Genomic DNA, 55,892 nt, shown 5'->3' with positions numbered 1-55,892 from the left:
CGCTGGCCATTGCCGGTCCGGAGGCGGCAGCAGACCTGCGCCGGATGCCGGAGGAGGTCAGCCACGGCCCGAGCCACCTCGGCGTCATCGCGCACGCCGAGGCGTTCCGCGGCGGCGGCGAGTGGCTCGACGGCCTGCTGGGCGGCCTCGACGCGAACCGAACCTTGCTGGGCGATCTGGTCGCCGAACACCTTCCCGGCGTGAAATATCAATGGCCGCAAGGGACTTACCTCGCGTGGCTCGATTGCCGGGAGCTCGGTTTCGACGAGGACGCCGCCGGCGGGCTGGCGGTGGTGGCCGACATGGCCGGACCGGCCCGCTGGTTCCGCGACCACGCCCGCGTCGCGCTCAGCTCCGGTCACGTCTTCGGGACCGGCGGCGCCGGGCATGTCCGGTTGAACTTCGCGACCTCGAAAGCCATTCTCACCGAGGCGATATCGCGAATGAGCCGCGCCCTGGCGCGTATCCGATAGCGAAACTCCGCTCTTATGCAACGCTTTTCGGCTACGCGGGAACGTCCTCGGCGCGGTCCAGGTTGCGGAAACCCGCCGCGGGTTTCTTGATGCCCAACAGGAACGGGAGCGCGCTCAGCTCCAACTTGGCCGTGGCGCCGAACCGGCCGAAACGGCTGCGCCGCGGCCGCACCGGCGGCACCTCCGACGTGGCGAGGTCGATGTAATGGGTCGAGGTGTCCCCGATGCCCTCGAAGTGGTGGACCAGCGGCTGGCACAGCCCCCGCATCGGGTCATCGAGACACGCCGCGACCGGATCGGTCATCAGCACGTATTCGAGCACTGGGACCGAGTTTTTGAGCATCCTGTGCACCAGGATGACGTCGACGCCTGCGAGTTCGACGTGGCGTTTCACCTTCTGCTCCGCGACCTCGCCCATGTGGACGACGAACTTCAGTGACAGGTTGTCGAGCTGCCCGCAGCTCGCGCACTCACAGGCGATGTCCGCCTTGAACCGCTCGCGTTTCGCGAGGAAAGCCTCGCGCATCCGCGACAGCCGCTCGCATACCAGCGCTTTGGCGTTGCCGTCCGGTTGCCAGAAGAACGCCGCGTCACCCTCGAGTTTGGCCAGTTTCAGTCCTTTGCCAGCGTCGATGACCGACTCCAGCAGCCCGGCCACGGTCAGCTGCGCGTGCGCCAGATGGGTCCGGTTCCAGTGCATGTAGTGCGTGTAGCCGCCGATGTCGGCGATGAGCAGTACCGCTTGCCGGATGGCCATGATGCGGGCATTTTAATTGTTGCCAGTTACTGTCTCAACGAATCTGCTACTAGACGAAATCGCGCTGCCGCGAGAGGCTTGCAGAGGTGCCACCCCCGGAGGAGCCGAGTATGGATGTGCTGCGAACCCCAGACTCCCGATTCGAAAACCTGGAGGGCTATCCGTTCGTAGCGAACTACCTCGACGTGACTGCAAGCGACACCCCGCCGCTGCGCATGCACTTCCTGGACGAGGGTCCGGTCGATGGGCCGCCGATCGTGCTGCTGCACGGCGAGCCGACGTGGAGCTACCTGTACCGCACGATGATTCCTCCGCTGGCCGACGCCGGGAACCGCGTCCTGGCGCCCGACCTGATCGGCTTCGGCCGCTCCGACAAGCCCAGCCGGATGGAGGATTACACCTACCTGCGCCACGTCGAATGGGTGACCTCGTGGTTCGAGCGCCTCAACCTCAAGGACGTCACCCTGTTCGTCCAGGACTGGGGGTCATTGATCGGCCTGCGCATCGCCGCCGAGCAGGGTGATCGGATCGCGCGGCTGGTGGTGGCGAACGGCTTCCTGCCCACCGCCGAGCGCCCCACGCCGCCGGCCTTCCAGCTGTGGCGGGCGTTCGCCCGCTACTCCCCGGTGCTGCCCGCCGGTCGCATCGTCTCCGTCGGCACCGTCCGCCGGGTGCCCCCCAAGGTGCGGGCGGGCTACGACGCCCCCTTTCCGGACAAGACCTATCAGGCCGGGGCCCGCGCGTTCCCGCAGCTGGTGCCGACGTCGCCGTATGACCCGGCGATCCCGGCCAACCGGGCGGCGTGGAAGACCCTGGGCCAGTGGGAGAAGCCCTGCCTGGCCATCTTCGGCAACAGGGATCCCATCCTCGGGCAGGCGGACCGCCCGTTGATCAAGCACATCCCGGGCGCGGCCGGCCAGCCACACGCTCGGATCAAGGCCAGCCACTTCATCCAGGAAGACGCAGGGCCCGAATTGGCCGCACGCATGCTGTCCTGGCAGAAGGCCCTGCGCTAGACGGCGCTAGCCGCTGTTGATCAGTCGCGTGACGCCGCGCATCAGCACCCTGCTGGCCGCATGGCGTGCCCGATCGACAGCGGAGCCGCCTTCCGGCGGCGCCGCTGTCCTAAGGCGCGGGAACAGCGCGAGCGCGTTGGTGCGTTCGATCGCCGTGCGGGCGCCCGTGTCGAGCCCGGGGTAGGTTTCCAGGCCCGCGGCGAACATCTTCGAGATCGCAAGCGGAGCGAAGGGCGTGTCCGAGCCGAAGGTCAGGTGCCTCGGTTTGGCGAGAGCGAGCAGGCTCGGCAGGGCCGCCGCACTTGAGGACAACGCCGTGTCGAAATAGAAGCCGGCGAAGTCGTCCAGGACGTCGAGCATGCTGCGGCCGGTGTCGCCCACGATGGCCATCGCCAACCGGTGCGCCGCGTACGGCACGAATCCGCCGGCGTGGCTCAGGATGAACCGGATGTTGGGATACTTGCGGCAAATCCCATTGCGGACAAGCAGATACGCCGCCCGCGTGGTGTCGAGCAGGAAGTCGGCCGCGAACGGTACGACGCCGTCCACCACGGGGCCGGGCAGCTCAGCAGGATGGATGAACACCACGGCCGACCGCGCGTCCAGCGCGGCGAACAGGTCGTCCTGCCCCTCCTGGCCGAGGTACACATCCGCCGCGTTCGCCAGCAGGATGACGCCGTCGGCGCGCAGTTCGTCAAGTGATCGCACCGCCTCGGCGGCGGACTCGCCGACATGCGGCATCGGAAGGGTGGCGAAGAAGCCGAACCGATCTGGCTGGGCGGCGACGACGGCGGCGAGGTACTCGTTGAGGTCCCTAGCCAAGGCGGCCGCGTCGGCCGGGTTCGGCAGGAAGGTGGTGCCCGGCGCGGACACCGACAAGATCGCCGTACCAATGCCGAGTTCCGACATGACCTGTAGCGACGCCTCCGGGCTCCACTCCGGGAGGGCCCGTCCCCCGGCCGCGTCGATTCCCGCTTTGCGCAACAAGTCTCGATAGAACGACGGGATGGCGTGGTGGTGCGTGTCGATACGTAACATCGTGGCTCCTCGTGATGGATTCAGTGGCCGGGAATGCCTGCGCCGGCCACCGCCCGCACGTTCTCGCGGTGCAACAGCGACGCAGCGTTAAGACCAAGGCGGCCAAGCGGATTCGCCGGCGTGGCGCCCGTGGGGCCATAGCCGATCACCGCCAAGTTATAGGTCGGATGCTCGTTCACCGGCGTCTCACCTCGTGGCAGGCTTGCTTCTGTAGCGATCACTACGGTAATGTAGCGATCACTACAGAGTCAAGCGTCCACCGGCAGGGAGTTTCAGTGGTCACGAAAGACAAGCCTCAGCGCCGCCGCCGCCTCGACGGCGAGGCGTCACGGGCCCGCATCCTGGATGCGGCGACCCAGATCGCCGGCGAGCGCGGCTACGAGGGCACCACCATCGGACGGGTCAGCGCCAAGTGCGGCCTTCCGGCCAGCTCCATCTACTGGCACTTCGAGGACAAGGACGACCTGATCGCCGCGGTCATCGAACGCAGCTTCGCCCAGTGGGTCTCCGCGTGGCAGGTGCCCACTGAGGGCAGACCGCGAGAGCGTCTCGTCGGGTTGGCCCGGCAAGTCGCCAAGGCGCTGCTCGACTCCCCCGACTTCCTCCGCCTCGGCATGATGCTTGCTTTGGAGCGACGTCCCGTCGAGCCGCGGGCGCGCGCAAGGTTCATGGCCGTGCGCGCCAAAGCTTTCGAGTTGCTCGGTTCCGCCATCCGCGAGGTCGTCCCTGGCTTGAGCGAGGCACAAGTCCGTCAATTGGCGACCTACACACTCGCCGGCGCCGACGGGGCGTTTCTCGCCCGGGAGATCGATGGCGACGCGGTCGATCTGCCCGCACTGTTCGAGATGCACGTCACCGCGGTTTACGACACCGCCGAGCGCATGGCCCCCGACCGCACGAAATGACCTCACCCGGCGATGGCCGTGATTCGCGGCGAGCGCGGTAGTCCTTGGCCGTCGGTGCCCGGGGGTGCGACGATCACCGCATGGACATGATGACGATGGGCCTCGTCGGGACTGTCGTGGGTGCGTCGGCCATGGGCATCGCGGGCGTCGCGCGGTCCGCCGCCGATAACCTGCTTCCGGGCATGGTGGAAGGCACTAGGCACAAGCATCAGATGAAGATGCACATCCACACGCAGCGCTGCGACGCGATCCAACGCTGGCGTAGCGGCCTCGCGGACGCCCGGGATGCCTACCAGCAGTGGGCTTGCGGCCCGCAGGCCGACGATCCGCCCAACGTCGTCGGCGACGAGTGGTTCGAGGGCTTGCGGCCCTACCTGTCGACCACCGGGGATGCGGCGGTATTCCGCACCGCTCACGAAGTGCATTGCGACAACCCGACTCTCATGCTGCTCTCGCTCGAGATCGGGCGTGTCGAAAAGGAGTGGACGCACGAGGCCAAAGGCGGCCGGCGCCGCCTACGACGCTGACTGAGCGTTCGCCCCTGCCGTCGCCGGGGACCGCCGCGGCTGCGGCCACGGTCGGGGAACCGGCCGCGCGCGGACGTGTCGCGGCCACCAGAACCAGCGTCCCAGCAGCGTCGCGACCGACGGTGTCATCAACGAGCGCACCACCAGGGTGTCGAACAGCAGGCCCAGTCCGATCGTCGTTCCGACCTGGCCGATCACGATCAGCTTGCTCACCGCCATCGACATCATCGTGAAGGCGAAGACCAAGCCGGCCGAGGTGACCACGGAACCGGTGCCGGCCATCGCGCGGATGATCCCGGTGTTGAGCCCGGCATGGATCTCCTCTTTCATGCGTGATACCAGCAACAGGTTGTAATCCGAGCCCACTGCCAGCAAGACGATGACCGACATCGGCAACACCATCCAGTGCAGCGGGATCCCGACGACGTGTTGCCAGAGCAGCACCGAGAGCCCGAAGGAAGTTGCGAGGCTGAGCACCACCGTCCCAACGATGGTCGCCGCGGCGACGACGGCGCGGGTGAGCACCACCATGATGATGAAAATCAGGATGAGTGCGGCGGACGCGGCAATGAGCAAGTCGTAGTCGGCGCCCTGCTGCATGTCCTTGTACAGGGCCGCGCTGCCACCGAGATAGACCGTCGATCCCTCGAGCGGCGTTCCCTTAATCGCGTCTGCCGCTGCGGTTTTCAGCGGCTCGACGCGCGAGGTGCCCTCAGCCGTCAACGGATCGCCCTGGTGGAAAATGGTGAACCGCACCGCGTGACCGTCCGGGGACAGGAAGAGCTTGATGCCGCGCTTGAAATCCGCGTTGTCGAAAGCCTCCGGCGGCAGATAGAACGAGTCGTCGTTCTTGGCGGCGTCGAACGCCTCGCCCATTGCCGTGGCGTTGTCCTGCATGGCCATCGTCTGGTCCTGCTGCGCCTTCTGGGCCTGATACTGGTTCAGCATCATTTGCTTCTGATTTTTCATCGATTGGATCATCGGCGGCATCAGGGCGACCATCTGCGGCATCACCGCGTCGAGGCGCTCCATGTCCGGAACCAGCTCGGTGATGTCGTCGGTCATCACGTCGATGCCGTCAAGGGCGTCGAACAGCGACCGCAACGACCAGCAGATGGGAATGTCGTAGCAGTGCTTCTCCCAGTAGAAGTAGCTGCGGATGGGCCGCCAGAAATCGTCGAAATCGGCCATGTGATCGCGCAACTCCTGCACGTCCACGCTCGTCTTCTTCATCTTGCCGACCATGCTGTGGGTGATCTCGGACATCTGCTGCGTGAGGCCCTGCATCTTCTCCATCGAGTCGATAGTGACCTGCATGTCGTCAGCCTGTTGCAGCGTGTTTTTCAGGATGGTCTGTTGGTAGTCGTTGTTCATGATCTGGCCGGTGCTGTTCATGCTGATGGTGTACGGGATCGAGGTGTGCTGGATCGGCCGTCCCTCGGGCCTCGTGATCGTCTGCACCTGGGCGATGCCGTGCACGCGCACAAGGGCTTTGGCGATTTTGTCGATCACCAGAAAGTCGGCGGGATTGCGCAGATCGTGATCGCTTTCGATCATCAGCAGGTCCGGATTCATCTTGGCCTTGGAAAAATGCCGATCGGCCGCCGCGTATCCGGTGTTCGCCGGCACGTCCCCGGGCAGGTAGATGCGATCGTTGTAGGTGGTGTGGTAGCCGGGCAGGGTGAGCAAGCCGACCAGCGCCAGCAGGATTGCGCACACCAGGATTGCGCCGGGCCAGCGGACCGTCGCGGCGCCGATCCGGCGCCACCCGCGGGGTTGCGTCATACGCTTGGGCTCGAGCACGCGGCCGAACCTGCCCGCCACCGAAATCAGCGCAGGGCCCAGCGTCAGGGCCATGGCAACCACGATCGTCATGCCGACCGCCAGCGGAATGCCCATCGTCTGGAAGTACGGAAGCCTGGTGAAGTGCAGGCAGAAGGCCGCTCCGGCGATTGTCAGGCCCGAGCCGAGCACGACGTGCGCGGTCCCGTGAAACATGGTGTAGTAGGCCGATTCTCGGTCCTGCCCCGACCTGCGCGCCTCCTGATAGCGCCCGATCAGGAAGATGGCATAGTCGGTCGCCGCGGCGATGGCGAGTGTGACGACGAGGTTGGTCGCGAACGTCGTCAACCCGAAAACCTTGTAGTAGCCGAGGAATGCCACCAGCCCGCGGGCGCCGGACAATTCCAGCACCACCATCGCGAGCACGATGAACACCGTGATGAACGATCGGTAGACCAGCAACAGCATGACGGCGATGACGGCGAAGGTGAGCATCTCGATTGTCTGCATGCTCTTGTCGCCCACCGCGTTTTGATCCGTGCTCGTCGCGGCGGGCCCGGTCACGTACGCCTTGACCCCTGCGGGGGCCGGCAGGCTGGTGGCGATGTGCCGAACGGCGTCCACCGATTCGTTGGCCAGTGCCTCGCCCTGGTCGCCGGCGATGTAGACCTGGACGTAGGCGGCCTTGCCGTCGTTGCTTTGCGCGGCCGCCGCCGTCAGCGAATCACCCCAGAAGTCCTGCACGTGCTGGACGTGCTTGGTGTCCGCGCGAAGCTTTCGCACCACTTCGTCGTAGAAGCGGTGTGCGTCCGGGCCCAACGGCTTGTCGCCCTCGAGCACGATCATCACCGAGCTGCTCGTGTCGAACTCGTGAAACACCTTGCCCACGCGCTTGGTCGCGATCATCGACGGCGCATCGTTGGGGCTCATCGATACCGCGCGCATCTTTCCGACCGCTTCCAGTTGCGGCACAACCGTATTGAGCAGCGCGATGACGGCGATCCAGGCGATAATGATCGGCACGGCGAACGACCGGATCGTCCGCGGTATCCATGGGCGGGCCGCGTGGCGCGCGACCGGAACCGTGTCGGTCGGGGCGTCCCTCACCAATGTGCTCATGCCGACTTCACCAGGCAGAACGTCTCGGCATTCACACCGGTCGCGGTCCGTTCGTCCTTGACCAGGTCGTCGACGGTGATCCGGCAGGTGACGGAGTGCCCGTCGACTTGGGCGAGGATGTTGGGCGTTGCCGCGGGCGCGGTGGTGCGCAGCGTCAAAGACCATGGCAGAGCAGCGTTCACGGCGCGCTGAGGCTTGGAGTCGAGGTCCAGATAGTTGATGACGGCCGTCGGGGCGGAGCCGAACACCTCGTACGTCACGACCTTGGGGTTGAAACGCTCCGCGCTGTCGGAACCCTTCGGTGTCACCAGGAGCGCATTCGAGCCGAAGATCCCGTGTAATTGGTCCACGGTGACCGCGCCGACGGCGATCGCAACCGTGACCAGGAGGGGGAGCCAGGCGCGTCTGAGGAGCCTGGTCATCGCGTCAATCAAGGTGCGAACCTTTCGGTGATCCCAGTCAAGCCCGGGGGTCGACGACCGGCGACGGTCTAGGTAGATAACCTAACCAGATAAGTGGATAGAGTCAATCCACTTATTGGAAGTGTTGCCCTCGTTACACTCATCGACGTGAGCGCTTGCAAGATGACGGATCGTCCGCTCAGAAAAGACGCCGAGCGCAACCGTCAGCGGGTGATCGAGGCCGCCCGTGAACTGTTTGCGTCCCGGGGGCTGGAGGCGACCCTCAACGAGGTGGCTCACCACGCGGGCGTGGGGGTCGGAACCGTGTACCGGCGGTTTCCCACCAAGCAGGAGCTGCTCGAGGCGATCTTCGAAGACGGCATCGACGAGCTCACCGCCATGGCGGAAACCGCGTTGCGCCATCCCGATTCATGGCAGGGCTTCGTGTGGTTCGTCGAGCAAATGTGCGAACTCACCGCGACCGACCGCGGGATGCGGGAGGTCGCCTTCGGCAAGGGCCATGGCGGCGATCGCGTGGAGGCTGCCCGAGTTCGGCTCGTGCCAAGGCTTTCCGAACTCCTCGAGCGCGCCCAGAAGGACGGTCATCTGCGTTCCGAGATGTCCCCCGGCGACATGCCGATCTTCGGGCTGCTGGCCGGAACGGTCAGCGAATACGCCGGCCACGTCGACACCGAACTCTGGCGACGGTATGTCGCCATCCTCCTCGAGGGCATGCGCTATCGCAGCGATCAGCCGCCGCTGACCGTCGACGCGCTCGAGGACGAACAGCTCGAGGCGGCGATGCAAACCTGGCCGCCAGCGGGAGAGCGCTGAGCGGCGGAGTGGCCGACCGGCCCGGTGGCCGCGACTACTCGACGTTCGGCGCCGAAGTTGCGGCCAGCACCGTAGCGGCGAGTTCGGGGCGGCACACCACGACGTCGGGCAGCTTAGGGTCGGGCTGGTTGTACGCCAGCGGCGAGCCGTCGATGCGGGACGTGTGCAACCCGGCGGCGCGGGCCACCGCCACCGGCGCGGCCGAGTCCCATTCGAACTGGCCGCCCGCATGCACGTACACGTCCGAGAGACCCTGCACGATCGACGCCACTTTCGCTCCGGCGGAACCCATTTCGACGAGGACGCCGTCCAGCGCGTCGCGGACGGCCAGGGCGAGCGCGGGCGGCCGGGTGCGCGAGACCACGATGCGCGTCTGGTCCGGCGCGGCCGGGGGCGCGGTGACGTGGGGAGTCGCCAACGTGATCCCCTGCGCCGGCAGCGCCACCGCGCCGGCGACGAGTTCACCGTCCTGCCAGAGCGCCACGTGCACGGCCCAGTCGTCGCGGCCGAGCTCGGAGAATTCCCGCGTCCCGTCGAGCGGGTCGACGATCCAGACCCGCTGTGAGCGCAACCGCACCGGGTCGTCGGCGCCCTCCTCGGACAGCACCGCGTCGTCGCGCCCCTCGGCGCCCAGGGCCTCCATCAGGAAGTCGTGGGACCTCTTGTCCCCCGCGGCTTTTCGCTCGCCGGCGTCGGCCTCGGCGAATTCCTCGCGCACCCCGAGCAGCAGGCGTCCCGCCTCCGCGGCCAGCCGCGCGGCCAGAGCATGATCATCCATCGGTAATCCTCAATAAGTTGGTAGCGTTGACCAAATTTACCCTGCGACGATTCTTGCGGCAGCGCCGCCCGGGTCGGCCGTTTCTGCCATAACCTGGTAAGCGTGAGCGGCGACGTCTCGTCATCGAGTCGGCTGCGGTTTCCGGGGGGACGCCTGGGGGTCGTGGGTGTCATCCTGGCTGTGCTGCTGATCGGTGTACTCGCCTTCGTCAGCGTGAAGCTGGTGCACGGCCACCGGAGCACTCCGGGGCAGGCCACCACCCAGCCGTCGCCACCGACCAGCTTCGCCATCCCGGGCTGTTACAACCCGTCGGTCCCGCCCGTCGAGCGCCCGAAGAAGCTCAACATATTGGGATGCGCCAGCGTTGCCGTTGCGCTGCAAGACATGTCGTGGACCTCGTGGGGACCACAGGGCGCCGACGGCACCGGCACCGCGGTCTTCAAGATCTGCGATCCCAACTGCGCCGCGGGCTATCAGCTCACCGACCCGGTCGTCGTGCACGCGTGGAACGCCCAGCCGCCCCGGCCCGACGCGATCTGCCAGGCGGGGCTCAAGATCTTCGCCGACCTGATCCTGGCCTTCCCCAAGGCGGTCCCCCCGCCCACCGCGCAGAAAACCAACACCCAGTACAACGGGATGCCGGCGGTGCACTACGTCAACTACTCGGTCGCCAACGCGCGCGACGCCCAATTCATCGGCTACACGTTCTGCAACTAGAGCCGGGCTTCCGCGCCCCCAACGGGCGGCTCGCCGCACGCTCGGCTGCGAGCGTGCGTCTGGCCGCACGCTGGCGCCGAAAGGTGAGCCGGTCAGACCTCGATGACGACCGCGCCGCCCTGACCGCCGCCCGCACACATCGCCGCGACGCCGATGCCGCCGCCGCGTCGCGCCAGCTCGTAGGCCAGGGTGGTGACCATGCGCGCACCCGAGGCCGCGATGGGGTGGCCGAGGCTGCAGCCGCTGCCGGAGAAGTTCACCTTCTCCTCGTCGATGCCGTATTCGCGGCACGCGGCGATCGGCACGGAGGCGAACGCCTCGTTGATCTCCCACAGGGCCACGTCGTCCACCGACAGCCCGGCGCGCTGCAGCACCTTGCCGATCACCTTGACCGCGCCCAGGCCGCAGTCGCGGGGCGGCACGCCCACGGCGGCCCAGGCCCTGACCGTGCCCATCACGTTCAGCTTCTCGGCGAGCGCGTAGTCGCGGTCCACCAGCGCGACCGCCGCCGCGGCGTCGTTGGTTCCGCTGCTGTTGCCCGCTGTGATCGAAAATCCCTCGATCTCGGGGTGCAGCACCTTGAGGCCGGCGAGCTTCTCGATGGTGGTGTCGCGCCGGGGATGCTCGTCGACCGAGAAGTCGGTCACCGACCCGTCGAACTGGGTGATCTTCAGCGGAACGATCTCGTCGAGAAACTTGCCGGCGTCCATCGCGGCGATAGCGCGCTCGTGTGACCGGGCCGCCCAGGCGTCCATCTCCTCGCGGGTGATGCCGACCTTCTGCGCGGTGTTCCACCCGACGGTGATCGACATGTCCTTCGTCGGCGCTTCCGGGGTCTCGACGTGCGTCGGCGGCAGCCAGCGCTCCTCGAACTTCAGCTCGGGGCCGGGGATGCGCTGGTTCATCAACGGCGTCATGGACAGCGACTGCACGCCGCCGGCGATGAGCACGCGCTCCATCCCGGAGCCGATCTGGGCCGCGGCGTTGCCGATCGCGGTGAGGCTCCCCGCGCAGTGCCGGTTCACCGCCTGGCCGGGGATGTCCTCCATGCCGGTCGCCGCGGCGGCGTACCGGGCCAAATCCCCACCGCCGTAGTGCGATTCGGCGAAGATGATGTCGTCGATGGCGGAGGGGTCGATGCCCGACCTGCGCACCACCTCAGGGAGGACCGTGGTGATCAGCGTCTCGGGCGGCGTGTTGACGAGCGCGCCCTTGAAGGAGCGGCCGATTGCCGTCCTGGTGGCGCCGACGATCACGGGTGTAGCCATGTTTTCAACCTCGTTGCGGTGGGCGGACAGACGCGGCGAATCGTACCAAATACCGTATGGCCAATAGTAACGGGCTAAGTACTTCGGAACCCCTCCCATTTTGTGGCGTTTGGGGCGAACGTGACTCCTGAGGCATTTCCAAGAATCGCGCAAGGATTGCGCAAGGACGCGGCGAAAGCGTATGCGCAACGGCCGCGAAAGGACAGCACCGAGGCGCGATCCCAGACCCGGCCATCTCTTCTAGCACGAGGAATCCGAGATGACCGACACAGCCCACCGGGCCCACCACCACTCGCCCGCTACCAGCGACGCGCTCGCGGAGCTGGCCGCGCTACTTGACACCCTGGCCGCAGTCGCCATCCGCGGCGAGCTGCCGGGACCCGAGCTACTGGCCCGCGTAGCCCAAGCCGGGCCGACGCTGGCCGAAGTGGCGAAACCCCCCAATGAGGGAGAGCCCTACTCACGCTCGATCCTGCGGGCCGACGACGAGGTGGAAATCATGCTCGCCCGCTGGCGCCCGGGACACAGCTGCGCGCCCCATGACCACGGCGGGGCAGGCGGATTCGTCATCCCGATCGAGGGCACGTTCATCGAACGGCGGTTCGGCTGGGATGGCCCGCGCCTAGTCATCGCCGAACACGCGACCCGGTCCGAGGGCGTACCGATTCGCATTGCGCCCGAGGACATTCATGACATGACGGCCGGGGCGCGCGGTCTGACGCTGCATTTTTACAGCCCGCCGGCGTCCAGCATGCGGGTGTTCGACCTGGAGCGGGCCGAAGTGCTCGAGCTGGTCGGCAACTTCGGCGCCTGGATCCCGCAGGGTGATCATCCTCGCGTCCCTTTCGCCCGCGTCGCGCCCAAAACCGAAACAAAGCCGCTGCTGTGGGTAGCACACACCACCCACTACCGCGGCGGGTCGGCAGAGTTCGGGGTGGCCGCGGCGACGATGGGCCGCGAGCTGGCGGTCACCCATCCCGACGCCGAGGTGATCGTCTCCGGCGTGCACCACAAGGCCGACTTCCTGGCCAAGTTGGCCGAATTCGCCAACGCGGGGCGGGTGCTGAGCGAGCTGCACCTGATCAGCCATGCGGGCATGTACGGACCGATGTTCGGTTCGACGGACTGGCCCGAGCAGTTCTCCCCGCACGAATGGCGGGCCATGACAATCCCGTTCGCCGCCGACGGGCGGGCGTATTTCCATGCCTGCCGAACGGCACGCTGGTTCGCGCCGTTCTTCGCCGAGGTGTTCGGGGTTCCCGCGTTCGGCAATTACAACTACACGACCGTGTCGACCCGCAAAGACCGGTTCGCGTGGGCGGGCCGCCAACCGACGGCACGCCCGAGTCTCTACATGATCGCCACGCCCGGCAAGAAGTCCCACGGCTTAGCGGGCAGCGTCCACAAGTATCTCGGGGGTGCCGCCGAGCCAATGGTGGAAAGCGTTCCCGCCGCAGCGATTACGGAGCGGTCCTACGACCGCGTGGCCGAGCTCTACGACCGCGCCTACACCGACATCCGCGTCCGGGCCGCCGAGTGGCGGTGGATCGCCGAAAAGGCGACGCGCACTCGCGCCACGCTCGGGAGGCCGCTTCGGGTGCTCGAGATCGGTTGCGGCAATGGAGCATTGCTGCGCGCACTGGACGACATCGGGGCCGTCGACTTCGGGATCGGGGTGGACACCTCCGCCGGAATGCTGGCTCGGGCACGGGAGCGTAGCCGCGACCGCGCCCGGCTGCGGTTCATCAAAACCAGCGGGCCGGCGCTGGACGTTCCCGACGACCACGTCGATGTGGTGATCTCGTTTCTGTCCTTCCGGTACCTGGACTGGGATCCGGTCATGGCAGAGATCCGGCGGGTGCTCGCCCCGGGCGGACAGCTGTGGGTCGTCGACATGGTCGAACACCCGGTGCGGGTGCGCGAGCTCGGCCTGCTCGCCCGGTCGGCATTCGCGCACCTCCGGTCACGGCGGGTCCGCCCGCAGTTCACCAGCGACCTGGCCGCGTTGACCACCCACCCCGACTGGCGGGAGATGCTGCGGCACAATCCAATCCGCGCCGAGCACGAGTATCGCTGGTACTTCGGTAGCCGCTTCCCCGACGCCGGCCTGAAAACATTGACCACCACCATGTCGCAGAGGGTGCTGGCTTTCGATTCAGGTCCCCTTCCCAAGGGCCGCACGACCCCGCTCTCCTACCCCTGATGCCCATGAACACGAACTCTTGCTTGGGCATAGTGGACTGGGGCATCGGCGGCCTGGGCCTGGTACAGGCCCTCGACCGAGCGGCTCCCGGGTTGCCGGTGCTGTATTGGTCGGACGCCGGCGCCACCCCCTACGGGCGGATGGGAGTCGACGAGCTGACCGGCCGCCTCACTACGGTGGTCGACGCACTCGCCGAGCGCGGAGCCACCGAGGTGGTGCTCGCGTGCAACGCCGCCAGCACGGTGGTTGGGCGGCTCGGCGGTGCCGCGGTCCCTGTCGGGGGAATCATCGATCACGGGTTGGCCTCGGTCCCCGAAGATCTCACCGGGCAGGTTGGGGTGATAGGCGGGCGGCGCACCATCGCCGCCGGTCACTATCGGCGCGGGCTGGCCAGGCAGGGACGAGTTGTGTTGTCGCGAGTGGCACAACCGCTGTCCGCGCACATCGAGGCCGGTCGCACTGGCTCGCCACAGTTCCTTGCCGACCTGGGCAAGATTCTCGCGCCGCTGCGACGCGTTGATGCCCTCGTCCTCGCCTGCACCCATTACCCGGCCGCAACCAGGTGGTTCGCCGCTGCGCTGCCACACGCCCTCCTGATCGACCCCGTTGAGCGGATGGCCGCCGCGATTGCCGGGCGCTACAACGGCTTCAGCGAGGGCGCAAAACTCGGCAAGCGCGTGTACCTGACTACGGGCGACCCGGAGTCGATGCGGCTGGGCGCGGCCCGTGCCTGGGGGACGACAGTGACAGCCAGGCGGGTCGCCGTCGATAAACAGCGTTGATCATCGCATTCAAAACGAGTGTTGGACGGGCGTCCGCTGGGGCGGCATAGTGGGCCGCAAGGAGATATCCACCCCCAGGAGGATGAAATGCTCACGCGGACAAGCCAACACGTCGCATCGTTGACGGACGGTGAAATCGTCGAAGAGTCCGACCTCGGCTCGATGCGCCGCCTCACCGCCGACACCTTCCCGATCCTCAAGGGGCTGTCGATCAAGCGGCTGCTGATCAACCCGGGCGCGATGCGGACCCCGCATTGGCATGCCAACGCCAACGAGTTGACCTACTGCGTCTCCGGCACCGCACTCGTCTCGGTGCTCGACACCGGCAGCCGATTCTCATCATTCGTGGTGCGGGCGGGCGACATGTTCCACGTCGACTCCGGTTCACTGCACCACATCGAGAACATCGGAAGCGACGTGTGCGAATTCATCATCACCTTCCGCAGCGAACGGCCCGAGGACTTTGGGCTGGGCGCGGCTTTCGGAGCCATGACCGACGCCGTCCTGGGCAACACCTATGACCTTCCGGCGTCCGATTTCGCCGCGATCCGCCGCAACACCAGCGACCGGGCGTTGGCCGCCCGTGACGGTGAGCCAGACGTGCCGGCGAGCGCCTACTTCGATGACCCACACAAATTCTCGGTGGAGGCGATGACGCCGCCCGTCAGCATCGCCGTCGGCTCGGCCCGAACCGCACGACTGCAGTACTGGCCTGCGCTGAAAGACCTGTCGATGTATTCGTTGCGCATCCGCGAGGACGGCATGCGCGAACCGCACTGGCACCCGATCACCGCGGAGATGGGCTACGTCAACCGTGGCGCGGCGCGGATGACCGTGATGGATCCGGACGGCACCCTCGACACGTGGTACCTGCGCCAGGGCGATGTGTATTTCATTCCCCGCGCCTACCCCCACCACATCGAGGTCTTCGACGCCCCCGAGATGCACTTCTGCATCTTCTTCGACCAACCGACCCCCGGCGACATCGGGTATCGCGCCTCGGCAAGCGCCTACTCGCGCAAGGTGCTCGCGGCGACGTTCGGCACGCACATCGACGACCTGCCCGACTTCCCGTTCACGAAGGCCGACCCACTGATCGTCAACCGGCGCAACCCGGTCGATGCCCACGCAATGGGAGAGCAGTGAGCGACGCCTGCGCGGCGCACGACACAATGGGTCGATGACCACCACACCCCTCGTGGAACGTGATACGACCCGGACCACCGCATATCGAGTCGCGGCGATGTTGATGGGCGTCGGCACCGTCCACTTCCTGGCGCCCAAACCATTCGACGACATCGTGCCCGACGAACTGCCCGGCGACGCGCGGTTGTATACCTACGCATCCGGAGTCGCCGAGATCGCCGTCGGTGCGCTGCTGGTGCCGCGGCGCACCCGGCGGCTGGCCGCGCTGGCCGCCGCCGTGCTTTTCGTGTGCGTATTTCCGGCCAACGTCAACATGTGCCGGTTGTGGTGGGGCAAGCCATGGCCGATGCGCATCGCCGCGCTGGCCCGGCTACCGTTGCAGATCCCGATGATCACCGCCGCGCTGAAGATCCGGCGCAACAGCTAGCTCGGGCACGCGGGGCATTCGCTCGGCGAAGACGGGCGGATGACGCAGGAGGCCCTCGTGGGCAGGACGGGCATCGCGGCACTGCTCGCGATCGGCGCCGCGCTCATGATCGGCATCGGCGATGTCCTCGAGCAGCGGTCCGCCCAACAGGTCACCGACAAGCCGGTCGGCACCCTCGCGCTGTTTCGCCGGCTGCTGCGCGACCGGCGATGGTGGACGGGCAGCCTGGTGGCCGCCGCCGGGTTCGGATTGCAGGCCGCGGCGCTCGGCCTGGGGTCCGTGGTGCTGGTGCAGGCGCTGTCGGTGACCTCCTTGCTGTTCGCGTTGCTCATCAGCGCGGCGGCCAACCACCGCAGAATCACTCGGTGGCAAGGGATTTGGGCCGTGCTGCTTGCCGCCGCGGTGACGGTGGTGGTCACGGTCGGCAACCCGCAGGCGGGAGTCCCGCGCGGGTCGGTTCGGACGTGGATCGTTGTGGGCTTGGTCCTTGGTCCGTGCTTGTTTCTGTGTGTGATTGGCGCCCAGATGTTCCCGGGTTGGGTCGGCGCGATGCTGCTGGGCCTGATGTCGGGTTCGCTGTGGGGCTTGTTCACGGTCCTGACGAAGGGCGTCGTCGACCAGCTCGGCAACGGCGTCCCGGCGTTGCTGCGCGCGCCCGAGTTGTACGTGTGGGCGGTGCTGGGCCTCGCGGCGACGGCCTGGGAGCAGTCGGCGTTTCGGGCCGGCTCGCTCACCGCGTCGCTACCCGCGGTGACCGTCGCCGAACCGATCGTCGGATCAGTGCTCGGCGTTACGGTGCTGGGTGAGACGTTGAGCACCAACAACATCGGCATGGTCGCGCTTGGCGTGTCGGTCGCGGTGATGATCGCCGCGGCGGTGGCGCTGGCGCGCAGCCAGGCGACGGAATCAGACGTTCGGCGAACCGATCCGGTGTAGGGTGCCGTCGGGATCGACGTAGGCGAATTCCCTTAGTCCGTAGGGCGTTTCGCGCGGTTCGATCAGGCGGCCGGCGAGGTTGTCCAGCGCCGCCCACTCCGCGTGGAGGGCGTCGGCGTCGTCGACGTAGAGATACACACTCGCGGCGGTGCGAAGCGGATCGTGCTCGGCCCATTCGGTGAGGTGAATGGAGACCGACCCGCGGTCGACGAACCCGTAGCGTTCCGGGCCCTCGTAGGCGCGCGCGTCGAAGCCGAGTCGGCGATAACGGTCGAGTGCGGCGTCCAGGTCTTTCACCGGCACGATCGGTGACACAGAGTTGAAGGCGATTTCGGGCACACCCCAGTGTGCCAGCGCCACGCTGTCGTATGCTCCACCCGCAAACCACCTCTGAATAGCCGACGCGTGGGGGTGCGCGGAACGCTTGAGGAGCCAACTCAAGCACGAAGGGCGCTCAACCATGCGCAAGCAGACAACCGCGGCCGCCGTAGCCGTCGTCGGGATACTGGCCGCGGGCTGTGGCGGCGGGGGCGGGGGCGGCGCGGCCTCGTCGTCGACGACAACCACCACCCCGTCCAAGCCGCCCCTGGCCCAGGCCGCGCTGCTCAATCTCATGCTCACCCCGCCCGAGATCGACAGCGCGGTAGGCGGCACCGGAACGACCGTCGGTGACAAGTTCGACACGCTGCCGGACGACAGCACCACGAACTACCCGCAGGGATACAAATTTCCGGCCGAATGCCTCTTCATTCAGCATCCCGGCGAGGCCCCCGTCTATGCCGGCAGCGGCAACACGGCAGTTCACCGGGAACGCGCCACCACCCCGCTCCCAGCGAGTTCGAACGATCCCGACCCCGAGGTGACCGAGGTGGTGGTGTTGTTCCCGTCCGCCAAGGAGGCGAACGCCTTCTTCACCGCCTCCACCCAGCGCTGGCCTGAGTGCGCCAACCGCCAGGGCACGATTCCCGGCGACGCGGACTCGCCCGAAATCCAGTGGAAGGTGGGAGTGGTCTCCAACACCAACGGCGTTTTGAGCACCACCACGAACGTGTCCGCGACCAAGAACGGCACCACGCTGGCCCAGAGCTGTCAGCGCGCGCTGACCGTGCGCAACAACGTGGTGATCGACGTCGACGCATGCCGCAAGGATCCTGGGGACCTGGCCGTCACCGTTGCCAACCAGATCGCCGGCAAGGTCGACAAGCAATAACCCACTCGTACAAGCGTTTTAGCGAGCCGCCGGGCGCGGCATTCCCCGATGGCCACCCGGCGTTTACCTGTTGGCTGTAGCTATTCCCCGCGGCCGCGGCGTACGCTCTGGCGGCCAAACCGGTCGAGCCACGATACTTGCGCCATCACCGAACCTGGTTGTAAGCGGTACCCGCAGCTGGCATCCTGCGGGCGATCGTCGCACAGCGTTGAGGAGGACAAGTGAGCACATCAGAGAAGCCCCGCGGTGGGCCGCCGGTGATCCATCTCTCCGAGTTGCTGCGCGCACCAGTGGTGGCCCGCGCCGGTGAGGCCGTGGGCCGCGTCGAGGACGTGATCGTGCGACTCCGGGGCGCGGACGACTATCCGTCGGTGACGGGGATTGTGGCGGGCGTCGGCGGGCGTCGGGTATTCGTCGGCACCAAGTCCATCGAAGAGTTCGCCCCGAAACGAATCGTCCTGACCAAGAACAAAGTTGACCTCCGCGGGTTCGAGCGCCGCGACGGTGAGGTGTTGTTGCGCGCCGACGTGCTGGGCCATCGGCTGATCGATGTCGCCGCCGCGGACTTGGTGCGCGCGTATGACGTCGAGCTCGAGGACACCGGGGACGGGTGGGTGGTGGCGCGGCTGGATACCCGCCGGCCACCGACGTTGTTCGGCCTGATCAAGCATTCCGGCGGGCATGCGGCGCGCGATTGGAAGGCATTCGAACCGCTGATCGGCCATGGTGGCTCCGACGCCGTGCGGCGCCTGTCGGACCGGTTCGGCGAGTTCAAGGCCGCCGAGATCGCCGACCTCCTCGAGGACGCCGACAAGACCGAAGGCGGCGAAATCCTCGACCGGGTGCGCAGTGACCCGGAATTGGAAGCCGACGTCTTCGAGGAACTGGACCCCGACAAGGCCAGCCGGTTCCTGGACGACATGCCCGACGACGAGGTCGCCGCGCTGTTGGGCCGGATGCGCGCCGACGACGCCGCCGACGCGATCGCCGACCTGCGCCAGTCCCGGCGTCGGCGCGTGCTGGAGCTGATGCCCGCCCCGCAGCGCACCAAGGTGATCACCCTGATGGGGTTCAACCCCGAAAGCGCCGGCGGGTTGATGAACGTCGACTTCGTCTCTTGCGCCGCCACCGCCACGGCGGCCTCGGCGCTGGGCCTGATCGCGTCCGCGCGCACCGTCCAGCCCGAGGCGTTGATCAAGGTGCATGTCCTCGACGAGGGCGAACGGCTGGCCGGAGTGGTGTCGGTGATCACCCTGTTGCAGGCGGATCCCGCCGAAAGCGTTGGCGCACTGATGGATTCGGATCCTGTGTGCGTCAGCGCCGACGCCGACCTGACCGACATCGCGCTGTTGATGGCCGACTTCAACCTCTACTCCATCCCGGTGGTCGACGAGGAGGACCGCGTGCTCGGCGTGGTCACCGTCGACGACGTCCTGGAAGCGACCATCCCCGAGGACTGGCGCCGACGCGAGCCCGCCCCCCGTCCGTTCCGCGAAGTCGCCCAACCGACCGACGGCCACACCCCTGAAGCCGAGTCACCGTGACGTCGAGCGCGGACGAGACCAAACACGGGCTCAGCGCGGTGCTCGACAGCGCGCACCTGGGCGACATCGAGGGTGCGTTCGGGCGCGTCAAGCTCAGCGAGGCCGACCATCCGCGGACGTGGAAGACCCGGCTGCTGACGCTGCTGGCCATCGTCGGTCCCGGGATCATCGTGATGGTCGGCGACAACGACGCCGGCGGGGTCGCCACCTACACCCAGGCCGGCCAGAACTACGGCTACTCCCTGTTGTGGGTCCTGCTGCTGCTCATCCCGGTGCTCATCGTCAACCAGGAGATGGTGGTCCGGCTCGGCGCGGTCACCGGTGTCGGCCACGCCCGGTTGATCAACGAACGCTTCGGCCGCGGCTGGGGCTGGTTCTCCGTCGGCGACCTGTTCCTGCTCAACTTCCTGACGATCGTCACCGAGTTCATCGGCATCACCCTGGCCGCCGACTACATCGGCGTCTCCAAATACGTTGTGGTGCCGATCTCGGCGGTGGCGCTTGTCGTCATCATGGCCAGCGGCAGCTTCCGGCGCTGGGAGCGGGCCATGTTCATCTTCATCGCCGTCACCCTGCTGCAGATCCCGATGCTGCTCATGTCGCACCCGCAGTGGGCGCACGCGGCGAAGTCGTTTGTGGTGCCGAGCATCTCGGGCGGCGTGAGTTCGGATGCGGTGCTGCTGATCATCGCCATCGTCGGCACCACGGTCGCGCCCTGGCAGCTGTTTTTTCAGCAGTCCAACGTGGTCGACAAACGGATCACGCCGCGGTTCATGGCCTACGAGCGCGCCGACACCGTGATCGGGGCGTTCGTGGTGATCGTCGGCGCCGCTGCCCTGTTGATGACCGGCGATTGGGCGGCGCGCTCGACCAACACCGTGGGCGGGTTCACCGACGCCGGGGCCATCGCGCACCTGCTCGGCCAGCACAGCGCGACGCTCGGCGCGTTTTTCGCCATCGTGCTGATGGACGCGTCGATCATCGGCGCGGCCGCCGTGACGCTGGCCACCAGTTACGCCTTCGGCGACGTCTTCGGCCTCAAGCATTCGCTGCACCGCGGGTTCGCCGACGCCAAGCAGTTCTACCTCTCCTACACCGCGATGGTGGCGCTGGCCGCGGCCATCGTGCTCATCCCCGGCGCGCCGCTGGGTTTGATCACCACTGCCGTGCAGGCGCTCGCCGGCCTGCTGTTGCCCAGCGCCAGCGTGTTCCTGCTGTTGCTGTGCAACGACCGGGAAGTGTTGGGGCCCTGGGTCAATCGGCCCTGGCTCAACTGGGTCGCCGGGCTGATCGTCGGCATCCTGCTGCTGTTGTCGGGAATCCTGATGGCCACCACCCTGTTCCCCCACATCGACGTCGTCGCCGTGTCCGGGTACCTCTCCCTGGCGCTGGTCATCCTCGCCGCCGCCGCGGTGCCGGCGCTGCGCTGGGTGGCCCGCGGCCAGCCCGCGAAACCGGCCGCAACACCGCCCGCGCGGCCCGTCGACCGCAACAGCTGGCGGATGCCGCCGCTGACGCTGCTCGAACCCGTCACCTGGTCCCCCGGCACCCGGCTCGGCATGATCGCGCTGCGCAGCTATCTGGTCATCGGGGCGCTGCTGCTGGTGGTCAAAGCCGTCCAGCTCGGGCGCTGAGTGGCCCGATCCCGACAATCACCAAACACTCCCCGCCGTGCGTCGAACCTGTAATCCTGCAGGCCCCCACTCGCACTTCGTCTGCAGATTTACAGGGTCGGCGGCATCGAGCCCCCTATTGGGGCAGCGCCTCGCCCCGCGTCTCAGGCGCAAACGGGATGACGAACAGCCCGATCACGAACGCGATGGCCGTCAGCGCCACGGGCAATCCCAGGGTATGCAGGTGCAGGACGGCCGCGCCGAGCAGGAAGTTCACGCCGGCCCCGACGAAGCGGCCGAACGAGGTGCAGAACGCGAACGCCGTCGCGCGCACGCGCGTCTCGAATTGCTCGGGCAGCCAGAGGCTGAAGATCGCGAAGTTGCCGCCGAAGAACCCCAGCACGAACAGCCACGCGATGAACGGTGCGAGCCCGTTGGGCAGATAGAACGCCCAACCGAAGCTGCCGATGATCGAAACGGCCATTCCCGCAAAGTAAATCGCCAGCGTCTTTCGGCGCCCGATGCGCTCGGAGAGCACCGGCACGATCAGACACCCCAAGATGGTGCCGATCGACAACAGGCCCGTCGCCCAGGACGCCGTCCTGGTCGCGCCGGCCTTGTCGAAACCGGCGTGCTGCGCCAACTGAATCACGGCGGTGGGCTCGTAGACGGCGCCGGCCCACAGCCCCACGATCGCGATCGTCAGCAGCGCGCACGCCGCCCAGGTGCGACGCCGGTAGCGCGGCCCGAGAATCTCCCGCAGCGGCCTCACGCGGGCCGCGGGCTGAGCCTCCAGCTTCTCCCACTTCTCCGTCTCCTTCACCCGCGTCAGGATCAGGATCGCGACGACGATCGGCACCGCGCCGGTCAGAAACATTGCGCGCCAACCGAAATGGACGCCGATGGTGTAGTTCAGCGCCGCCGCCAGGAAGAACCCGGCGTAGTAGCCGGTCTGCAGATAGCCCGCCCCCATCTTGCGCCGGTCCTCGGGCCACGCCTCGGCCACGTACGTCCCCGCAAGCGCCCACTCGCCGCCGATGCCGACACCCGCGATAAAACGGAAAATCGCCAGCTGCCAGACGTTTTGCGCCGCGGCCGAAAGCCCGGTGAAGATGGCGAAGGTAAAGATGGTCGCGGCCAGCACCTTGGTGCGCCCGAAGCGGTCGGCGATCGGGCCCCAGATGAACGACAGCCCCCAGCCCACCAGGAACAGGGCGAACAGGATCGATCCCGCGAGACCGACATTGGTCGACGTCGCGGCGATACCCGAACGCGGCAGCAGTTCGGTCAGCGCGGGGGCGAGCACGAGCGCGTAGATGAACGAATCCATCCCGTCGAGCGTCCAACCCGTCCACGCGCCCCAGAAACCCGCGATCTGGGAGCGATTGAGCGGCGTGCGACGCCTGGTGAGGCTCGCCGGCTCCGTCGTTGACGTCATCTGGCCTCCGTTGGCACGGGTAGAACGACTATCGGAATTCGCATACGCGGGCCGGTTTGGCACTAGCCACCGTCCGGCATCACATTATATATAATATAGTGATGAGCGTAACAGGTCGGACCGCGCCGGACAATGCGCTGAACGCGTTACCCACGGCGCTCTCGCTGGCGGAACGGGGCAGCACGTCACGGTTGATCGCCAATGCGCTGCGCGCCGCGATCGTCGACGGCACCCTCGCCCCCGGGGCGCCGCTGCGCCAAGACGCCGTCGCGCGGCACTTCTCGGTCAGCGCGATCCCGGTTCGCGAGGCCCTGCGCCAGCTGGAGAGCGAAGGCTGGGCCAAGGTGGAGATGAACAAGGGGGCGACGGTGGCCCCGTTGTCGGCCGACGAGGCGCGCGAGGTCTACGAGATCCGCGCCGCCCTCGAAAGCCTCGCCATCGGGCTGGCGATACCCGCCCACACGGCGGACACGCTGCGCCACTGCGAAGCGCTGTGCAAGGCGGCCTCGGCCGAAACCGAGCCGTCGCTGTACGTCGCGCGCAACGAGGCCTTTCACCTGAGCCTCTACGAGCCGGCCGCGCGGCCACAACTGCTCGCCCTGATCGGCATGCTGCACGAGCGCGGCGAGCGCTACCTGCGGCTCAAGTTCGGGCTGCCGTCCTACAAGGGCGAGTCCGACCGCGAACATGCGGCGCTGCTCAGGGCGGTGCGCGGGGGCGACGTCGCACGCGCGCAGTCGCTGGTCACCAAGCACCTGCTCGGCACCGGCGAGCTGCTCCACCGCCTCTTGGGCGAAAACCCCCCGGAAACGTCAGGCCGGTAATTCAGCGCCGATATGGACGGCGGCTCGCCGGGGCGGTGAAGCCTTCGGTGTCATCGAAGAATGCCCAGCGCCCCGAGTCGTCGACCTCCATGCGCCAGCCCAGCTCGGTGCTGCCCGCGACGGCGTCGGTGAACCACGCGTACGCGGCCTCGGCGCTCTCGAAATTCTTGCTCGCCACAATCCCGCCATGTGGGTCGATGATCCGGAACTTGGCCATGGGTGGTGTTTAGCCCTTCCAGGCGGAATTCAATCGCATTTAGCGGCCGTGGCCACCCGAAACGCTCAGACCGTGCGCGCCAAACGCTGCGCCAGCAGCTCGGCGAACCGCGCCGGATCCTCGAGCGCACCGCCCTCGGCGAGAAGCGCTGTGCCGTAGAGCAGTTCGGCGGTCTCGGCGACCGACTGGTCGTCGGCGCGGTCCTTGTGCGCGTCCCGCAGGCCGGTGACGAGCGGATGGTTCGGGTTGAGTTCGAGGATCCGCTTGCCCACCGGAACGTCCTGCCCGGTGGCGCGGTACAGGCGCGCCAGGGTCGGTGTGATCCCGAAGGCGTCGGTGATCAGGCAGGCCGGCGACTCGGTCAGCCGCGTCGACAGCCGCACGTCCTTGACGTGCTCGCTCAGGGTCTCCTTCAGCCAGGTCAGCAGGTCGGCGAACTCCTTCTCCTGCTCCTCGCGCTCGGCCTCGCTCTTGCCCTCCTCGTCGTCGAGGTCCACCTCGCCCCTGGCCACCGACTGCAGCGGCTTGCCGTCGAACTCGTCGACCACCCCCACCCACACTTCGTCGACCGGGTCGGTGAGCAGCAGCACCTCGTAGCCCTTGGCCTTGAACGCCTCGAGGTGCGGTGACTTCAACAGCTGCTGGCGCGTCTCGCCGGTGGCGTAGAAGATCTGCTGCTGACCGTCCTTCATCCGCTCGACGTACTCGGCCAGGGTGGTGGCCTCCTCCTCGCTGTGGGTGGAGGCGAACGACGACACCTGCAGCAGCATGTCCTTGTTGTCGGCGTCGGAGAGCAGTCCCTCCTTGATGGCCCTGCCGAACTGGGTCCACAGGGTGCGGTAGTCGTCGGGCCGCTCGGATTGCAGCTCCTTGATCGTGGACAGGACCTTCTTGGTCAGCCGGCGACGGATCGCCTTGATCTGCCTGTCCTGCTGCAGGATTTCCCGAGAAACGTTGAGCGACAAGTCTTGTGCGTCGACGACGCCCTTGACGAAGCGCAGGTATTTCGGCAGCAGCTCGTCGCAATCGCCCATGATGAACACGCGCTTGACGTACAGCTGGATCCCGACGTGGGAGTCCCGGTCGAACAGGTCGAACGGGGCGTGCGACGGGATGAACAGCAGGGCCTGGTATTCGAAGGTGCCCTCGGCCTTCATCGCGATGACCTCGAGCGGGTCGTCCCAGGCGTGCGCGATGTGCTTGTAGAACTCGTTGTACTCCTCGGCGGAGACCTCCTCCTTGGGCCTGGCCCACAGCGCCTTCATCGAGTTGAGGGTCTCGGTCTCGAGCGTGACGGTCTCCTCGCCGCCCTCTTCGGCCGGGGTGCGTTTCTCGACTTCCATCCGGATGGGCCAGGAGATGAAGTCGGAGTACCGCTTGACGAGGTGCCGGATTTTCCACTCCGCGGTGTAGTCGTGCAGCTCGTCCTCGGCGTCTTCGGGCTTGAGGTGCAGGGTGACCGAGGTTCCCTGCGGCGCGTCCTCGACGGATTCGATGGTGTAGGTGCCCTCGCCGCTGGATTCCCACCGGGTGGCGTCGCTCTCGCCGGCCTTGCGGGTCAGCAGCTCGACCTTGTCGGCGACCATGAAGCTCGAGTAGAAGCCGATGCCGAACTGGCCGATCAGTTCCTCGGACGCGGACGCGTTCTTGGCCTCCCTTAGCTGCTGGCGCAGCTCGGCGGTGCCGGACTTGGCCAGCGTGCCGATCAGGTCCACCACTTCGTCGCGGGTCATCCCGATGCCGTTGTCGCGGACGGTCAGCGTGCGTGCGCTTTTGTCGACGTCGATCTCGATATGCAGGTCGGAGGTGTCGACATCGAGGTCCTTGTTGCGGAACGCTTCCAGCCGCAGCTTGTCCAGCGCATCGGAGGCGTTCGAGATCAGCTCCCGCAGAAACGAGTCCTTGTTGGAGTAGACCGAGTGGACCATCAAATCCAGCAGTTGCCGGGCCTCGGCCTGAAACTCCAACTGCTCGACACGCGCGTTCATGACACTCCCTGTGCTTTCCTTCCTGACACGACGTAGCAAATTTACCGAGATGCGGATGGTTCACGCCCGCGGGCTGGCCCTACCCTGAACCCATGTCCGTTGCTCAGCGCGAACGCGCCGCCCTCGTCGCGACCATGCGGGCCGTCGGCCCCGAGGCGCCCACCCTGTGCGAGGGCTGGAAGACGCGGGACCTCGCCGCCCACCTGGTGATCCGGGAGTACCGGCCCGACGCCGCCGCCGGCATCATGATCCCGTTCTTCGCCGCCCACACCGCCAAGGTGCAGGACGAGGCGGCCGCGAAGAACGACTTCGACGAGCTGGTGAACAAGATCGCGTCGGGCCCGCCCGTCTACTCGCCGTTCATCCTGCTCGACCCGGTGGCCAACGTCGCCGAGATGTTCATCCACCACGAGGACGTGCGCCGCGCGCAGCCGGCCTGGGAGCCCCGCGTGCTGGAACAAGGGATGTGCCGCGCGCTGAGTCGCACGCTGTCGCTGATGGCCCGGGTCACGCTGGGGAAGGTCCCGGGCCGGGTGGCGCTGCGCACGCCCGGGGGCAAGACGGTGCTGACGGCCGGCTCCGGCCCGGCGGTCGTGGTGACCGGTCCGCCCGAGGAGCTGCTGCTGTTCTCCGTGGGCCGGGAGGCGCGGGTCGAGTTCGACGGCGACCCGGCGGCGGTGCAAGCGGTCCGCGACGCGCCCAAGGGTTTGTAGGCGATAGCGCTATCAAGTTTGTAGGCGACCGGCCGCGAGGGCCTCGCGCAGCTCTTTCTTGATCACCTTGCCGAACTGATTGCGCGGCAACGCATCGACGATCACCAGACGCTCGGGGTGCTTGTAGCGGCTCAACCCTTGCGAATGGCAGTGCCGCACCAGGGATTCCAACGACACGTGGTCGCTCGACGCCGGTACCACCACGGCGCAGACGCGCTCGCCGGTGCGCGGGTCGGGCACTCCGACGACCGCGACATCGGCAACCGAAGGATGGGTGGCCAGTGTGTTTTCGACTTCCAGGGCCGAGACATTCTCTGCATTGCGGATGATCGCGTCCTTGATCCGGCCCGTGACTCGCACGTTGCCGTTCGCGTCGATCAACCCGAGATCGCCTGTGCGCAGCCACCCGTCGGCGTCGAACGCGTCGGCGTCGAGTGTGGCGTCGGCATAGCCGAGGAAGCATTGGGGTCCCTTGAGCCGCAGCTCACCCTCCTGCCCGGCGGGCAGTTCGATTCCTCCGCCGACGACCCGGACGCTGACCCCGGGTCCCGGCGCGCCGACGGTGTGGTCGAGCACCTCCGGCGCCCCCGCCAGCGGCGGTGAGGTCGCGACCGGAAATTCGGTGAGGCCCCACGCGTTCGCGATGCCGGCTACGCCGAAGGTTTCGCGGACCTGATGGCCCAGTTCGGGGGTGATCGGCGCGCCGCCAGCCAGGCAGCCCCGCACGAACGGGAACAGCGGCTCGTCCCCGTGGTTGCGTTGCGCCTCGAGGAACGCCAGGAAGAACGGTGTCGCCATGCCCAAGAAGGTCGGGTTGTGCGCCGCGATGGACAGCGGCGTGGTGGCCGGGTCGAACACCTCGAACAGCGCTAACCGCATGCCGGTCAACAGCCCGACGGCCAGCATCACCGCACCGCCGATGTGCGCGAAGGGAAAGCCGATGGGGTCCACGTCGCTGGCGGTGATTCCCATCTTTTCCGCCAGCCCCGCGGCGGGTGCCACCACCGACGCGTCGGTATGGCGAATCCCCTTGGGGGCCGCTGTGGTTCCGGACGAGTAGTAAATCCATCGCGTGCCGCCGGTAGGCCCCGGCGGCGGCCCGAGGGCATCGGCGCCCGCGCGGGGCAGCCGAAGCTCACCGGACGTGGGCGGTGTCGCCAGGTCGACGGTGACGACCTGGAAGCCCCGCTCCGAGGACAGGGCCCGCGCCATCCCCCCGTAGTCGAATCGGTGCCAAAACTCGGGGACCACAAGGAATTCCGAAGACAGTTGGGCGGTGATGAAGCCGACCTCGTGCTCGCGCAGTATCGGGATGATCGGGTTCTGGACCGCGCCGAGTCGGGCCAGCGCCGCCATGACGACCGCGGTTTCCAGCGTCGTCGGCAGCTGCCACGACACCACGGTTCCCGCCCCTATCCCCCGTTCGGCGAACGCGGCGGCCGTCGCGCACGCGGCGTCGCGGAACTGACGCGCGGTGAGACTGCGTCCATACTCGTCGGCCAGCAGCGGCCGGTCCGGTCTTCGCCGCGCGGCCTCGGCGATCAACGTCCAGTAGGTGAGGTCCTTCATCCGGCCGGCGGCGCGGTGATGGGCCGAAATCCGGAGTGCGCGATGGCAACTGACACCGAACTGCCTATCGGCCCGCTGTGGTCGACGAGCACGGCCGAGCCGGTGGCCACGCCGTCGTGGCTGTAGTGCGTGAGGGAGGCCAGCCCGATGTGGGGCCCTTCGGGCAGCCGGGTCAGCGTCAGGGTGTAGTCGACGTTGATGAACTGCAATCCGTTCGTGCCCCAATTGGCCAGCGAGGCCGTGATGTCCGCGCCCATGGCCGCTCGGGTGAAGGGGCTGAGCGGTTCGCCGTCGATCAGCTCGCGCGTCTCCTGCAGCCAGGTGTATTTCGGTCCCGAGGTGTCGGGCCAATCGGGATCGGGATTCTGAATGTCGGTGCCCCAGCCGTAGGTGCGCACGAAAAGCGACGGCGCCGGGCCGTAGTCGATGGGTAGCGGCGGCATCTGCACGGCCGGCGACCACACCTCCCCCTCGGGTTGTGGGCCGCGCCGCAGAAACAACGCGCTGCCCCGCGCGACCGGGGTGCCGCGCTGGGTGAGGACGGTTTCGACGAGCCGCAGTCGCCGGCGATCGTGGTGCACCTGCGTGTGGACCTCGATCGGTTCCAGGGCGGTCGGCGCGGGAAGGTCGACGGTCAGCCGCGCGGGTTGCAGTTGTGGATCGTCTACGGCGCGTTCGGCGGCCCATCCCAAGAGCCCACCCACGACGTGGCCGCTGAGCGACGGGCCCCAGCCGCCGCGCGCGATTCCGTTTGGTACAAAACGGTTTTCGTCGCGCAGAAAGTACGGGGTCTGCGCCGCGGAATCAACGTCCTCGGGCGCGATGTTGGTTTCGGTCAATGCACGGCTCTTTCTCGTCGGGACGGCAACAGTTGATATTACAGTTTCTGTTTCCAGTCCCGGCGCGTGCCGGCCGCCGCGGCGATCACGCGATCGCGGCGCCCACCAAGTGCCCGATCGCGTAGGTGACCGCCAACGCGAGCCCGCCACCGATGACATTGCGGGCCACCGCCCGACCCTGCGGCGCACCGCCCAATCCCGCCGACACCGCCCCCGTCAGCACCAAGGCCAGCAGCACCGCGACGACGGTGGCGGGGATTCTCCATGCCGTCGGCGGCACCAGGATCACGATCAACGGCAGCAGCGCGCCCACGGTGAACGACAGCGCCGAGGACAGCGCCGCTTGCCACGGATTGGTCAGCTCCTCGGGGTCGATACCCAGTTCGACCTCGGCGTGGGCGACGAAGGGATTGTGGTCGGTGAGTTCCTCGGCCACGGTGCGGGCCGTCGCCGGTGACAGACCCTTGGCCTCGTAAAGCTCGGCCAGCTCGTCCAATTCGGCGGCGGGGTCGTCGCGCAATTCCTGCATTTCCTTGGTCAGCAGAGCCTGCTCGGTGTCGCGCTGGGTGCTGACCGAGACGTATTCGCCCAACGCCATCGACACGGCGCCGGCGGCGAGCCCCGCGATCCCGGCGGTCAAGATCGGGGTGCGTTCCACCGTCGCCGCCGCGACGCCCACGACGATGCCCGCGGTGGACACGATGCCGTCGTTGGCGCCCAGCACTCCGGCGCGCAGCCAATTCAGCTTTGACGACACCGAACCCACATGGGGCTCGGCGGGGTGGGAGGTAGTCGACACGTCCGCAACGATATACACCAAAATCGCGTCCGACCAGCAATTATAGCCTTGCCATACCTAGCCGAGCCTTGCCTTATGCCCCAAAAGTTCCGCTTGGGCCAGACACAGCTGATCCATAGACGCGCTATCTAACCTGTGGTTGTTGGGGGGTTCTAGGGACTCACTTCTAGAGGTGAAGGACTAATGAAACTAAAGCAATTCATTGCGGGGGGAACGATCGTCGGCGCTCTTGGCGCCGCGGCGCTCGGCATGGGTGCCGGCGCGGCGTTCGCCGCCCCGGGACCGCCGCCGGCACCCGGCGGCAACCATGGCGGTCCGGCGCCGGGTGATTTTCATGCGCCGACGGGTCCAGGCGGACCCGGAGGCCCGGGTGGCCCCGGCGGACCGGGTGGTCCCGGTCACCCGGGCGGACCGGGAGGTCCCGGCGGGCCGGGCGGACCGCCGCCCGATCACCCGGGCGGACCTGGTGGCCCCGGCGGGCCGGGGTTCGATCATCCCGGCGGCCCCGGGTTCGACCATCCGGGCGGGCCCGGCGGCCCTGGCGGTCCCGGTGGACCGGGCGGCCCCTGGCGCGGCGATCCGCACCGCGGCTACTTCCACGGCGCGCCATGGGGAGACGGGCCCGCACCGTGGGGCTGGGGCGAGCCGCCACGGCCGGCGTGGAACAGGCCCCTTCCGCCGCCCGGCGGCCCGTGGGCGTATGGCCCCGTCAACTACTACGGCTACAACGAGACACCCGTCTGGGACCCCGGCTTCAACCAGTGGGGATTCTGGTTCTTCGGGGTCTGGATTCCGCTGTAACAGATCGACCCGCACGATGCCCGTCTCGCCGCCCGGCGGGGCGGGCATCGTCGGGATCGGTTGCGCTCAGGCGACTTTGGGTTTGATCTCCTCGATGACCCACTGGGCGTAGTCGAGGTACTCGTCGACCCCGCGGACCGCGGGAACCGGCACCGCGCTGAAGGTCACCCCCTGCTCGGCGAGCCAATTCAGCCGGTCGATGATCTCCTGCGCGCCGCCGCCGGGACGGTCGTCCGAGTCTTTGATGCGGTGGCCCCTCGCCGACACGCGTGGTGCCCAGCCCGTGCATGACCTCGAACGCGCGCCCGTCGTAGGTGGGTTGGCCCTTGATGAACTCGAGCCGCTCGGCGATCTTGTCCGGCGGGGTCAAGAACGGCCACCATCCGGAGGCGAATCGGGCGGCGCGCTTCAGCGCGGCGTCGGCGTCGCCCCCGATCCACACCGGAAGATGCGGTTTCTGAACGGGTTTGGGCTCGAACGCCATGTCCCGGAACGACACGTGACGGCCCGCGAAGCGCGGTGAGTCGCTGGTCCACAGCTCGATGATCGCCTCGAGGTACTCGTCGGCGATGTGGCCGCGTTCCCGGAACGGTACCCCGAGCAAGTCGAATTCGCGCTCGAGCCAACCGATTCCGAACGTCACCATCATGCGCCCGCTGCTCATCCAGTCGGCGGTCGCCAGCGCCTTGGCGAGCACGATCGGATGCTGCAGCGGCAGTATCGTGACGCACGAATTCAGCCGGATCGTGTCGGTGGCGCCCGCGAGGTAGGCCTGCGCGACGGTCGAGGAAAGGTAATGCGGGCCCGAGAGCTCGACGTGATCGGTAGGGATGACGAAATGCTCGGGGATCGCGATCATGTCGTAGCCCATCGCTTCGGCGCGCTTGGCCATTCGGGTCTGATCGGCGCCGGTGACTCCGGCCTCCCAGGGCTGGGTGATCGCCTTGAGGCGCAGCATATGCGGTAGCGGGAAGGCGAACTTCATTTGGTTAGCTCTTGGTGCCGACGGTGATCAGGTCGGACACGACCCGCGTCCAGATCGGGCGGGGAATCCGATGCTGATCGCTGACCGTGAACCCGGCGTCCTCGAACAAAGAACGCATCTCGGCCGGTGACGCATTGTGCTGCGGTTTCCACCGATTGGTCGCGGGAGACTGCAGCATCGGTTGCCGCGTGCTCAAGGCCGAGACGGCCACCAGCCCGCCGGGGGCCAGCACGCGGTGGAATTCCCGCAGCGCCGCCGGTTGGTCGAAGAAGTGGAACGCAGAGGTCGTCACGACGGCGTCGAGGGCGCCGTCGGCGAAGGGCAGCTGCTCGGCCGGGCCGCGCCGCCACTGCACCCGGTCGGACCGGGCGTGCGCCTGGGCGAGCATGCCCTCGGACATGTCGACGCCGTAGATCTCGTCTGGGTGCAATTCGCGCTCGATCCGATCGCTGAGAATGCCTGTGCCGCAAGCGATATCGGCGATCTTCCGGCAGTTGTGGGAGCGCAGTTGCGCGATCACCTCGTCGTGCGGCGGGCGGTACACCCACCGTTGCAGAAAGGGGAGGTCGTAGGCCGGGGCGAGGAAGCTCCACATCCGGGTGACCGCGTCGTTGAGCCCGCGGCGCTGAGCTGACGTCATCCGCTCAGTATGGCCTTGGTCTACGCGTGAGTGTGAACTGACGGCTTTGCGCGTGTACCCACGGCGCGATCTCGGCTGCTTTCCCGCCCGGGATGCACATGGAAAGCCAAGGACTCACACGCAATTGCCCCGCGGGCTAGTGTCGGCCGGGACCGCCCGGTCCGGCGGGACTGCCCGGCAACCCCGGCCCGCCGGGACCGCCGGGGCCACCCGGCCCGCCGGGTCCCCCGGGCCCGCCGGGCCCATTCGCCGTCGGAAGCCAGAACACGCATTGGTTCAAGTCGGCGCTCCACACCCAGCCCGGCGCGCAGGGCGGCGGATCGTCGGCCCTGCTGATTGCGGGCGCGCCGATTGCGATCGCCGGCAATCCCGCCAACGCGAGCGCGAACGCACCGATAGCGCAACGCGTTCGAAGGTCCCTTGCTTCGGTCATGTCGGCCTCCTCTTGCCGTATGCCTACCGATTTAACGCTCCGCGAGCGGGTTTACCGGCATTTTTGCGATTTTCACGTCACCCGACGGCGGTGAACGTCCGGCGGTAGGCGTCGGGAGTGGTGGCAAGGGTGTCGCGGAAGTGCCGTCGCAGCGTGGCGGCGCTGCCGAAGCCGCAGTCGGTGGCGATGCGCTCGATGGGTAAGTCGGTGGTTTCGAGGAGCTGTTGGGCACGTCGCACCCGTTGGCCGTTCAGCCAGTCCAGCGGCTTGCTTCCGGTCCGCGTAACCAGTTGTCGGTGAAGGGTTCTGACGCTCACGCCGGACCGCCGGGCGAGCGCTTCGACGGTCAGGGGCTCGTCGAGATGCGTTAGCACCCAATCCATCGTGTCGCCGACGACGTCATTGCTCACGCTCTCGGGTATGGGGTTCGCGTACTGGCGCTGGTGTCCGTCGCGGTGCGGCGGCGCCACCAGCCGCCGCGCGACCTGGTTGGCAACCGCCGCGCCGTAATCCCGTCGCACCATGTGCAGGCACAGGTCGGTGCCGGCCGACTTCCCCGCCGAGGTGAGCACGTCGCCCTCGTCGACGTAGAGGGCCGCCGAGTCCACTCGGATCTGCGGGTAGCGCTCGGCCAGCGTGCCCGCGTGCATCCAGTGGGTCGCCGCGCGCCGGTCATCGAGCACTCCGGCCGCCGCGAGGACGAAAGCACCGGTGCAGATGGAGGCGATCCGGGCACCCCGCCGTGACGCCAGCCTGATCGCGTCCACCAGATCGCGCGGCGGCTCCAGCGCGTCGTCGTGGCAGGCGGGAACGATGACCGTATCGGCGGCGACGAGGTCGGCGTAGGTATAGGGCGTCGCCGCGGTGAACCAGCGGTCCACGCGTGCGCCGTCGAATGGGCTGCACACCCTCAGCTCGTACCAGTCCCCGGCCAGGTCCGACCGGTTGGCGCCGAAGATCGCGCACGGTGCCGCGAGCTCGAAGATCGGCACCTGGTTGCTCAGCGCGATCGCCACAACATGGGCCATGACCGAAATTGTACGGTTTGTGTCATATCGGCCACTGGTGCGCCGCCGGTGTCGGACGGATGCTGAGGGCATGACTCAGGGAACCCTCTCGAAAGACTGGCTGCGGCCCGCCGCTGCGGTCGCGGCAATCGGTTGGGGCGCAAACCAATTCGCACCGCTGATCGTGCTGTATCAGCAGCGTGGCGTCTCCGTCGCGGCGACGGAGGTGATGTTCGGGCTCTACGCGGTCGGCCTGGTCCCGGCGCTCATGGTGGGCGGCCGCTGGTCGGACCGGGCCGGGCGCCGCGTCGTGGTGATGACGGCGTTGGTGGTGTCCCTGGTCGCCTCGGCCGTACTGATGGCGGGGTCGACGTGGCATGGCCTCCTTTTTCCTGGCCGGTTGCTGGCCGGAATCAGCAGCGGCCTGGCGTTCGGCACCGGTGCGGCGTGGATCAAGGAACTGTCGTCGGCGAAAGCTCACCACCAAGGGGGAGCCCGGCGCGCGACGATCGCGATGACGATCGGTTTCGGCGGGGGCCCGCTGGTCGCAGGCCTTGTCGCGCAACAGGTTTCGCGCCCCGAGCTGTGGCCCTACGTGCCCCAGATCGCGCTCTCGGTACTGGCGCTCTTCGCGGTAAATGGGGCCGACGACGCTTCGGGCACCGTCGCGGCCGCGACGAGCACTCAACGCCGCGCCGGTCGCGACGAGTCGCTGGCGAAGCACTTGCTGGCGGTGTCGGCGCCCTTCGCGCCTTGGGTGTTCGGGACTGCCGCCATCGCGCTGGCCTACCTGCCGGCGCTGGTCGCACACCGGGCGGGTTCGCAACCGCTGACCTTCGCCGCGGTCGCGACGGCCATCCCCGCGCTGGCCGGGGTGCTCGTTCAGCCACTGGCCGCCCGCCTGCGCCCCGATGCCCGAACCGGCCTCCTGACGCCGGCCATGTTGACCGCCGTCGGCGCGCTGATCGTCGCCGTCTGGGCCGCGTCCGCGTCCACTGTGTGGGCGGTGCTGATTGCGGCGGCGGTGCTGGGCGCCGCGTATGGCGTCACGCAATTCGCCGGCCTGGCCGACATCCAACGCGTCGCCGAGCCGGCCCGGCTCGGAGTCGCGACGTCGGCCTACCAGGCGTTGAGCTACCTGGGATTTGCGGTGCCGTACTTGCTCACCCTCGGCCACACGCACCTCGGCTGGTCTGCCGTGACGGGGTTGTGCGTGGTGACGGCGGCCGCGCTCGCGTCGCTGCTGTGGCTCAGCGTGGGACGCCGCTGGGGTCGCCGGCGCCGCGCGTCGAGCGCATCGAGCGCGGACGTCGACGACCGAGCGCCTGCGTCCGCGCCTATTTGAGGACCTTGAGCAACTCCTGCGCCAGCGGCCCCGCCGAGGCGGGGTTCTGCCCGGTGTACAGGTTTCGGTCGACGACGGTGAAGGGCTTCCAGATCTCGCCGCGGACGAAGTCGACGCCCATCTTCACCAATTCGTCCTCGGCCGTCCAGGGCGCCGTCTCAAGCAAGCCGATACCGTCCTCCTCGTCGTTGGTGAATGCGGTGACCCGGTAGCCCGCAAATGGTGATGCGCCGTGGCGCCGGGTGGCCAGCATGGCGACCGGCGCATGGCAGACAATGGCGAGGGGTTTGCCCGAGGCGAGCGCGGCGGTGAGCAGCCGGCCCGAATCGGCGTCCCGCCACAGGTCCTCCATGGGGCCGTGCCCGCCGGGGTAATACACCGCGTCGTAGTCATCCAGGCGGGCGTTGGCCAGTTCGATTGGCCTGCGCAACTCTTCGGCGGACCGCAGGATCTCCTCGAGCTGGCGGGCGATCGCCTCGCTGCCGGCCATCGATGGACGCAGACTCATCACGTCCACGTAGGGCACCACGCCACCGGGCGTCGCCACCACGACCTCGTGGCCGGCTCCACTCAGCGCGCTGTACGGGGCGGCGAACTCCTCGGCCCAATAACCCGTCGGGTGCCTGGTCCCGTCCTTGAGCGTCCAGAAACTTGTTGCGGTCATGACGAACAGGACTTTGGCCATCAGCCGATCCCTCCGTTTGGGCCGGCGGTCATACCGACGGCAAAAGTCTATGTGGTCCCGCGGTCGGCGGCAATGCGCGCCTGGGCCGCCCCAAGCTGGCACCGTTGATCGGGAATCTCTTGTGCGCCAACGTAATCAGTTCGTTGCCCGGCTCCGCCCCGCTACGGCCACGAAAAGCGGGCCGCACGGATTCAGCGAAGAACGGGGACCGTGGATTGACCCGTCAGGAATCTGGGTATGACCTGCTCATCCCATCGACTGGGTGTCGGCTTTGCAAGACGAAGAGAGCGCGGATGGTCGGCTGGCTGGACAGGCTGCAGCGGCGCAACCGCGCCGTCGGCGTGGTCATCGCGGTGATCTACAAATACCTCGACGACCAGGGCGGCTATCTGTCGGCATTGATCACCTATTACGGCTTCGTCTCGCTGTTTCCGCTGCTGCTGTTGATGACCACGGGCCTCGGGGTGGTCCTGGCCGGCCGACCCGATCTGCAAGAGCAGGTGCTGCACAGCACGTTGAGCCAATTCCCCATCATAGGAAGCCAATTGCATCAACCCGAGGGCCTCAGCGGCGGGGCCGTCGCCGTGCTCGTCGGCGTCCTCGGTGCACTCTACGGCGGCCTGGGCGTCGGTCAGGCGGTGCAGAACGCGATGGACTCGGTGTGGGCGGTCCCAAGGAACAAGCGCCCCAATCCGATCAGCTCACGCTTGCGCAGCTTGCTCCTACTGGTGATCCTCGGCTCGGCCGCCCTCACGGCCACCGCCCTATCCGCGATCGGACAGGCCACCGGATCGCTGGGAATCGTCGGCGAGATAGGCGCCTCCATCGCCGCCATCGCGATCAACGGGCTGATCTGCTTGGTGGCGTTCCGCGTGACCACCGCGCGACAACTCAGCTACCGCCAGGTTTGGCCCGGAGCGCTTGCGGCGGCGGTCATTTGGCAGATCTTGCAGCGGTTCGGCGCCGGCTACGTCGCGCACACGGTAAAGTCGTCCAGCGCCACCAACAGCGTCTTCGCACTGGTGCTGGGACTGCTGGCCTTCCTCTATCTGGTGTCGTCGACACTGGTGCTGTGCGCCGAGATCAATGTGGTTCTCGTCGAGCGCCTCTACCCGCGGGCACTGCTCACCCCCTTCGTGGACGACGTGGATCTCACCGAGGCCGACCGCAGAACCTACGCCAAGAAGGCAAAGGCGGAGCGCGTCAAGCCATTTCAGCGCGTCAGCGTCAGGTTTCGCGACCTGACCCGCAAGGGCACCCGACCGCGGACGCCGACCGTCGACAGCCGGCCCGGCGGCTGATCGGCGCCTCGTCTCGTTAGCCAGGCTGGCCCAGCATCGCGCCGGCCAATGGCAGTCAGATGGCCCGAATCCATCAAGTTAAGGGTTTAAAACCCCTGGTGGAAACCTCGGAACCAAACCTGCGGGCGTGATAGGCTTTGCGGTCCTGACGCCGGAAACCACCCATTTTCGGATTCACAAATGATTTGCCACGGAGGACGGATATGTCATACCTCATCGCAGCGCCGGAGGCGTTGGCCGCGGCGGCAACGGACCTGACGCAGGTAGGTTCCGCACTCACCTCGGCCAACGCGGCAGCGGCGACCACGACGACGCAAATGCTGGCGGCGGGCGCCGACGAGGTGTCGGCGGCGATCGCGGATTTGTTCGGGGCACACGGCCAGGCCTATCAGGCCGTCAGCGCGCAAGCAGCGGCCTTTCACAACCGGTTCGTGCAGGCCGTCAATGCGGGCGCGGGAGCGTATGCCGCCGCTGAGGCAGCCAACGCCTCCCCGCTGCAAACCCTCGAGCAGGACATTCTGGCCGCGATCAATGCGCCCACGGAGGCGCTGGTGGGGAGGCCGCTGATCGGTGACGGCGCCAACGCGCCCGCGGGTAGCGGTTTGAACGGTGGCGATGCGGGGATCTTGATCGGCAACGGCGGCAACGGCGGGTCCGGCGCCGGGAACTCTGGATCGGGCGGCAACGGCGGCGCCGCCGGCTTGCTGTGGGGCCGGGGCGGCGACGGCGGGGCGGGCGCGAACAATCCGAACGCGAACTTCTCCGGCGGCAACGGCGGCAACGGCGGCACCGGTGGACTGTTCGGCGTGGGCGGCAACGGCGGCGCCGGCGGCGTCGACGTCGCGCCGAACGGCGGAGGCGGCCGCGGCGGCAACGGCGGCAACACCTACGGGATCTTCACCAGCGCCGGCAACGGCGGCGCCGGTGGCGACGGCATCCATGTAAACGGCGATGGCGGCACAGGCGGCAGCGCGTTCTCGTTGATCGGCAACGGCGGCAACGGCGGACCCAGCGGCACCCTAGGCGTCACCAACACAGAACCCACCGGCGTCGGTGGCAACGGTGGTAACGCCGGGCTGTTCGGCAACGCGGGCAGTGCTGGCATCGGCGTAGACCTCGGCGGCGTACCCGGCGCCACCTACTTTGTCGGCAATGGTGGGAATGGCGGGACCTCGCAGGGCGGTGGCAACCCCGGGTTCTTCTGGGGCAACGGCGGCAACGGCGGGCCCGGCATGGACTTTGCCGCCTTCGGCGGGGGACACATCGTCGCGGCTCCTGGTCCGGGCGCGGGTGCCGGCCTGATCGGCAGTGGTGGGGCCGGCGGCAGTTCGACGATCCTCGCCGGTGCCGACGGGGGCAACGGCGGGTTCCTTTGGGGCAACGGCGGTGCCGGCGGTAACGGTGGGGACCCTTTGGTGCCGTTCGAACCCGGCTCCAACGGCGGTAACGGCGGCGCCGCCCTTGGGCTGTTCGGCAACGGCGGTGCCGGCGGCCACGGCGGCAACGCCATCGGGGCCGGCAACCAGGACGGCGGCCACGGCGGCAACGGCGGCCGCAGCGGCCTGGTGTTCGGCGACGGCGGTCGCGGCGGCGACGCGGGCAACCCGACCGGCACCCACGTCGGTATCGGGGGCGCCGGCGGCAGCTCGGTGCTGATCGGCAATGGCGGTGACGGCGGCAACGGCAACCCCGCCGGGGCAGGACACGGCGGACCCGGTGGCCAGCGTGGGGTGCTGTACGGCACGACGGGGACGACCGGGTTGTAGCCCGCGCCGTCAGGCGTCGATCACCACGCGGTCACTCTTCGCCCGGGAGACGCAGACCAACATTTCGTCGTCACCTTCCGCACCACGCCCCCGGCGATCGACCTGTCCGGCAAGCACTTTGACCTTGCAAGTCCCGCAGAACCCCTGCTGGCACGAATACGCGGTCGCCGGTTCGCGGTCCAGCATGACTGCCAGCGCCGACCGGTTCGCCGGCACACTGAGCACCCGTTTCGATCGCGCCAGTTCGAGCTCGAACGGGACACCGTCGACGACCGGCGGCGGGCTGAACCGCTCGTAGTGCAGCGGCGCGTCGACGTGGGCGTCCCGGGCCGCACGAACCGCCTCGAGCACGGCAGTTGGCGCACAGATATACACGGCCGTCGCCGGGCCCGCGCCCGCCAGCAGCTCGCCGGTGGTCGGGAAGCGGCCCCGCTCGTCGTCGGCCCACACGGTGACCCGATCGGCGTCCACCGCCAGCACCTCGTCCAGCAGCGGCATGTAGTCGCGCCCCCTGCCGGCATAGATTGCGCGCCAGTTGATTCCGTGCTGCTGAGCCAACCGGATCATGGGCAGGATGGGCGTCACCCCGATGCCACCGATGACGAACAAAATGTCACGTTCGTCGGTGACGAGGTAGAACGCGTTGCGCGGGCCCTCGAACTCCAACGTGTCGCCCACGCCGAACGCGTCGTGCATCTCGATGGAACCGCCGCCGCCGTCGGCGATCCGGCGCACGGCGATGCGGTAATCGGTGCGCCGCCCGGGCGGACCGCACAGCGAATACTGCCGGCGGCGACCCGAGGGCAGCCGAACATCGATGTGCGCGCCCGGAGTCCACGACGGCAGCAACCCGCCCTGGGGATCGGCCAACGTCAGCGCGACCACGTCGGGCGTGAGAAGCTCACGTTTGACGACCGTCGCGGCGATGGCCCGCCGCACCGGCGATATCCGCGACGGCGTCCAGCGCGACGCCGACGCGAAGCCGCCGAACAGCGAACCCACACCCCACAAGGCCGTGTAGCTCCGGTCGCGCTTGCGGCGGCCGTAGAGGTCGGCGGGTCTGCTCGCCCAAATACTCTCTGTCACAGCGAATTTCCTATGCCTGTCGTACGCCGCTGGTCAGTCTGACCCACTCGTCCGTATACCGGGCGACGACGTCGGGATGCGAGGCCACCACCCAGTGGCCGCCCTCGATAGAGACGATCCTGCCCTCGGGCGGTATCGACCCGGTGAACCGCTGCAGGGCGGGCGTCACGAAATAGTCTTTGTGAGCAACCAGCACCTGCACCGGGACTTCGGTCTGCGGCAGCTTCTCCGGCGGCGCCAAAATCGGCGCCGGCATGTTGGCACGGTACAGGTTGAGCCCGTTGAGGTAGTCCTTGATCGAGCGGATCGACGCCGCACGCCGTTGGCCGCGGCGCCGGGAGCGGCCGATAAGCTCCACCGCCTCAAAGACTTTCATGGTCGCCCGGGATCGGATCGCCACCTCGGGTGCACCCGGGCACAGAAAGAACCAGATATACGCCGAAGCCAGAACCTGTTTGACGACGTTGGCCACGGCGCGGGGCGTGCGCGCCGACCGCAGAAACCGGCCCGCGTAGTTCAGGTGTGGCCCGGAGATCGACGTGAACGAGGCGATTTTGCCCATCACCATGTCGTCGGTGACCGCGGCCCAGCCCTGAATCGATCCCCAGTCGTGGGCCAGGAGGTGGACCTCGTCGACTCTCAGGCTGTCGATCACCCTGTCGATGTCGTCGACCAGCTGGGTGAGCCGATATCCCGATCGATCTGCCGGCGTTGTGGATTCGCCGGCGCCGCGCACGTCGAACGCGACGAAGTTGTACCGGTCGGCCAGTCCCCACGCGACGGCGTCCCATACCTGGTGGTTATCCGGATATCCGTGGATCGCCAGTATGGTCGGGCGCTCGGGGTCGATCCCGGTGTGGGCGTGCACGGCGAGCGCTACGCCGTCGGACGCCGTGACGGTGGTGGTGTAAGGCATGTTTGAGTTCTCCGCGGGAAGGCTCAGTGCGACGCCCGCGCGGCGGGCGATCTGGCCAAGTAGTCGACCGCGCGTCCCACCCCACCCAGTTGGGAGGGGTGAAAGCTCGGCTTGTAGTACGCACCGATGACGCCCAGGAACTCAAACGGTCCGGGCACCAAACCCCGTCGCGCCGCGCGGAAGTAGTCCCGCCAACGCGGTTTGGTCCCCGGCGGCAGGTTCGGGTCGACGGAGTACATGAACCGGACGCCGCGGACGAACAACCACAACAGCGCCGGCGTCACCAACAGCTGGGTGCGCACCCGCCGCCAGTAGCCCGCTTGCAGATGCTTCATGGTGTCGAACGCGACGGCCTTGTGTTCGACTTCTTCCGCCCCGTGCCAGCGCAACAAGTCCAGCATTACCGGGTCGGTGCCCAAGGCGTCGTGTTGCGGGGTGTCGAGAATCCATTCACCGAGGATGGCGGTGTAGTGCTCGAGGGCCGCCACCATCGAAACCCGTTCGAGCAACCAGCTTTCCCGTCGTCGCCGGCCCCCCCGGGGCCGGTCGCCGATGAGGCGCTGAAACAGCCAGGCCATCTGGTCGGTGAACGGTGTCACGTCGATGCCCTTGGCCGCGAAGTGCCCGAGCACACCCGAGTGCGCCTGCGAATGCATGGCCTCCTGGCTGATGAACCCCTGCACGTCCAGCCGCAGCTGATCGTCCTTGATCAGCGGCAGGGTGTTCTTGAACGCCTCGACGATGAACTCCTCGCCCGCCGGCAGCAACAGGTGCAGGACGTTGCAAAAGTGGGTGGTGAAGGGTTCGTTGGGCACGTAGTAGAACGGCAGCGCCGCCCAGTCGAATTCGACGTCGCGCGCCTGCAAGACGATCCGCTCGTGGTCGAGGGATGCGTCGTGTGGACCCGTCGCCTGGTCGTCGACCGTGAACATCGTGGACCCCCTGGTGACTCGGCTGTTGCGCGGCGACACGCTAAGCACTGCGTTGCGCCTCCCCCTCAGCCTCGGTGATCAGGCCTTCCTGACGCAAGAACCGCACGAGATTCTCGACCGTCTTCGTCAGGGCAGGCTCCCGCAGATGGACCTTGGCCAGCGTGCGAGCGTGCCGGTATTGGGTGTTGTCGTAACGCTTTTCCCGCATCGCCGCGATCTTGTCCGCCGAGCGGGTCAGGAAATCGACCAGCGGATAGAGCTGATCGCGCGGCGTGCACCGGCGGTTCAGCTGCTCGGTGAAGGACGGGATGTCATGGTAGTCGAAGCGGTAGCCGTAGCGTTCCGACAGGATCCGCGTGATGTCCGTCAGGTTGTAGTAGTCGTCCGCGGTCATGTTGAACACGCTGCCGGCCTCGGCGGGGAGGTTCATCAGCGCGACGATGTGATCGGCGATCAGGTCCGCCGGCAGCATGCTGAGCTGGTTGAGCGCGTTGACGGCCACCCCGTGCTCGATCATGAACGCGGTCAGGCGCACCAGGATGTCGTCCACGCTGCCGAAGCCCGCCCGGGTGGGCGAGATCAGCGAGGGCCGGAAGATGCGCACGTCGAGCCCCTGCCGCTGCGCCGCGAGGACCAACTGCTCGGCGACCCACTTGGTCTGCGAGTAGCCGAAGTCCAGGCCGCTCATCTTGGTGTTGGCATCCCACTCCCCGACCACCGGCTCGGTACTCCAGCCGTAGATGAACGTGCTGGAGACCAGGTGGAACGTCTTCTGGTGAGCGGTCATCGCCAGGCGCAAAAGCTCATGCGTGCCAACCACATTGGCCGCGCGCAGCGCGTCGTACGTCCTGACGTAGTTGACCAAGGCGCCGTTGTGGACGATGGCGTCGACGCTTTCGGCCAGTCGCCGGAAGGCCGCCTCACCGATACCCAGGTGAGGCTCGGCGAGGTCACCGCAGATCACTCGCACCCGCGCGCGGACCTCGGCTTCCAGCGCCGGGGACCACAGCTGAGCGCGGTGCAGCGAGGAGATGATTCGGTCCAGCCCATGGGCCGGGTCGGTGGCGCGGACCAGTGCGTGGATCGTGTAGGACGTCTGCCCCAGCAGGCTGTTCACCAAGAACGGCCCCAGGAACCCGGTGGCACCCGTCAGCAGGATGTCGCTCGCCGGACCCGATTGCGCGATCGGCAGCGGCGGCAGGGGCAGCCGCGCATCGGCGCGCATCTGCTCCATCTCCTGCGCCTCGTACATGGCGGAGATCTGATCCAGCGCCTGCCGCAGGGCCTCGACGGGCTGCCCGGACCGATCGCCGAATTGCCGCATGAGCCGGAAGAACTCGGCGACGGTCAGGCGCTGAAGCAGTCGCGTGTTGACCTCCTCGGCCAACTCCCCCGCCCCGTGCTCTTCCAGCAGCGCCTGCAGGTCCGCGCGCAGCTCCGCCAAGGCGAGCGAGTCGATCCCGAGGTCGGCGAAGGAGCAATCTTCGTACCCGGTGAGGTCGTAGCTCTCGATGAGATTTTGGAAGCGTGCGAGGGGGCCCGCGCTGGCGTCCGGCCCGTTGTGGGTGTGGTGGGCCGTCTGGTTGACCCAGCTCGCCAGCGCGGGCAGCTTGCCGTCCAGCCACAGCTGGCGCGTCTGCGAACGCCTGATCTTCCCCGAGGTGGTCTTGGGGATGCTGCGCGGCGGCGCAAACACGATGGTGTGGGGGTCGATGTGGGCGTTCCGGCGGATCGCTCGCGCCAGGGCCTTGCCGTCCGGGAGGTCGTTACCGTCCCGCACCTCGGCGACCACGACCAGCGCTTCCTGCTCCTCGGGGTCGTCACGTTCGACCGCGAACGCGGCGACGCAGCCGTGCCGGACCTGCGGGGCGGACCGTTCCACGACCGCCTCGATGTCCGACGGGTAGCAGTTGACGCCGCGGACGATGATTAGGTCCTTGGTGCGGCCGCAGACGAACAGCTCGCCCTCGTAGAGGAAGCCGAGATCGCCCGTCCGCAAGTAGGTGTGCTCGTCATCGCAGGCGATGCGGGCGCCGAAGGTTTCCGCGCTGGCCTCGGGGCGATGCCAGTAGCCGCCGCCCTTGGACGGTCCGTCCAGCCAGATCTCGCCGACCTTGCCTTGGCCCAGCGCCTGCCGGGATTCGGGGTCGACGATGCGGACCACGTTCCCGTCGGCGGGCTTGCCGCTGCTCACCAGGGGGGTCTGATTGTTGTTCTCCGGCAGGGCCTTTTCGACCCGCACCACGTTCTGCTGCAGGGCCCGCTTGTTCACGGCCAGCGTCTGCCGGCCCCGCACGGAAACGATCAGGGTGTTCTCGGCCAGGCCGTAAGCGCCGGTGACCGCGTCGGGTCGCAGCCCATAGGGAGTGAAGCGCTCCCGGAAGCGGGTAAACGTTTTGGCCCGCAACGGCTCTGCCCCGATAAGCATCGACTCGAGGCTGCTCAAATCGATGCCCTTGAGCTGCGACGCCGGAAGCTTGTCCTCGCGCAGGCAGTACTCGAGCGCGAAGTTCGGTGCGGGCGTGCGGGTGGCACGCACGTCGCTGATGAGCCGCAGCCAGGATGAGGGTCGCTTGAGGAAGTCCTCCGGTGACATCGCGTGCGTGCTGCCGCCGATCACCATGACGAACAGGTAGGCGGAGATCAAACCCATGTCGTGGTGCTGCGGCAGCCAGCTGACCACCACCTCGCGGTCGGGGAAGGCCGACGCGTTGGCGATGACGTTGGCGTGGGTCACCACCACGCCCTTGGGGTCGCTGGTGGAACCGGACGTGTACTGCAGGAAGAGGACCCGCCCGGGCTTGTCGGCGACGGGGGCGCCGCCGAAGTTTCGCGTCCCGTCGGTCGCGACCCATGGCAGCTCCGGGAGCCGCTCGGCTTCCGGCCACGGCATCGCGCCCTGCCGGTGGCCGAGCAACTGACGGAAGTCGGACTCGAGTTGCTTGGTCGACAGCACCGCCTTGGCCTGGCAGTCCCGTGCGATGAAGCTGAGCTTGGCCAACCCCGACTCGAATGCCATGGGCAAGGGCGGACTGACCGGGACGGCGATGACTCCCAGGCGCGCGCAGGCGTAGAACGCGGCCACCATCTCCAGACCCGGCGCATAGACGAGCAGCGCCCGATCTCCCGGCCGAAGCCCGGCTTCCGTGGACAGGTAGGCGGCCAGCTCGCGCGTCCGCTCCGCGAAGCTCCGGAACGTGTAGTGCTCGAGCTCGCGGCCATCGGCGTCGACGAACCGGAAGAGGGTCTGGTCCGGTTTCCGCGCTTCCCACATCCGCAGGTAATCGATCAGCGTCTCCATCGAGGAGTCACTCCCCTTCCAGGTCGGTGGTCCGATTAAGCCGAAATCAAAAGAAGAACTGCGACGTCGCAATTCACTCACGGTAGCGCCGTTAATCGACGTCACGCAAAGCCATTTGGCCGCCACACACGGACTTCACAGGTCCGAGTGATGCATCCCACAGCGAGCACATTTTCTAACTCGCCAGAAATGTTTATGTGGATACTGGTTTCAGTAGCTCAGTACGCCGATTGCCCTCGATAAACCCTGGTACAGCGCACATACGCGGATACTGACTTACGGACACGCGACATTCCGTAGGTAATGACTAAGCCGAATGCGACCAGACAATGAAAGCGTTCGGATAATTCCGGCCAAAAGGGACTCCATTGCAAATTCGCCGCTATTGCGGAGTTGCATTTCCAACGCGTCCAAGCCCGGCATCTGACAACGGCAGTTCGCGGCGTAAGCGAGATGCCCGGGGGGGCCACGCGGCAGGGCAGGACTCAGAACCTACGGATATACTGAAACTGACTTACTGACCAACCGCGTACCGGTTACGACGAGGGAGTCACCCGATGAGCACTCCGGACCGCATGGCCGCGGCGCCGACCGATCGCTTCGCGGTCGGACGAACACGTAATCCCCGAACACGACGAACGGTGGACCTTACGCCCGCCCAGCATCGAGCCCTCGACATTTGGCAGCGAGACGCCGCCGACCGCCTGGGCGTCGCGCGCGTCACCGGGCAAGAGGTGCTTGCCACGCTCGTCGACCAACTGCTCAACGACCCAAAACTCGCGGCGCAGATCACGCGGAACATCCAGGCCAAGCGGTAGCGCCGCACGCCCGTCGTCAGGAATCCGAAGGCCGCGAATCGATTCCGCGCGACATCGCGTCACGCAGCGGCCGCGCTTCGAGCGCGGCCGGTAGTTGACGCCCGACCTGTGCGACGCGGATTCGCGGTCCGGCGCGGGCCACGAGCCGCACGATGCCGTCGAAACGCTCGCCGTCGATGATCGGCGACAGCGGCTCGTCCTCGGCCTCGATGATCATCTCTTCGCCGTTGACGTCGCGCACCCGATCACCCGGAAGCGTTCCGTCGCGGAGCGCCGAGGGCAGGTGCGCGATGATCCTCGAGGGCCGCAGGTACCCGGCCTGGAAGTGCAACGCGCCCGGTTCAGACGCTTTCGGGAACAGCCGGAAACCTGCGCCGATGTGCAGGTCGATAGCGCCGGCGTGCAGCAATGTGTGTGTCCGCGTGGGGACCTCGACGCCGTCGATCACCACGCGCGCATGCGTGGGAGCGAACAGGCGCGTCGCATAGTTGGACTTGTTCGAGTGCCCGGGGACCACCTTGTTGGTCAGGTAGTCGCCGAACGAACGGGCCATCACTCGAACGACGTCCGCCCGACCATGCGTGTGGTTGTCGTAGTACTTGTCGTAGAACCGGTTTCCGACGCCCCCGGCGGCCAGGCCAAAGCAGAGCCGGTAAAACTTTGCGCCGTCGGCGGTTTCGCCGTCGAGCGCCAAGGTGTCCAGAAACGTTTCGGGCGGCGCCTGATTCGCCTCGGCCGCGGCGACGAGTGCGCGCAAAACCGCTTCGGGCCGGCCTCGCACCCGCGCCTTGCGAGCGACGGCGTTGACGCTGCCGCCATTGCTGGGCACGAACGCGGGCCAGCCGTCCGGATCGTCGGCGCAGTGCCGGGTTTCGTTGATCAACCAGTTCAGCGATCCGTCGCCGCCGTCGCTGATCAGGTGGCTGACCCGCGGGTATAGCTTCGCCACGGCGTCGCGCAGCTCCTCGACCGAGGTGGTTTCGTGCACCTCGCCCCACGGGCCGAGAATGCGCCGCATCTCGGCGGCGACATCGTGGCGTGCGGCACGATTCTTGCGCGCGAGCGGATTGACGATCACCCCTAGATACATCCCGACGTCCCCACCCCGCGCCAGCTCGACAAGCGCCCCGTGCGCCCACCTGGAATTTCGCTGGCCATCTCCGCACCATACCCGTGACGGCTAAGTGGGCGAGCCGACGCGAAACGCCGCATGGTCGCGGTGGTTCCAAAACCATTGCCCGGGACGGCCCCTGCGGCTTCGCAGCTAGGGTGGCTGCCATGCCAGGTTGGACCGCGGCAGACCTGCCGTCATTTTCGGGACGCACCGCCATCGTGACCGGCGCCAGCGGCGGGCTGGGCGAGGTGACCGCGCGGGAGTTGGCACGGGTCGGCGCCCACGTCATCCTGGCCGTGCGCAACACCGACAAGGGGCACGCCGCGGCCCGGCGAATGAGCGCTCAGGTCGAGGTGCGCCGGCTCGACTTGCAAGACCTCTCCTCGGTGCGAGACTTCGCCGACCAGATCGACGAAGTCGACGTGCTCGTCAACAACGCCGGCATCATGGCGACGAAGCGCGCGGTCACGGTCGACGGGTTCGAGGGTCAGATCGGCACCAATCACCTCGGTCATTTCGCATTGACCAACCTGCTGCTGCCCAGGCTGACCGATCGGGTCGTGACGGTGTCCTCGCTGCTGCATCACATCGGCTACATCAGCTGCAAGGACCTGAACTGGCAGTCCCGCCCGTACTCGGCGTGGCTGGCCTACGGCCAGTCGAAGCTGGCCAACCTGCTGTTCACCAGCGAGCTGCAGCGGCGCTTGGACGCGGTCGGTTCTCCGCTGCGCGCGCTGGCGGCGCACCCCGGTTGGTCGCACACGAACTTGCAAGGCAACTCCGGTCGTAGATTCGGCGACGCGGCGGTGTTGGCCGTCGACCGCATCGTGTCCACCGACGCCGACTTCGGCGCCCGGCAAACGTTGTACGCCGCATCGCAGGACCTGCCGGGCGATTCGTTCGTCGGCCCTCGATTCGGCCTCTACGGCCGCAGCCAGCCGACCTGGCGAAACTGGCCGGCCAGGCGCGCAACCACGGCCGCCGCGCTCTGGGAGCTGTCCGAACAGCTCACCGGCACGAAATTCCCACTCTGAGGCTGACCGCGCAGCCGTCGACGCGCCCCTCTCACGAGTCGCGGTTAGATTTGTGGGTAGCCAGTCAGCAGCTTGCGGCGTGGATCCGCTACGACGAGCCAGCTAACAGCGAAATGAGTTCGGGTGAGGAGGTTATGCCATGTCGGATACGAACCTGGCGGTGCTGCTCGCCCTGTGCGCCGCGTTGGCATCCGCGGTCGGCAATGTGATCCGGCAGCGTTCCGCGCAGGAGGTCACCGACAAGCAGGTCGGTCATCTGACGCTGTTCGGCATGTTGCTGCGCGACAAACGTTGGTGGGTCGGCGGTCTGGGCGACATCTCGAGTTACCTCCTGCTGGCCTGGGCCCTCGACGAGGGGTCGGTGCTGTTGGTGATGTCGCTTCAGGTGACGGCGCTGCTGTTCGCGCTGCCGATCTACGCCCGGGTGACCCGCCATCGCGTTAGCCGCGGCGAGTGGCTGTGGGCGATCGTGCTGGCCGCCGCATTGGCGGTCATGATCGTGGTCGGGCAACCCGCGGGCGGCCAGGAGCGCGGCTCGCTCACAGCCTGGTTGGTGGTGGCCATCGTGATGGGCCCGCCGCTGCTGCTGTTCTTGGTGGGCGCCCGGATCTGGTCGAACCGTCCGGCGGCGGCATTGCTGCTGGCGGCGGTGGCGGGTTCGTTGCTGGCGGTGTTCTCGGTGCTGATGAAGGGGGTGGTCGACGTGATCGAACACCACCCCGGCCAGTTGTGGCAGACCCCCGAGTTGTATGCGTGGCTGTTCGCCGGCGTCGCCGGAATGATCATTCATCAGTCCGCCTATCGCGCCGGCGCGCTGACCGCCTCCCTTCCCACGATCATCGTCGCCAAGCCGGTCGTCGCAGGGGTGCTCGGAATCACCGTCCTGAGCGAAACTTTGCGCGCCGACGGCACCGAATGGTTCCTGCTGGCGGTGGCCGCGGTGGCGGTGATCGTTGCGACCATCGGCCTGGCCCGTGGCGAGGCGGCGACGATGTCGGCCGGCGCCGGACGCGACGTGAAGGTCACCGACCGACCGAAGGCGGCCTCCCAAGCCTGAAAGATGTTCAGCCGCCAGATATTTCGAAGATGAATTCGTGGTCGCAGATGGAAATGCGGTCCCCATCGGCCAGCGTCGCGCTGGTGCGGATCCGTCGATCCGCGACGTCGACCCCATTGGCGGACTGCAGGTCGGTGATCACAAAGCTGTTCCCCGTGTCGACGATCACGGCGTGGTGGCGGCTGACGGTGTCGTCGTCGATGACGATGTCGTTGTCGGAGAGGCGGCCGATCCTGGTGGTCGCCCCGCGCAGCGGATGACGACCGCCGGCGGCGTCGCGCAGGTATGCCACGGCGGACTCGCGGGATTCCTCGGTCGGCCTACGGAGCGTCGCGACAACGCGTGTCGCCGTTTCGCGGGCAACCTGTTTGACGTCGAGCGGCTCCTGGCGAAGGATCCGCTGGTGCAGGCTCCGCAAGGTGGGCCCGGGGTCGATGCCCAATTCGTCGGCCAGCGTCGTCTTCAGCCGAGCGTAGGCGTCGAGTGCGTCGTATTGCCGCTCGTTCAGGTAGTAGGCCGTTATCAGCTGTGCCCACAACGGTTCTCGGTACGGATGCTCGGACACCAGCGCTTCGAGCTCACCGATAATCGAATGGACTCGCCCGCAAGCGATCTCGGCTTCCGCACGCGTGGTCAGCGCCACCAGCCTGTCCTCCGCCAGTCCGGCGGCGAAGGCCTCCACGAATTCGAAGTCGCGCAAGTCCTCCAGCACCGGGCCGCGCCACTCGGCTAACGCGGCCGACAGGTGGCGGCTGGCCTGGTCGAACCGACCCGCCGCGGCCGCCTCGATTCCGGCCTTTTGCTCGACGGCGAAGCGCCCCACGTCGCATGCCTCGTCGGGCACGTTGAGCCGATAGCCCGGCTGGGTGCTGACCAGAACGGCAGCGGCATCCACGCCGGCGGTGCCCACCAGTCGGCGAAGCCGAGACACGTGGGCGTGCAGGCTCGCCCGCGCCTCGGGCGGCGGCTGCTGTTGCCACGCCGCGTCGATCAGCGAGTCGATCGGGACGGTGCGGTTTCGATTGATCAACAACGTCGCCAGGACCGCCCGCTGTTTCGCCGCGCCCAGCGCAATCTCGGTGCCGTTGGCGCTCATCTGTAGCGGTCCCAACACCCCGAACCGGAGAGGGTCGTTGGCCATCGCGGTAGCAATCCCTTCGGCTCGGCGGTGCGTCAAACCCATTCTGGCGTGCCGGACCCCGCCGTCACCAGAGGTACACGCGGGCGCCGCTGCCCCCGACGCAGGTAATCCAGCTGTCACCCGGGTGCTGCTGGCAGTGCATGAGGAAGTTCGAGCCATTGCACAGCGCGCCGGGCACGGTCTTGCAGTCGACGGCGCCCGGCGCCGACACGGCCCGAGGCAGCGGGCTGGCGTCGCCGTATTCAGCCCAGTAGGACGTCAGGACGCTGTTGGCGAAAAGGCATGACGTTTCCGGAGTCCCGCGTCCGGCGTGGGTGCCGAACCCCGTCGCCGTCGGCAGGGAGAAGCCTTGGTCGCAGGACTGATGCAGGACGCTCAGGTCCGGACCGGTGATCAGCGGGGGCACTGCGGCGCGCGGTGGCGGGGTCGGCGGCTGCCCGCTCGGCCAGTGGGCGACGAGCACGATGACCACACCGATGCCCGCGAGAATCAGGGCGGCCGAGACCCCAATCACGGTCGGCAGCAGCCATCTCCGCTTGTCTTCGCGCGACTGGCGCTTCGGGAGTTCCCCGGTGACGATCTCGTCCGTCGGGCCGCTTGACGCCAAGCCCACGGTCGTAAACGGCCGGGTGCCGTCCATTTCGGACGATGAGCTGCCCAACGCGCGCTGCGCCGCGCGGGCGAGGGCACCCGCCGTTCCGTACCGCTCGTCGGGGTCTTTGGCCATGCCGCGCGCGACGACTTCGTCGAGCGCCGCGGGAACGCGCCGATTCACCATGCTCGGTCGCGGGGGCGGCAACACGAGGTGGCCCGCCACCAGGTGCTCGAGGCTGTCGCCCGCAAACGGGGCGTCGCCGGTCAGCGCCTCGTATAACACGCACGCCAGGGAGTAGACATCCACGGCGGGCGTCGTCGCCCTGTCGTTAAACCGTTCGGGCGCCATGTAATTCAAGGTGCCGATCTGTGTCCCGGCGGTCGTCAGCCGGGGGTCGCCCTTGGTCTGGGCGATGCCGAAATCGACGAGATACACGAAATCGGCCGGGGTGACGATGATGTTCTGCGGCTTGACGTCGCGATGAATCAATCCCTCGGCGTGCGCCGCGTCCAGAGCGGCGGCGACCTGACCGATGATCGACACCGCGCGTGCGGGCGTAAGGGGGCCCTGCGCGATCAGATCGAGCAGCGTCTGCCCCTGCACCAGGCGCATGTCGATGTAGAGGCTGCCGTCGATCTCGCCCCAGTCGTGGATCGGGATGACGTGCGGCTCCTGCAGCATTGCCGCCGCCTGGGACTCGCGCTGGAACCTGGCCCGAAACGTGTCGTTGGTCGAGAGCTCGTCGGCGAGGATCTTCAGCGCGACAGTCCGGCCTTTGCGGGTGTCGTACGCCTCGTACACCACCCCGCCGCCGCCCTTGCCGAGCAGACGCGTGAGGTTGTAATTGCCGAACGTCATACCGACGCGCGAGTCCACCACCACCGCCTCGATTCCTCGGGTACGGAGGCAGTATCTCCTGAGGCGGCCGGGCGATGCAGCTCTTTGCTGCGAGAGCCATCCCGGGCGGGTCGTCACCCCACACAAGGTTGGCGCAAGAAACGCGCAAGGACAGCGCCGGAGCCTCTACGTGACCGGGCAGCAAAGACCCGGACACGTTCTTCAGGAGCCCGATATGACCACCATGTCTCGCACGATGTTGGCGCTGATGGCAATGGCCACGGCCGCCGCCTCGATCACCCTGGCACCGGCCTCGCACGCCGAACCCGAAAACTCTCAGCCGATGGCGGCCCACGGCGTCGAGGCCCCGCTCGCAACCGTCCCCTGGTCGCAGGTCGGTCCCGGCTGGATGCTCGCCATGTGGAGCCCGGTTCCGGGCTTGCATCCCGGCGAAACGCCGCCGCCGGGCACACCGACCTGGGAGACGGCAACGACGACGCTGTACCTGGTCGACCCCGCCGGTGGCCGCTACCCGATCACCACCTTCCCGGCGCCGGGCAAGGGGCAAAGCCCGAAGCTGTTCGACTGGTCGGGCGACGGGACGCGCGCCCTGTTCGCCACGGAGGAGACTGACCGGACGGTCGTCACCGAGGTCGACGTGCGCAGCGGCGCGAAGACCACGTTCACCGTCGACCGCATCGGCGTCAACCCGCGCTACACGCTCCCCGACGGCAAGGCGGTGCTGCTCTACAAGTGGAAAGAGTCGAAGCCCGGGTCGCTCGAACGAGTCGACCTCGCCGGCAACCATCAGATGACGTATCCGGTGGGGCAGGACTTCGACGGGTATCTGTCCACACCGGACGGCACGCAGCTGGTGCTCGGCACGGCCTCCGGCCTGGCTCTCATGGGCAACGACGGCGCGGCCGGCAAGGCGCTGCCGATCGCCGGCGCGTCGAACTGCACACCAACGCGCTTTTGGGACGCCGACTCGACGATCGCCGTCACGCGCTGCGGTGGCTCCGCCGGATCGCAGCTGTGGCTAGTGCCCATCGACGGTGGGACACCGACCGCGCTCACCGCACCGAACAACGGGCAGCACCGTCCCGACTACGGCGACTTGAACGCGTGGCAGGTCCCCGCCGGCAGGTACGTCCAGGCAACCGGGGCGTGCGGCGTCATCTTCCTCGCCAAGGTCAACGACGACGGCACGACATCGAAGGTCTCGGTGCCCGAGGCGAAAAGCGACAGCGTCGCCGTGCTCGGCGTCAACGACGGCCACCTCGAGCTCAAAGCCAGGGCCGGCTGCGGGGGCGGTCAGGCACTGATCGACTTCAACCCCGCCGCAGGCACCTCTACGGTGTTGCTCGGGCCTCCGGTCAACGGCGGTGGTGTCATCCATGCGGTGCCCTACCCGGGCCAGCGGTAGAGAGGGTGACCGACATGACCAACACCGCACGCCACCAACGGCTTGGAAAGCGTCTGCTGATAACGGCGCTGACCATCGCGACCACAGCGTTCGGCGCCGCATGCTCAGTGAGCACCCCCAACGCGACGTCAACCATCTCGCCGAGTGGTCCGGCGGCCCCGACGCCGGCGCCCCGACAGACCGTGCTGCCGTTCACCGGCCTCGAAAGTCCGCACGATCTGGCGGTGGACACCGCGGGCAACGTGTACGTAACCGACCTTCATCACTCCAAGGGCGAAGCGGGGCTGCCCTCCGTGACCACCCGCCTGATCAAGCTGCCGGCAGGGTCGAACACCCAAACGGTGTTGCCGCAGTTCGTTAACGCCGACCTGGTTGCGGACGCCGCGGGCGGCGTGTGGGTCATCGACGCGGGACACGAGCAGTTGGTGAAGCTGGCGGCGGGGTCGAGCCCTCAGACCGTGCTGCCACTGCCCGATCTCGGCTTGCGCAGCGAAGTTCTCGCGGTGGATTCCGCCGGCGGCGCCTACGGCACCGATGGAGGCGGGGTGTACCCCGACGGCGGGTGCTGCCGGCGTGTCAACGTGGTGAAGGCCGAGGCGGGGTCGCACACCCCGACGGTGTTGCCTTTCACACACATCCTCGGCCTCGGCGGAATGGCGGTGGACGTCGCCGGAAATGTGTACGCGGGCGAGTTCAAGCAAGTGCTGAAGCTGGCGGCTGGCACGGACACCCAAACGGTGCTGCCGCTCGACCTTGGCGGTGTCGGAGGCATGGCGGTGGACTCCGCCGGAGGCGTGTACGTCGTCGACGCCGAGCGGAAGCAGGTGCTCAAATTGGCGGCCGGGGCGGACAAGCCGATCGTGCTGCCGTTCAGCGGCCTCAATAAGCCAGTAACGGTCGCGGTGGACGCCGCGGGCAGCGTCTACGTAGCCGACATCGGCAACCACAACGTGGTCAAACTAAATCCAGGAGACCAGAAATGAAGCCGAAGCTGTCGCTTCTCCTCGCCGTCGCGATGGCGTCGTTCGGTGTTCTCATCGCGCCGCCCGCAATCGCCGACGCGGGGTGTGGGCCGGGCGGGCCACCGCCCGGCGCGGCGAGCAAGGACGTCAGCGACGTCTACGGCCAGCCGGCCACGCTGTGGATCACCGACATGGTCGTCGGCATCACGACCGCCCAGGGCTACGGGGAGGCGGAGATAACCAGCCCCAGCCCGCTTCAGCGCTCCGCGTTGCTGATCGACGCCCAACAGGACGGCAATCACCAGATCATCGTCGACGCGGGCCGGGAGGCGATCCTTTATGCGGTGTCTGGCTGCACCATCACCCCGGTTGCCGATCCGCAAGGCGCAAGCTTCCGATTCGACCTTGGTCACCGGAGGGGCAATGGCGACGGCATCGGCTGTAGCGATCTCGGCGACGGCCGTCGCCTGGTCGGATTGCTACAGGATCGAGACATACACGGCACACCCCTGTTGACGGTGCGCCGCACCGAAATTGACCTGAATGGCACCGCGGCGACGATCGGCCGCTCGGACACCGTCACCGCAACGTCGCTTCAGGACCCGGCATGGACCTCGGCGGCAACCATCAGCTGCGGCGACTTGACCATGAAGCGGGACGGAGTTCGCGCCACCGGTTGACGGGCGCGCGTCGCATCCACGCAAGGCTCACGCAAGAATCGCGCAAGGCCTCCCCCGCACCCTTTACGTATGAAGAAAGCGATCACCCGAGCCCTGACGATTGGGCTCGCCACGGCGGCACTCTCGCTGGCCGGCTGCTCGACGACCAGCGGCACAGCGACGGCCCCATCCGCGATGGCCCGATCCACGACGGCCCCGGCTGCGACGGCCACCACATCGACTGCGGCGCAGGGACAATCGGCGTGCACCGATCTCGGCGGAACCATTGGCCCCAACGGGATTTGCCAGGTCCGAAGCGCCACCCCCACCTACAAGATCGAGATGAGCTTTCCCATCGACTACCCGGAGATGCCGGCCGTGGCCGCATTCCTCAAGCGGGATCGCGACGAGTTCATCGACTGGGTTGCCACGATCGGACCACACGACGGTCGCAATCGGCCGTATCAGTACGCCGTCACCGCGAAGACCTACCGTTCGGGCAAGCCGGACGCCCGCACGCAGAGCCTGGTGCTCAAGATTGACAACGACACCGGCTTCGCGCACGAAGGCCACCCGAACACCACGTTCCGGGCGTTCAACTTCGACCTCGCCAAGCACGTCCCGATCACGTTCGACACGTTGTTCAAGCCCGGTGCAAAACCGCTGGAGTTGCTCAACCCGATCGTCCGGGCCGAATTGGACGCGCCCGCTGCCGATCTCGACGAGACGACCTACCAGAACTTCGGGATCACCGACGACGCGGTGATCTTCTTCTTCGGCCAAGACCAGGTGGTGCATGACAACGCCGGACCACACAAGGTCGCGGTGGCCCGCATCGAACTCGCTTCAATGCTGAGCTGACACGGGACGGGCGATCGTGTATCCGGGCCGTAAGTAGGCGCGCGACACGCTGAGTTCATGCGAAAACGCATAGATAGCTCATAACCGGCATTTCACAACCGCTTTTGCTGTTCATAACTTCATAGTTGAGCGCAAACGGTGCGACACCCGACCAGACTGTGAATTTAAATCGCAGTTGCGGTGTTGTGCGGGGAGACGACCGGGCAGGAGAACAGCAAATGGCCGCAGCATCAGTGAAGGCGTCGGATGTCGGTGCCGTGCACGCCCACCGCATCGTTCTCGCCGTAGTGGTGGGTCTGTGCCTGATGCTGACCGGCTGCACGGTGT

The 55,892-nt window shown here is 67.5% G+C and carries 52 protein-coding genes and 2 pseudogenes (2 of these 54 cut by a window edge); 28 read left to right on the top strand and 26 right to left on the bottom strand.

What is annotated here, in order from left to right:
- Positions 1 to 473: the end of a MalY/PatB family protein gene (locus A9X00_RS05830; protein ID WP_369830721.1), read on the top strand. Its footprint begins 670 nt before the window's first position; 473 of the gene's 1,143 nt are visible here — the last part of the coding sequence; the start codon falls outside the window, past its left edge; it ends in the stop codon at positions 471 to 473.
- A 31-nt stretch (positions 474 to 504) separates the two neighbouring features.
- Here the strand turns inward: A9X00_RS05830 and A9X00_RS05825 are convergent, their stop codons facing one another.
- On the bottom strand, positions 505 to 1,230 hold the full coding sequence (locus A9X00_RS05825) for a DUF2652 domain-containing protein (protein ID WP_067150342.1): 726 nt from the start codon (positions 1,228 to 1,230) through the stop codon (positions 505 to 507).
- A 110-nt stretch (positions 1,231 to 1,340) separates the two neighbouring features.
- On the opposite strand from A9X00_RS05825, the gene A9X00_RS05820 reads away from it, so the two are divergent.
- Positions 1,341 to 2,246, top strand: a complete 906-nt coding sequence (locus tag A9X00_RS05820) for a haloalkane dehalogenase (protein WP_067150339.1) — start codon at positions 1,341 to 1,343, stop codon at positions 2,244 to 2,246.
- Between the two features lie 6 nt (positions 2,247 to 2,252).
- Here A9X00_RS05820 and A9X00_RS05815 read toward each other — a convergent pair whose 3' ends face one another.
- Together A9X00_RS05815 and A9X00_RS30570 are read right to left on the bottom strand one after the other, a co-directional pair.
- The gene (locus tag A9X00_RS05815) at positions 2,253 to 3,284 is read right to left on the bottom strand and encodes an amidohydrolase family protein (protein WP_067150336.1); all 1,032 of its coding nucleotides are present in this window, start codon (positions 3,282 to 3,284) and stop codon (positions 2,253 to 2,255) included.
- A 20-nt stretch (positions 3,285 to 3,304) separates the two neighbouring features.
- A complete protein-coding gene (locus A9X00_RS30570; protein ID WP_156771939.1) occupies positions 3,305 to 3,463 on the bottom strand; it encodes a hypothetical protein in 159 nt (52 codons plus the stop codon).
- Between the two features lie 96 nt (positions 3,464 to 3,559).
- Here A9X00_RS30570 and A9X00_RS05810 point away from each other — a divergent pair, with 96 nt between their 5' ends.
- Positions 3,560 to 4,189: a TetR/AcrR family transcriptional regulator gene (locus A9X00_RS05810; protein WP_067150334.1), complete on the top strand. Its 630-nt coding sequence runs from the start codon at positions 3,560 to 3,562 to the stop codon at positions 4,187 to 4,189.
- Between the two features lie 80 nt (positions 4,190 to 4,269).
- On the top strand, positions 4,270 to 4,716 hold the full coding sequence (locus A9X00_RS05805) for a hypothetical protein (protein WP_067150331.1): 447 nt from the start codon (positions 4,270 to 4,272) through the stop codon (positions 4,714 to 4,716).
- Here A9X00_RS05805 and A9X00_RS05800 read toward each other — a convergent pair.
- Both A9X00_RS05800 and A9X00_RS05795 read right to left on the bottom strand, forming a co-directional pair.
- Complete coding sequence (locus tag A9X00_RS05800; protein ID WP_067150328.1) at positions 4,705 to 7,617, bottom strand: RND family transporter; 2,913 nt, start codon at positions 7,615 to 7,617, stop codon at positions 4,705 to 4,707. The genes A9X00_RS05805 and A9X00_RS05800 overlap by 12 nt on opposite strands.
- Positions 7,614 to 8,039 (bottom strand): MmpS family transport accessory protein, encoded by a 426-nt coding sequence (locus tag A9X00_RS05795; protein WP_067150325.1) that lies wholly within the window; start codon positions 8,037 to 8,039, stop codon positions 7,614 to 7,616. The genes A9X00_RS05800 and A9X00_RS05795 overlap by 4 nt, the downstream gene beginning before the upstream one ends.
- Before the next feature lie 162 nt (positions 8,040 to 8,201).
- Between A9X00_RS05795 and A9X00_RS05790 the strand changes: the two genes are divergently transcribed.
- On the top strand, positions 8,202 to 8,852 hold the full coding sequence (locus A9X00_RS05790; protein ID WP_156771943.1) for a TetR/AcrR family transcriptional regulator: 651 nt from the start codon (positions 8,202 to 8,204) through the stop codon (positions 8,850 to 8,852).
- Positions 8,853 to 8,886: 34 nt separating this feature from the next.
- Here the strand turns inward: A9X00_RS05790 and A9X00_RS05785 are convergent, their stop codons facing one another.
- A complete protein-coding gene (locus A9X00_RS05785) occupies positions 8,887 to 9,630 on the bottom strand; it encodes a 3'(2'),5'-bisphosphate nucleotidase CysQ (protein ID WP_067150319.1) in 744 nt (247 codons plus the stop codon).
- 132 nt (positions 9,631 to 9,762) lie between these two features.
- Between A9X00_RS05785 and A9X00_RS05780 the strand changes: the two genes are divergently transcribed.
- A complete protein-coding gene (locus A9X00_RS05780; protein WP_369830720.1) occupies positions 9,763 to 10,347 on the top strand; it encodes a hypothetical protein in 585 nt (194 codons plus the stop codon).
- A 92-nt stretch (positions 10,348 to 10,439) separates the two neighbouring features.
- On the opposite strand, the gene A9X00_RS05775 is transcribed toward A9X00_RS05780, so the two are convergent.
- Positions 10,440 to 11,615 (bottom strand): thiolase family protein, encoded by a 1,176-nt coding sequence (locus A9X00_RS05775; RefSeq protein WP_067150314.1) that lies wholly within the window; start codon positions 11,613 to 11,615, stop codon positions 10,440 to 10,442.
- A gap of 259 nt (positions 11,616 to 11,874) precedes the next feature.
- On the opposite strand from A9X00_RS05775, the gene A9X00_RS05770 reads away from it, so the two are divergent.
- The 5 genes from A9X00_RS05770 (at position 11,875) to A9X00_RS05750 (ending at position 17,109) form a co-directional block, all read left to right on the top strand.
- On the top strand, positions 11,875 to 13,818 hold the full coding sequence (locus tag A9X00_RS05770; RefSeq protein ID WP_067150310.1) for a methyltransferase domain-containing protein: 1,944 nt from the start codon (positions 11,875 to 11,877) through the stop codon (positions 13,816 to 13,818).
- A 5-nt stretch (positions 13,819 to 13,823) separates the two neighbouring features.
- Positions 13,824 to 14,600, top strand: a complete 777-nt coding sequence (locus A9X00_RS05765) for a glutamate racemase (protein WP_197515065.1) — start codon at positions 13,824 to 13,826, stop codon at positions 14,598 to 14,600.
- 87 nt (positions 14,601 to 14,687) lie between these two features.
- Positions 14,688 to 15,746, top strand: coding sequence for a cupin domain-containing protein (locus tag A9X00_RS05760; protein WP_067150303.1), 1,059 nt, complete (start codon positions 14,688 to 14,690; stop codon positions 15,744 to 15,746).
- Between the two features lie 34 nt (positions 15,747 to 15,780).
- Positions 15,781 to 16,173 carry a MauE/DoxX family redox-associated membrane protein gene (locus A9X00_RS05755; protein WP_067150299.1) on the top strand — a complete coding sequence of 131 codons (393 nt, stop codon included), beginning with the start codon at positions 15,781 to 15,783 and terminating at the stop codon, positions 16,171 to 16,173.
- 57 nt (positions 16,174 to 16,230) lie between these two features.
- Entirely contained in the window at positions 16,231 to 17,109 is an 879-nt protein-coding gene (locus A9X00_RS05750; RefSeq protein WP_067150371.1) for a DMT family transporter, read from the top strand.
- Here the strand turns inward: A9X00_RS05750 and A9X00_RS05745 are convergent.
- The gene (locus tag A9X00_RS05745; protein ID WP_082974712.1) at positions 17,080 to 17,439 is read right to left on the bottom strand and encodes a VOC family protein; all 360 of its coding nucleotides are present in this window, start codon (positions 17,437 to 17,439) and stop codon (positions 17,080 to 17,082) included. The two genes, A9X00_RS05750 and A9X00_RS05745, sit on opposite strands and share 30 nt — an antisense overlap.
- Positions 17,440 to 17,569: 130 nt before the next feature.
- Between A9X00_RS05745 and A9X00_RS05740 the strand changes: the two genes are divergently transcribed.
- The 3 genes from A9X00_RS05740 to A9X00_RS05730 all read left to right on the top strand — a co-directional run bounded on the left by A9X00_RS05740 (position 17,570) and on the right by A9X00_RS05730 (position 21,497).
- Positions 17,570 to 18,319, top strand: a complete 750-nt coding sequence (locus tag A9X00_RS05740; RefSeq protein WP_067150295.1) for a sensor domain-containing protein — start codon at positions 17,570 to 17,572, stop codon at positions 18,317 to 18,319.
- 221 nt (positions 18,320 to 18,540) lie between these two features.
- Entirely contained in the window at positions 18,541 to 19,863 is a 1,323-nt protein-coding gene (locus A9X00_RS05735; RefSeq protein ID WP_067150292.1) for a magnesium transporter MgtE N-terminal domain-containing protein, read from the top strand.
- A complete protein-coding gene (locus A9X00_RS05730; RefSeq protein WP_067150289.1) occupies positions 19,860 to 21,497 on the top strand; it encodes an Nramp family divalent metal transporter in 1,638 nt (545 codons plus the stop codon). The genes A9X00_RS05735 and A9X00_RS05730 overlap by 4 nt, the downstream gene beginning before the upstream one ends.
- Before the next feature lie 115 nt (positions 21,498 to 21,612).
- Here A9X00_RS05730 and A9X00_RS05725 read toward each other — a convergent pair whose 3' ends face one another.
- Positions 21,613 to 22,914: an MFS transporter gene (locus A9X00_RS05725; protein WP_067150286.1), complete on the bottom strand. Its 1,302-nt coding sequence runs from the start codon at positions 22,912 to 22,914 to the stop codon at positions 21,613 to 21,615.
- Between the two features lie 101 nt (positions 22,915 to 23,015).
- Between A9X00_RS05725 and A9X00_RS05720 the strand changes: the two genes are divergently transcribed.
- Complete coding sequence (locus A9X00_RS05720) at positions 23,016 to 23,738, top strand: GntR family transcriptional regulator (protein ID WP_067150283.1); 723 nt, start codon at positions 23,016 to 23,018, stop codon at positions 23,736 to 23,738.
- 1 nt (position 23,739) lies between these two features.
- Here A9X00_RS05720 and A9X00_RS05715 read toward each other — a convergent pair whose 3' ends face one another.
- Together A9X00_RS05715 and htpG are read right to left on the bottom strand one after the other, a co-directional pair.
- Positions 23,740 to 23,955, bottom strand: coding sequence for a hypothetical protein (locus A9X00_RS05715; RefSeq protein WP_067150280.1), 216 nt, complete (start codon positions 23,953 to 23,955; stop codon positions 23,740 to 23,742).
- A gap of 65 nt (positions 23,956 to 24,020) precedes the next feature.
- The gene (htpG, locus tag A9X00_RS05710) at positions 24,021 to 25,943 is read right to left on the bottom strand and encodes a molecular chaperone HtpG (protein WP_067150277.1); all 1,923 of its coding nucleotides are present in this window, start codon (positions 25,941 to 25,943) and stop codon (positions 24,021 to 24,023) included.
- Between the two features lie 92 nt (positions 25,944 to 26,035).
- Here htpG and A9X00_RS05705 point away from each other — a divergent pair, with 92 nt between their 5' ends.
- On the top strand, positions 26,036 to 26,656 hold the full coding sequence (locus A9X00_RS05705) for a TIGR03085 family metal-binding protein (protein ID WP_067150274.1): 621 nt from the start codon (positions 26,036 to 26,038) through the stop codon (positions 26,654 to 26,656).
- Between the two features lie 12 nt (positions 26,657 to 26,668).
- Here A9X00_RS05705 and A9X00_RS05700 read toward each other — a convergent pair whose 3' ends face one another.
- From A9X00_RS05700 to A9X00_RS05690, 3 genes are all read right to left on the bottom strand, one after another.
- Positions 26,669 to 28,225, bottom strand: a complete 1,557-nt coding sequence (locus A9X00_RS05700) for a class I adenylate-forming enzyme family protein (protein WP_067150271.1) — start codon at positions 28,223 to 28,225, stop codon at positions 26,669 to 26,671.
- On the bottom strand, positions 28,222 to 29,004 hold the full coding sequence (locus A9X00_RS05695; protein ID WP_156771941.1) for a thioesterase family protein: 783 nt from the start codon (positions 29,002 to 29,004) through the stop codon (positions 28,222 to 28,224). The genes A9X00_RS05700 and A9X00_RS05695 overlap by 4 nt, the downstream gene beginning before the upstream one ends.
- 145 nt (positions 29,005 to 29,149) lie before the next feature.
- Positions 29,150 to 29,863: a VIT family protein gene (locus tag A9X00_RS05690; protein ID WP_067150365.1), complete on the bottom strand. Its 714-nt coding sequence runs from the start codon at positions 29,861 to 29,863 to the stop codon at positions 29,150 to 29,152.
- A gap of 183 nt (positions 29,864 to 30,046) precedes the next feature.
- Between A9X00_RS05690 and A9X00_RS31175 the strand changes: the two genes are divergently transcribed.
- Complete coding sequence (locus A9X00_RS31175; RefSeq protein WP_082974707.1) at positions 30,047 to 30,664, top strand: chitin-binding protein; 618 nt, start codon at positions 30,047 to 30,049, stop codon at positions 30,662 to 30,664.
- Between the two features lie 66 nt (positions 30,665 to 30,730).
- Here A9X00_RS31175 and A9X00_RS05680 read toward each other — a convergent pair.
- From A9X00_RS05680 to A9X00_RS05670, 4 genes and pseudogenes are all read right to left on the bottom strand, one after another.
- A pseudogene (locus tag A9X00_RS05680) lies at positions 30,731 to 31,649 on the bottom strand (TIGR03619 family F420-dependent LLM class oxidoreductase).
- A gap of 4 nt (positions 31,650 to 31,653) precedes the next feature.
- Positions 31,654 to 32,289 (bottom strand): class I SAM-dependent methyltransferase, encoded by a 636-nt coding sequence (locus A9X00_RS05675; protein WP_067150262.1) that lies wholly within the window; start codon positions 32,287 to 32,289, stop codon positions 31,654 to 31,656.
- A gap of 136 nt (positions 32,290 to 32,425) precedes the next feature.
- Positions 32,426 to 32,722: a hypothetical protein gene (locus A9X00_RS31170; protein ID WP_082974706.1), complete on the bottom strand. Its 297-nt coding sequence runs from the start codon at positions 32,720 to 32,722 to the stop codon at positions 32,426 to 32,428.
- A gap of 77 nt (positions 32,723 to 32,799) precedes the next feature.
- The gene (locus A9X00_RS05670) at positions 32,800 to 33,750 is read right to left on the bottom strand and encodes a GlxA family transcriptional regulator (protein WP_067150259.1); all 951 of its coding nucleotides are present in this window, start codon (positions 33,748 to 33,750) and stop codon (positions 32,800 to 32,802) included.
- A 70-nt stretch (positions 33,751 to 33,820) separates the two neighbouring features.
- Between A9X00_RS05670 and A9X00_RS05665 the strand changes: the two genes are divergently transcribed.
- A complete protein-coding gene (locus tag A9X00_RS05665; RefSeq protein WP_067150256.1) occupies positions 33,821 to 35,074 on the top strand; it encodes an MFS transporter in 1,254 nt (417 codons plus the stop codon).
- Here A9X00_RS05665 and A9X00_RS05660 read toward each other — a convergent pair.
- A complete protein-coding gene (locus A9X00_RS05660) occupies positions 35,067 to 35,759 on the bottom strand; it encodes a type 1 glutamine amidotransferase domain-containing protein (protein ID WP_197515064.1) in 693 nt (230 codons plus the stop codon). The two genes, A9X00_RS05665 and A9X00_RS05660, sit on opposite strands and share 8 nt — an antisense overlap.
- A 293-nt stretch (positions 35,760 to 36,052) precedes the next feature.
- Here A9X00_RS05660 and A9X00_RS05655 point away from each other — a divergent pair, with 293 nt between their 5' ends.
- Both A9X00_RS05655 and A9X00_RS05650 read left to right on the top strand, forming a co-directional pair.
- Positions 36,053 to 37,060: a YihY/virulence factor BrkB family protein gene (locus A9X00_RS05655; RefSeq protein ID WP_067150253.1), complete on the top strand. Its 1,008-nt coding sequence runs from the start codon at positions 36,053 to 36,055 to the stop codon at positions 37,058 to 37,060.
- Positions 37,061 to 37,263: 203 nt separating this feature from the next.
- The gene (locus tag A9X00_RS05650; RefSeq protein WP_067150250.1) at positions 37,264 to 38,826 is read left to right on the top strand and encodes a PE family protein; all 1,563 of its coding nucleotides are present in this window, start codon (positions 37,264 to 37,266) and stop codon (positions 38,824 to 38,826) included.
- Between the two features lie 9 nt (positions 38,827 to 38,835).
- Here the strand turns inward: A9X00_RS05650 and A9X00_RS05645 are convergent, their stop codons facing one another.
- From A9X00_RS05645 to A9X00_RS05630, 4 genes are read right to left on the bottom strand one after another with little or no spacing between them, the layout of a single operon-like run.
- On the bottom strand, positions 38,836 to 39,912 hold the full coding sequence (locus A9X00_RS05645) for a PDR/VanB family oxidoreductase (protein WP_067150247.1): 1,077 nt from the start codon (positions 39,910 to 39,912) through the stop codon (positions 38,836 to 38,838).
- A 10-nt stretch (positions 39,913 to 39,922) separates the two neighbouring features.
- Entirely contained in the window at positions 39,923 to 40,828 is a 906-nt protein-coding gene (locus tag A9X00_RS05640; RefSeq protein ID WP_067150244.1) for an alpha/beta fold hydrolase, read from the bottom strand.
- A gap of 23 nt (positions 40,829 to 40,851) precedes the next feature.
- Positions 40,852 to 41,760 carry a metal-dependent hydrolase gene (locus A9X00_RS05635; protein WP_067150241.1) on the bottom strand — a complete coding sequence of 303 codons (909 nt, stop codon included), beginning with the start codon at positions 41,758 to 41,760 and terminating at the stop codon, positions 40,852 to 40,854.
- Positions 41,761 to 41,800: 40 nt separating this feature from the next.
- Positions 41,801 to 45,061, bottom strand: a complete 3,261-nt coding sequence (locus tag A9X00_RS05630; protein WP_067150238.1) for a fatty acyl-AMP ligase — start codon at positions 45,059 to 45,061, stop codon at positions 41,801 to 41,803.
- Positions 45,062 to 45,618: 557 nt separating this feature from the next.
- Here A9X00_RS05630 and A9X00_RS05625 point away from each other — a divergent pair.
- Positions 45,619 to 45,879 (top strand): hypothetical protein, encoded by a 261-nt coding sequence (locus A9X00_RS05625; RefSeq protein ID WP_067150235.1) that lies wholly within the window; start codon positions 45,619 to 45,621, stop codon positions 45,877 to 45,879.
- A 59-nt stretch (positions 45,880 to 45,938) separates the two neighbouring features.
- Here the strand turns inward: A9X00_RS05625 and A9X00_RS05620 are convergent.
- Positions 45,939 to 46,969 (bottom strand): annotated as a pseudogene (locus A9X00_RS05620) (diacylglycerol kinase family protein).
- A 188-nt stretch (positions 46,970 to 47,157) separates the two neighbouring features.
- Here A9X00_RS05620 and A9X00_RS05615 point away from each other — a divergent pair.
- Positions 47,158 to 48,027: an oxidoreductase gene (locus tag A9X00_RS05615; RefSeq protein WP_067150232.1), complete on the top strand. Its 870-nt coding sequence runs from the start codon at positions 47,158 to 47,160 to the stop codon at positions 48,025 to 48,027.
- A gap of 139 nt (positions 48,028 to 48,166) precedes the next feature.
- Positions 48,167 to 49,084 (top strand): DMT family transporter, encoded by a 918-nt coding sequence (locus tag A9X00_RS05610; RefSeq protein ID WP_067150230.1) that lies wholly within the window; start codon positions 48,167 to 48,169, stop codon positions 49,082 to 49,084.
- 7 nt (positions 49,085 to 49,091) lie between these two features.
- Here A9X00_RS05610 and A9X00_RS05605 read toward each other — a convergent pair whose 3' ends face one another.
- Positions 49,092 to 50,225: a BTAD domain-containing putative transcriptional regulator gene (locus A9X00_RS05605; protein ID WP_067150227.1), complete on the bottom strand. Its 1,134-nt coding sequence runs from the start codon at positions 50,223 to 50,225 to the stop codon at positions 49,092 to 49,094.
- Between the two features lie 64 nt (positions 50,226 to 50,289).
- Positions 50,290 to 51,696 (bottom strand): serine/threonine-protein kinase, encoded by a 1,407-nt coding sequence (locus A9X00_RS05600; RefSeq protein ID WP_082974710.1) that lies wholly within the window; start codon positions 51,694 to 51,696, stop codon positions 50,290 to 50,292.
- A gap of 196 nt (positions 51,697 to 51,892) precedes the next feature.
- Between A9X00_RS05600 and A9X00_RS05595 the strand changes: the two genes are divergently transcribed.
- The 5 genes from A9X00_RS05595 to A9X00_RS05575 all read left to right on the top strand — a co-directional run.
- A complete protein-coding gene (locus A9X00_RS05595; protein WP_067150224.1) occupies positions 51,893 to 53,083 on the top strand; it encodes a hypothetical protein in 1,191 nt (396 codons plus the stop codon).
- Between the two features lie 14 nt (positions 53,084 to 53,097).
- Positions 53,098 to 54,066, top strand: coding sequence for a hypothetical protein (locus tag A9X00_RS05590; RefSeq protein WP_067150221.1), 969 nt, complete (start codon positions 53,098 to 53,100; stop codon positions 54,064 to 54,066).
- The gene (locus A9X00_RS05585) at positions 54,063 to 54,725 is read left to right on the top strand and encodes a hypothetical protein (RefSeq protein WP_067150218.1); all 663 of its coding nucleotides are present in this window, start codon (positions 54,063 to 54,065) and stop codon (positions 54,723 to 54,725) included. Before A9X00_RS05590 ends, A9X00_RS05585 begins: the two co-directional genes overlap by 4 nt.
- A 69-nt stretch (positions 54,726 to 54,794) precedes the next feature.
- Positions 54,795 to 55,565, top strand: coding sequence for an esterase (locus A9X00_RS05580; protein WP_082974703.1), 771 nt, complete (start codon positions 54,795 to 54,797; stop codon positions 55,563 to 55,565).
- A 218-nt stretch (positions 55,566 to 55,783) separates the two neighbouring features.
- Positions 55,784 to 55,892 carry the start of a sensor domain-containing protein gene (locus A9X00_RS05575; protein ID WP_082974702.1) on the top strand. 638 nt of this gene lie beyond the right edge of the window, so the window shows 109 of its 747 coding nt (coding positions 1-109); its start codon is at positions 55,784 to 55,786; its stop codon lies beyond the right edge, outside the window.

It is taken from the genome of Mycobacterium sp. 1245805.9 (genome assembly GCF_001672915.1).
GTDB lineage: Bacteria > Actinomycetota > Actinomycetes > Mycobacteriales > Mycobacteriaceae > Mycobacterium.
The sequence above is the reverse complement of the archived record's forward strand: the minus strand, read 5'-3'. Positions and strand labels throughout refer to the sequence as shown.

What these genes read in the sequence shown, in the direction of transcription:
- A9X00_RS05815 (WP_067150336.1), bottom strand. Translation starts at nt 3,284, where the DNA reads ATGTTACGTATCGACACGCACCACCACGCCATCCCGTCGTTCTATCGA.
- A9X00_RS05755 (WP_067150299.1), top strand. Translation starts at nt 15,781, where the DNA reads ATGACCACCACACCCCTCGTGGAACGTGATACGACCCGGACCACCGCA.
- A9X00_RS05610 (WP_067150230.1), top strand. Translation starts at nt 48,167, where the DNA reads ATGTCGGATACGAACCTGGCGGTGCTGCTCGCCCTGTGCGCCGCGTTG.
- A9X00_RS31175 (WP_082974707.1), top strand. Translation starts at nt 30,047, where the DNA reads ATGAAACTAAAGCAATTCATTGCGGGGGGAACGATCGTCGGCGCTCTT.
- A9X00_RS05625 (WP_067150235.1), top strand. Translation starts at nt 45,619, where the DNA reads ATGAGCACTCCGGACCGCATGGCCGCGGCGCCGACCGATCGCTTCGCG.
- A9X00_RS05595 (WP_067150224.1), top strand. Translation starts at nt 51,893, where the DNA reads ATGACCACCATGTCTCGCACGATGTTGGCGCTGATGGCAATGGCCACG.
- A9X00_RS05630 (WP_067150238.1), bottom strand. Translation starts at nt 45,061, where the DNA reads ATGGAGACGCTGATCGATTACCTGCGGATGTGGGAAGCGCGGAAACCG.
- htpG (WP_067150277.1), bottom strand. Translation starts at nt 25,943, where the DNA reads ATGAACGCGCGTGTCGAGCAGTTGGAGTTTCAGGCCGAGGCCCGGCAA.
- A9X00_RS05615 (WP_067150232.1), top strand. Translation starts at nt 47,158, where the DNA reads ATGCCAGGTTGGACCGCGGCAGACCTGCCGTCATTTTCGGGACGCACC.
- A9X00_RS05640 (WP_067150244.1), bottom strand. Translation starts at nt 40,828, where the DNA reads ATGCCTTACACCACCACCGTCACGGCGTCCGACGGCGTAGCGCTCGCC.
- A9X00_RS05765 (WP_197515065.1), top strand. Translation starts at nt 13,824, where the DNA reads ATGAACACGAACTCTTGCTTGGGCATAGTGGACTGGGGCATCGGCGGC.
- A9X00_RS05715 (WP_067150280.1), bottom strand. Translation starts at nt 23,955, where the DNA reads ATGGCCAAGTTCCGGATCATCGACCCACATGGCGGGATTGTGGCGAGC.
- A9X00_RS05675 (WP_067150262.1), bottom strand. Translation starts at nt 32,289, where the DNA reads ATGACGTCAGCTCAGCGCCGCGGGCTCAACGACGCGGTCACCCGGATG.
- A9X00_RS05740 (WP_067150295.1), top strand. Translation starts at nt 17,570, where the DNA reads ATGCGCAAGCAGACAACCGCGGCCGCCGTAGCCGTCGTCGGGATACTG.
- A9X00_RS05605 (WP_067150227.1), bottom strand. Translation starts at nt 50,225, where the DNA reads ATGGCCAACGACCCTCTCCGGTTCGGGGTGTTGGGACCGCTACAGATG.
- A9X00_RS05670 (WP_067150259.1), bottom strand. Translation starts at nt 33,750, where the DNA reads ATGGCCCATGTTGTGGCGATCGCGCTGAGCAACCAGGTGCCGATCTTC.
- A9X00_RS05770 (WP_067150310.1), top strand. Translation starts at nt 11,875, where the DNA reads ATGACCGACACAGCCCACCGGGCCCACCACCACTCGCCCGCTACCAGC.
- A9X00_RS05650 (WP_067150250.1), top strand. Translation starts at nt 37,264, where the DNA reads ATGTCATACCTCATCGCAGCGCCGGAGGCGTTGGCCGCGGCGGCAACG.
- A9X00_RS05795 (WP_067150325.1), bottom strand. Translation starts at nt 8,039, where the DNA reads ATGACCAGGCTCCTCAGACGCGCCTGGCTCCCCCTCCTGGTCACGGTT.
- A9X00_RS05805 (WP_067150331.1), top strand. Translation starts at nt 4,270, where the DNA reads ATGGACATGATGACGATGGGCCTCGTCGGGACTGTCGTGGGTGCGTCG.
- A9X00_RS05580 (WP_082974703.1), top strand. Translation starts at nt 54,795, where the DNA reads ATGAAGAAAGCGATCACCCGAGCCCTGACGATTGGGCTCGCCACGGCG.
- A9X00_RS05590 (WP_067150221.1), top strand. Translation starts at nt 53,098, where the DNA reads ATGACCAACACCGCACGCCACCAACGGCTTGGAAAGCGTCTGCTGATA.
- A9X00_RS05720 (WP_067150283.1), top strand. Translation starts at nt 23,016, where the DNA reads ATGAGCGTAACAGGTCGGACCGCGCCGGACAATGCGCTGAACGCGTTA.
- A9X00_RS05660 (WP_197515064.1), bottom strand. Translation starts at nt 35,759, where the DNA reads ATGGCCAAAGTCCTGTTCGTCATGACCGCAACAAGTTTCTGGACGCTC.
- A9X00_RS05825 (WP_067150342.1), bottom strand. Translation starts at nt 1,230, where the DNA reads ATGGCCATCCGGCAAGCGGTACTGCTCATCGCCGACATCGGCGGCTAC.
- A9X00_RS05655 (WP_067150253.1), top strand. Translation starts at nt 36,053, where the DNA reads ATGGTCGGCTGGCTGGACAGGCTGCAGCGGCGCAACCGCGCCGTCGGC.
- A9X00_RS05585 (WP_067150218.1), top strand. Translation starts at nt 54,063, where the DNA reads ATGAAGCCGAAGCTGTCGCTTCTCCTCGCCGTCGCGATGGCGTCGTTC.
- A9X00_RS05790 (WP_156771943.1), top strand. Translation starts at nt 8,202, where the DNA reads ATGACGGATCGTCCGCTCAGAAAAGACGCCGAGCGCAACCGTCAGCGG.
- A9X00_RS05820 (WP_067150339.1), top strand. Translation starts at nt 1,341, where the DNA reads ATGGATGTGCTGCGAACCCCAGACTCCCGATTCGAAAACCTGGAGGGC.
- A9X00_RS05785 (WP_067150319.1), bottom strand. Translation starts at nt 9,630, where the DNA reads ATGGATGATCATGCTCTGGCCGCGCGGCTGGCCGCGGAGGCGGGACGC.
- A9X00_RS05705 (WP_067150274.1), top strand. Translation starts at nt 26,036, where the DNA reads ATGTCCGTTGCTCAGCGCGAACGCGCCGCCCTCGTCGCGACCATGCGG.
- A9X00_RS05635 (WP_067150241.1), bottom strand. Translation starts at nt 41,760, where the DNA reads ATGTTCACGGTCGACGACCAGGCGACGGGTCCACACGACGCATCCCTC.
- A9X00_RS05665 (WP_067150256.1), top strand. Translation starts at nt 33,821, where the DNA reads ATGACTCAGGGAACCCTCTCGAAAGACTGGCTGCGGCCCGCCGCTGCG.
- A9X00_RS05800 (WP_067150328.1), bottom strand. Translation starts at nt 7,617, where the DNA reads ATGAGCACATTGGTGAGGGACGCCCCGACCGACACGGTTCCGGTCGCG.
- A9X00_RS05700 (WP_067150271.1), bottom strand. Translation starts at nt 28,225, where the DNA reads ATGAAGGACCTCACCTACTGGACGTTGATCGCCGAGGCCGCGCGGCGA.
- A9X00_RS05725 (WP_067150286.1), bottom strand. Translation starts at nt 22,914, where the DNA reads ATGACGTCAACGACGGAGCCGGCGAGCCTCACCAGGCGTCGCACGCCG.
- A9X00_RS31170 (WP_082974706.1), bottom strand. Translation starts at nt 32,722, where the DNA reads ATGACCGAAGCAAGGGACCTTCGAACGCGTTGCGCTATCGGTGCGTTC.
- A9X00_RS05760 (WP_067150303.1), top strand. Translation starts at nt 14,688, where the DNA reads ATGCTCACGCGGACAAGCCAACACGTCGCATCGTTGACGGACGGTGAA.
- A9X00_RS05775 (WP_067150314.1), bottom strand. Translation starts at nt 11,615, where the DNA reads ATGGCTACACCCGTGATCGTCGGCGCCACCAGGACGGCAATCGGCCGC.